Genomic DNA, 56,213 nt, shown 5'->3' with positions numbered 1-56,213 from the left:
CTCCTGCGTCCAGGTCGAGAAGGACGGGCGCACGCTCGTCATCGATCCGGGTGCCTTCAGCGAACCCGACGCGGGGCTCGGGGCGGACGCCCTGCTGGTCACCCACGAGCACCCCGACCACTTCGACGAGGGACGCCTGCGGGCCGCCCTCGACGCGAACCCCGGCGCCGGGCTGTGGACCCTCGCCAGTGTCGCCGGACGGCTCGCGCCCGCCTACCCCGGCCGCGTGCACACCGTCGGCCACGGCGACGCCTTCACGGCCGCCGGCTTCGAGGTGCAGGTGCACGGCGAGCTGCACGCCGAGATCCACCCGGACATGCCGCGGGTCACCAACGTCGGCTACCTCGTCGAGGGATCGCTCTTCCATCCGGGGGACGCGCTGACCGTGCCCGGCGTCCCCGTCGACACCCTGCTCCTGCCGGTGCACGCGCCCTGGAACAAGATCGCCGAGGTGATCGACTACGTCCGCGAGGTCAAGCCGCGCAACGCCATCGACATCCACGACGCCTACCTCGCCGACCTGGCCCGGCCGGTCTACGACGCCGTCCTCGGTTCCCTCGGCGGCGCCCCGCACAGCCGCCTCACCGCCGGGGACAGCGCCGACCTCTGACCCGGGCCGCCTGCGCCCGGCCCGTGGCTGTCGGTGCCGGGCGGTAGGTTACGGACATGCGTATCGCCACCTTCAACGTCAACTCGATCACCGCCCGGCTGCCCCGGCTGCTGGCCTGGCTGGAGTCCAGCGGCACCGATGTGCTCTGCGTGCAGGAGACCAAGTGCTCCGCCGAGCAGTTCCCGCACGCCGAGCTGCGCGAGCTGGGCTACGAGTCGGCCGTGCACGCCACCGGCCGGTGGAACGGCGTGGCCCTGATCTCCCGGGTCGGTCTGGAGGACGTGGTCACCGGCCTGCCCGGCGGCCCGGACTACGAGGGCGTGGCGGAGCCGCGCGCGGTCTCCGCGACCTGCGGCGGCGTGCGCCTCTGGTCCGTCTACGTGCCCAACGGCCGCGAGGTGGCGCACGACCACTACGGCTACAAGCTGGAGTGGCTCGGCGCCCTCACCGCGGCCGTCGCCGAGGACGCGGCGGGCCCCCGCCCCTTCGCGGTGCTCGGCGACTTCAACGTGGCCCCGACCGACGAGGACGTCTGGGACCCGGCCGTCTTCGAGGGCATGACCCACGTCACCCCCGAGGAACGGGGCGCCCTGGAGTCCCTGCGCGCCGCCGGGCTCACCGACGTGGTGCCCCGCCCGCTCAAGTACGACCACCCCTACACGTACTGGGACTACCGGATGCTCGCGTTCCCCAAGAACAAGGGCATGCGCATCGACCTCGTGTACGGGAACGCCCCCTTCGCCGCGGCCGTCAAGGACGCCTACGTCGACCGCGAGGAGCGCAAGGGCAAGGGCGCCTCGGACCACGCGCCGGTCGTGGTGGACCTGGACGTCTAGCGGGTCCGTCCGTAGCGGGTCCGTCCGGGGCTTAGCCCACCGGGCCCGGATCGCGGCCGTCCAGGCGCGCCCTATGGCCCCCGGCGGATACGAGTGCCAGGCTGGTCGGTATGAACATCCCCTTCCTGGGCCAGTGGCTGAACCGGCACGAGACCGAGCACGGCGAGGCGTTGGCCGCCGCCCTCTCGGACGATCCCGAGGGCGTGGGCGAGATGTTCGCGGAGTGCGAGCTGCTGCGCGCCCAGGCGCGCGCGGCCGGCCTCGAACTCGACGGCACCCCCGCCTCGTTGGAGGCGCTGGACCAGCTGATGCCGCGCTGGCGGCGGGACCCCGAGAGCGTGCCGTGGCTCGGCAACGACGCGGGCTTCTACCTGGGCACGGTGATCATCAAGACCCTGCCCGGCTGCGGCTGGCAGGTGTGGCCGAGCGGCCAGCCGGTGATCCGGCTGGCCTCGGGCCGCGAGCTGAACGTGGTCGAGTGCGGGGTGTCCTGGGCGATGACCGGCTCGCCGGAGCTGTCCCAGACCTACGCGGAGGCCTCCGAGGGCTGACCCGGGACCGCCCCGTGCACGTGCCGGTGACGTTTATGCCGCTTTTAGGCATGTCGTGCGTGTCGCGGTGAAGTCGCGTTCCCCGCTGGATAGTTTGCGCTGACTCGACACACCGACAAGTGGGCAGGGCAGCGTATGGCCGTCGATCCGTTGATCGAGCTGCGGGACGTCAACAAGCACTTCGGACAACTGCATGTCCTCCAGGACATCAACCTCACCGTCGGCCGCGGGGAGGTGGTGGTGGTCATCGGCCCCTCCGGCTCCGGCAAATCCACCCTGTGCCGGGCGATCAACCGGCTGGAGGCCATCGAGTCGGGCACGATCACCCTCGACGGCAAGCCGCTGCCCGCGGAGGGCAAGGACCTGGCCGCCCTGCGGGCCGACGTGGGCATGGTCTTCCAGTCCTTCAACCTCTTCGCGCACAAGACCGTGCTCGCCAACGTGTCCCTCGCGCAGATGAAGGTCAGGAAGCGCGGCCGCGACGAGGCCGACAAGCGGTCCCGGGAACTCCTGGACCGGGTCGGCCTGGCCGACCAGGCCGACAAGTACCCCGCGCAGCTCTCCGGCGGCCAGCAGCAGCGCGTGGCCATCGCCCGCGCGCTGGCCATGAACCCCAAGGCGCTGCTCTTCGACGAGCCCACCTCCGCCCTCGACCCGGAGATGATCAACGAGGTGCTGGAGGTCATGCAGCAGCTCGCCGGCGAGGGCATGACCATGGTCGTGGTCACCCACGAGATGGGCTTCGCCCGCTCCGCCGCCAACCGCGTCGTCTTCATGGCCGACGGGAAGATCATCGAGGACCGCACGCCGGAGGAGTTCTTCACCGCCCCCGAGAGCGAGCGGGCCAAGGACTTCCTCTCCAAGATCCTCAAGCACTGAGGGGCGGCCCCGATGCACGCGACACGCGCCGTCCGGCTGCCCGCCTGCGCCCTCGCGCTGACCCTCGCCCTGCTCGGCGCGGTGAGCGGCTGCGGCAAGTCCGGCAGCCCGCCGGTCAAGGGCCCGCAGCCCGAGGACCTGCCGGTCTACCACGTGGACACCGGCTTCCGGCTGCCCGGTTCACCGACCTGGGAGAAGGCGAAGCGGCGCGGCCGCCTCGTGGTGGGCGCCAAGGAGGACCAGCCGTACATGGGGGAGAAGGACCCCGCGAGCGGCCGCTACTCCGGCTTCGACATCGAGATCGCGAAGATGATGTCCGCCTCCCTCGGCTTCGCCCCGAAGACGATCGAGTTCAGGACGATCGCCTCCGCCAACCGCGAGACGGCCCTGCAGAACGGCCAGATCGACTACTACGTCGGCACCTACACGATCAACGACAACCGCAAGAAGCAGGTCGGCTTCGCCGGTCCGTACTACATGGCGGGCCAGTCCCTGCTGGTCCGCCGGAACGAGAAGGACATCAAGGGCCCGGCGGACCTCGCGGGCAAGAAGGTGTGCTCGGCGGCCGGCTCCACCCCCTTCCAGCGCCTCCAGAAGGACTTCCCGAAGGCGGTCCTCGTCGCCTACGACACCTACTCCGTGTGCGTGGACAACCTGCTGACCTACCAGGTGGACGCCGTCTCCACCGACGACTCGATCCTGCTCGGCTACGCGGCCAAGGTGCCCGAGGAGCTGAAGGTCGTCGGCAGGCCCTTCTCGCGGGAGCCCTACGGCATCGGCGTACCGCGCTCCGACAACGCCCTGCGCTTCGCCCTCGACGACGCCCTCGCGGCGCACGAGAAGAACGGCGACTGGACCAAGGCCTACGCGGCCACCCTCGGCCTGTCCGGAGTGCCCGCCCCGAAGCCGCCCGCCATCGACCGCTATCCCGCGAGCTGAGAGGAGCCCGTACCGGCATGGACGTACTGACCAGCAACTTCTCGCTCTACGGCAAAGGTTTCCTCGGCACAGTCGAACTGACCGTCTACGCCTCCCTGCTCGCCCTGGTGCTCGGCTTCGTCATGGCCTCCTTCCGGGCCGCGCCGATCGGCTCCTTCCGGGTGCTCGGCACGGTGTGGGTGGCCGTCCTGCGCAACACCCCGCTCACCCTGCTCTTCTTCGCCGTCCTGCTCGGCCTGCCCCGCTTCGGGCTGGTCCTGCCCTTCCAGCTCTTCGCGGTCCTGGCGCTCGGCTGCTACACCTCCGCCTTCATCTGCGAGGTCCTGCGCTCCGGCATCAACACCGTGCCCAAGGGCCAGGGCGAGGCCGCCCGCAGCCTCGGCATGTCCTTCGGGCAGACGCTGGGCACGGTGGTGCTGCCCCAGGCCTTCCGCTCGGTCATCCCGCCCATCGGATCCACCCTGATCGCCCTCGCCAAGAATTCGGCGATCGCCGGCGCCTTCAGCGTCACCGAGCTGCTGGGCACGTACAAGACGCTCAACGAACTGGGTTACAGCATCATCTGGACCTTCGTCTGGATCGCCGTCGGCTACCTGATCATCACCCTGTCCATCAGCGCGCTCTTCAACGTGCTGGAGAAGCGCTGGGGAGTCGCCCGATGACCGCACACGCGCTGCACGGAGACCCGGGGTCCACGGCGCTCTACGACATCCCCGGCCCGCGCGCCCGGCGGCGCCACTTCCTGTACGGAACGGTGTCGACCGCGGTGATCCTGGCCCTGCTGGGCTGGATCGTGTACCTGCTCTTCGACACCGACCAGTTCACCGCCGGCAAGTGGAGCCCCTTCGCGTACACGGGCATCCAGCGGCTGCTGCTGACGGGGCTGGGCAACACGCTCAAGGCCTTCGCCTACGCGTCGGTGCTCTCGCTGGCCCTCGGCGCCGTCCTGGCCACCGGACGGCTGTCCGCGCACCGGCCGGTGCGCTGGGCCGCCACGCTGTGCGTGGAGTTCTTCCGGGCCATGCCGGTGCTGGTGATGATCTTCTTCATCTTCGTCGCGCTGAAGGTCCAGCCGCTGCCCGCCCTGGTGGCGGGGCTGACCCTCTACAACGGCTCGGTGCTGGCCGAGGTCTTCCGTACGGGCATCAACGCGGTGGAGCGCGGGCAGCGGGAGGCGGCGTACGCGCTGGGCATGCGCAAGACACAGGTGATGACCTTCGTCCTGGCGCCGCAGGCGGTCCGGGCGATGCTGCCGACCATCATCAGCCAGCTCGTGGTGGCCCTCAAGGACACCTCGCTCGGCTTCCTGATCACCTACGAGGAGTTCCTGCACGCCGGCAAGCTCATCGCGTCCAACCTCGACTACGACCTGCCCTTCATCCCGGTCGTGATGATCATCTCGCCGGTCTACATCGGCATGTGCATGCTGCTGTCCTGGTTCGCCACCCGGATGGCCCGGCGCCAGCGGCGCAACCCGAAGACCGAGGCCGCCCACGTGGGTCCGGCCGAGGCGGGGAGCCTGCTGCCGGGCGGTCCGTAACGCCCCGAGGAGCCCCGAGAGCGCCACCCCGCCCGGCGGCAGCCGTGGATCACTGCTCGCGCAGCGGTACCGAGATGCAGGACGGATCGGTGCGCGGCGAGGAGAAGGTCAGCTGCGCGCCGGTGGGGTTGTGCGCGATGTGGAGCGGGTCGACGGTGTCCACGGTCGTCGCTACGGGACTTCCAGCCGGGGGGGGCAGGCCCAGGGCGGAGTCAGTTCTGTACGGCGCTCTTCTTCTGCCAGTCCGCCCAGCTGAGGTTCCACTCGCCGTAGCCGTTGCCGATGTCCGCCCTGCCCTTGGAGCCCTCGCCGACCACCTCGATGAGGTCGCCGACCTGGGACTCCTCGTAGAAGGCCGCGGCGTCCGCGGTGCTCATCCCCACGCAGCCGGAACTGGTGTTCGCGTTACCGAAGTTGGCGCTGTTCCAGGGCGCGGCGTGCACGTACATGCCCGACCAGGTCAACCGCATCGAGCTGTCGACCATCTTGTCGTAGGAGTCGCCGAGGCCGACCGTCTGGGAGTCCATCCGGATGGTGCCCTCCTTGGCCATCAGCACCATCTTCCCGGACCAGGAGGCCTTCTGGCCGCCCGGCGTACCGGCCGAGATCCGGATCGACTTGACCACCCGGCCGTCCTCGGAGACCGACATCTTCCTGGTGTCGAGGTCGACCGTCATCCGGCGGTCCTTGCCTATCTTGAACGCGGTGTCGTAGTCCTTGACGAAGTAACCGCCGCCCGAGTCGATGCCGTTCAGCTTCATCTCGACCTTCACGTCCGTACCGGACTTCCAGTACTCCTTGGGGCGCCAGTCCACGCGGTCGTTGCCCGAGTAGTCCTTGAACCAGCCCCACGCGCCCTCGGTGTTGTTCGAGGTGGTGACCTTCAGGTGCTTCTCGACCTCGGCCTTGTTCTTGACCGGGTTGTCGAAGACGATCGACACCGGCTGGGCTATGCCCACGACCGGGGTGGCGCGGCCCGGGTTGATCGTGACCTTGTTCACCTTGTCCGCGGCGGTCGTCCGGAACTTCGTGCTCGCGCTCTGGCTCTCGGTGTTCTGCGCGTCGACCTTGTAGTCCTGACCCGGCGAGGCGTTGCGCTCGGAGGTCCAGCTCCGCCCGTCCTCGGCTATCCGGCCCGCCAGCTCCCCGCCCTTGCCGTCGACCACCTTGACCTGGGCGAGCTTGCCCTCCGCGAGGGTCACCCTGACCGGCTCGCCCGCCTTCACCCGGTCGCCCGCCAGATTCACGGAGACCGCCATCGGCGCCTTGTTCTTCATCTCGGCCTTGCCGTCGCCGCCCGGACCGCCCGAGCAGGCGGTGAGGGCCGCGGCGGCCAGCAGCGCGGTGGCGGCCAGGGCGGCGCGGTGGCCGCGTCCCGCCGGGGCCGGGCGGCGGGGCGGTGCGGTACGGCGTGTGCGGCTCAACGAAAACCCTCCGATGTGATGACCATTCGCAAACAAAGAGCGAAAGGCGCGGTGTTCGGTTGCGGGGTGCGGGAAAAAGATCCGCGTTGACGCTGTGATCTTCGCTGCGACCGACCGTCGTCCCGCGGTGTCCCGCGTGCACCGTCCCTCGACAACCCGTCGCACCGGCGCGGCGGGAGGCGTTGCGACGGCGAATCAGGTGCCGCGGTTGACGGTGGCCGCCGGCGGCCCGGAAGGCCGCCCGGAAGGCGGCCCGGGCGACGGCCCGACAACGCCCCCGACGACGGTTCCGACGGCGGCGGGGTACCCTCCACCCTCACCCCGACGCACCTTCCTCCGGGCTGCCGCGCCGCAGGACCCCGCGCCGGCGGACAGGTCGTCGCCCGCGCCCGGCGAGTGGAGATCCCGATGGACGGCCGTACCGACACCGCGCCCCGCGCCGGGGCACCCGGTGTGCCCGGCCCGCCGGTGCCGGGCCGACCGCGCGTCGGCGCCCCGCCCGCCGGCGCGCGGGCGCGCACGCCCTCCGTGCTGCGCAGCGGCGCCCTCATGGCCGCGGGCTCGGTCGTCTCGCGCGCCACCGGCTTCGTCCGCTCCGCCGTCGTCGTCGCGGCCCTCGGCACCGGACTGCTCGGCGACGGCTACGCGGTCGCCAACACCGTGCCCAACATCCTCTACATGCTGCTCATCGGCGGCGCGCTGAACGCGGTCTTCGTGCCCGAACTGGTCCGCGCGGCCAAGGAGCACGCCGACGGCGGCGCCGCCTACACGGACCGGCTGCTGACCGCGTGCACCGCGGCGCTCGTACTCCTGACCGCCGCCGCCGTGTTCGGCGCCCCGCTGATCGTCGCGGCGTACACCGGTTACGACGGCGCCCAGGCGAGCACGACCGTCGCCCTGGCCCGCTACTGCCTGCCGCAGATCCTCTTCTACGGCCTGTTCACCCTGCTCGGGCAAGTGCTCAACGCCCGGGGCCGGTTCGGCGCGATGATGTGGACCCCGGTCCTCAACAACCTCGTGGTCATCGGTGTCTTCGGGCTCTTCCTCCACCTCTCCCGGGGCGGTCCCGCAGGTGCGGAGGGCCTGACGGCCGCCGACGCCCGGCTCCTGGGCTGGGGCACCACCGCCGGGATCGTCGTCCAGGCCCTCGCCCTGCTCCCCTCGCTCCGCGCGGCCGGCATGCGCTGGCGCCCCCGCTTCGACTGGCGCGGCAGCGGCCTCGCCCGCCCGCTGCGCAACGCGGGCTGGCTGGTGCTGCTCGTCCTCACCAACCAGATCGCCTACTGGGTCGTCACCCGGCTCTCCACCACCACGGGACAGCGGGCCGCCCTGGACGGCCTGGCGGGCGGCGCGGGCTACACCGCCTACGGCAACGCCTTCCAGCTGTGGATCGTCCCCCAGGGCATCATCACCGTCTCCCTCGTCACCGCCCTGATGCCCCGGATGAGCGCGGCCGCGGCCGACGCGGACCTCGGCCGGCTGCGGCGCGACGTCTCGTACGCCCTGCGCACCAGCGCGGCCCTGGTCGTCCCGGCCGCCGCGCTCTTCGCCGCCCTCGCGCCCTGGGTGATGGGCGCCGTCTTCGAGCACGGGCGCACCGGCCCCGCCGACATCGTGGTCATGGCGGGCATCCTCACGGCCTTCGCCCCCGGCCTGATCGCCTTCTCGGGGCAGTACGTCCTGTCGCGCGGCTTCTACGCCCTGTCCGACACCCGCACCCCGTTCTTCCTGAACCTGGTGATCGCGGTGCTCAACGGCGGCCTCTCCGCCGCCGCCTACCTCCTGCTGCCCCCGCGCTGGGCCGTCACCGGCATGGCCGCCGCCTACACCGTCGCCCTCTGCGCCGGCACGGCCGTGACGGCGTACGCCCTCGCCCGGCGCCTGGGCCCGCGGACGGGCACCGGGCCGCAGGCCACCGCGCTCGGCACCCACCTGCGGCTGCTGCTCGCCTGCCTGCCCGCGGGGGCCGCCGGCCACGCCGCGGCCCGGGCCGCCGAAGGCTTCGGCACCCTCGCCGCGCTCGGCGCGGGAACCGCGGCCCTGGCCCTGACCGTCGTACTCCTCGCCCGGCCCCTGCGGCTCACCGGGATCACGGACCTGCCGGGCTCCCTGCGGCGCGCGCTGGGACGTTAGCCGCGGTGGGCCGAAGGCACGTGGGGGCCGTTAGGGTGAGGAAACCACTCAAAACACCTGGGACACTGACCGGATGCCACGCGTACTGCTCATAGAGGACGACCCCTCGATCAGGGAAGGGGTCGCGCTCGGCCTGCGCCGGCGCGGGCACGAGGTGCATGCCGCCGAGACCGGTGAGGCGGGCCTCGCCCAGCTCGCCGTGTTCCGGCCCGAGCTGGTCCTCCTCGACCTGATGCTGCCCGGCATCAACGGCGTCCAGGTCTGCACGCGGATCCGGGAGACCAGCCAGATCCCGGTCATCATGCTGACCGCGCGCGGCGACGACTTCGACATCGTCGTCGGACTGGAGGCGGGAGCCGACGACTACATCGTCAAACCCGCGCGCACCGAGGTCATCGAGGCCCGGATCAAGGCCGTACTGCGGCGCCTGTCCGCGCCCGCGGGCCGCCAGGGCGTCGAGCGCCACGGCGAACTGGCCGTCGACCGGGCGGGACTTGCCGTCGAGAAGAACGGCGTGCCCGTCGCCCTCGCCCCCAGCGAGCTCAAACTGCTGCTGCACCTGTCCGCCTCGCCCGAGCAGGTCTTCAGCCGCCAGCAGCTGCTCGCCTACGTCTGGGACCACAGCTACCACGCCGACGCCCGGCTCGTGGACGCCTGCGTCCGCCGCCTGCGCAACAAGATCGAGGACGTACCCGGCAGCCCCCGCTACATCCGGACCGTGCGCGGCTTCGGCTACCGCTTCGGCCCCCTGTAGGGCCCGCCGTGCGACGGATCGCCCCCCTCGGCCTGCGCACCCGGCTCATCGCCGCCTTCCTCCTCGTCGCCGCGATCAGCGCCGTGTCCACCGCGGCCCTCACCTACCGGCAGGCGCGCACCGCGGTTCTCACGCAGAGCCAGGACACCGCCGTGGCCACCCTCCGCGACCAGGTGGAGGGCCTCGGGATCACCCTGCCGGTCGACCGGCAGACCCTCCAGTACCAGGTCAACGAGCTGGGCAAGCGCGGCAAGCCGCACACCTGGGCGGTCTACGGCGAATACGGCGCCCTGCGCGTCAGCTCCACGTCCGGGGGCGCGGCCCGCTCACCCCTCCTCAGCGAGAAGCTGCGCCACCAGATCACGGTCAACCCGCACGCCGCCTTCCAGCGGGTCCAGTCCGCCACCGGCCGCCCCTACCTGGTCGTCGGCGTGCCCGCCGTCTTCGCCCGGCAGGGCTTCGTCCAGCCCACCGGCGCCGTCTTTTACGCCGTGATGCCGCTCACGACCGAGGAGCAGACCGTCGCCCTCATGGTCGACGCCGCCCGCACCGGCGCGCTCCCCGGCCTCGCCATCGCCCTGGTCCCGGCGCTGCTCGCCGCCCGCAGCGTGCTCCGGCCCGTCCGCAACCTGCGCACCGCCGCCCAGCGCATGGGGCGCGGCCGGCTCGACACCCGGATCGAGGTCCGGGGGGCCGACGAACTGGCCGGGCTCGCCGAGACCTTCAACGAGACCGCCCGCGCGCTGGAGCGCTCCGTCGAAGACCTCCGGCAGGCCGAGACCCGGGCCCGCCGTTTCGCCGCCGACGTCTCGCACGAACTGCGCACCCCGCTCGCCGGGATGCTCGCCGTCACCGAGGTGCTCGACGAGGACGCCGAGCACCTGGACCTCGCCCCGGACACCGCCAAGGCGCTCCGGCTGATCAGCGCCGAGACCGGCAAGCTCGCCGTCCTGGTCGAGGACCTGATGGAGATCTCCCGCTTCGACGCCCGCGCCGCCGGGCTCAACCTCGACGACGTCGACCTCACCGAAGCCGTCGGCAAGACCCTCGAACTGCGCCACTGGGGCGAGGACGAGGTGGTCGCCGACCTCCCCGCGGGCATCAGGGCCCGGCTCGACCCGCGCCGCTTCGACGTGGTCCTCGCCAATCTGGTCGGCAACGCCCTGCGGCACGGCGGCGCGCCGGTACGGATCACCGCCCGCACCCGCCCCCACCCCGAAGGGGAACGGCTGACCGTGGAGATCGCCGACAGCGGCCCGGGGATCGCCCCCGAGGCGCTGCCCCACATCTTCGACCGCTTCTACAAGGCGGACGCGGCCCGTACCCGGTCGGCGGGCAGCGGACTGGGCCTGGCCATCACCCTGGAGAACGTCCGGCTGCACGGCGGGACCGTCCGCGCCGCCAACGGCGCCGACGGCGGCGCCGTGTTCACCGTCGAGATGCCGCTGGAGGCCCGCGCATGACCCGCCGCACCGGCGCACGGGCCGCGGCGGCTGCCGCCGCCCTGCTGCTCCCGCTGCTGGCGGCCGGGTGCGGGATCAAGGAGACCGGGGTGGTGGAGAGCGGCCGTCCCGCGAGCGTCACGGTTGCCGGACCGCCCGATGTGGACGTCGTGTACTTCGTCGCCCCCGACGGGCGGCTCGCGCCGACCGTGCCCGTCGCGGGTCCGCACGTCGCCACCGGCGTCCTGCTCTCCCGGCTCCTCGCGGGCCCCGACGCCGAGGCGAGGGCCGCCGGGCTGACCACCGCGCTGCACGCCCCGGGCGGCAAGGCAGCCGTCCCGCCGCGCGTCGAGCGCGACGAGCAGGACCGGCTGCTGGTGCGGCTGCCGTCCTTCCGGAACGCGGAGCTGTCCGGCACCGCGAAGAACCAGCTGGTCTGCACCGCGGCCCTCTCGGCGGACCACACGGGCACGACCGAGGTGGTGCTGCTGGCCGCCGACGGGGCCACGGCCCCGCTCCGGTGCCCGCTGGCGCGCTGACGGGGCCGACGGCGGCTCCGGTGCCCCCGGCGCGGTCACCACCGGCCGGGGCGTCGGCCGGTCACATCCGGCCTCCGGCCAGGGTGGGCCGCCCCGCGGGGTCCCGTCCCCTTGCGGTGCGCGGCGCCCGGCCGTCACCGTGGCCCCATGGACCACGCGCCCGCCGTCCCGGCCGTCCCCGATGCCCCTGCCGTCCCCGACGTCTTCGACCCCCGGACGTACGCCGCGGGCGTGCCCCACGCGCGCTACCGGATCCTGCGCGACCACCATCCAGTCGCCTGGCAGGCCGAACCGGAGGTCCTCGGCTGGCCCGCCGGACCCGGCTTCTGGGCCGTCACCCGGCACGCCGACGTGGTGCGGGTGCTCCGCGACCACGCCGTGTACTCCTCCCGCCTCGGGGCCACCCAGATCCGCGACCCCGACCCCGCCGACCTGCCGTTCATCCGGCGCACCATGCTCAACCAGGACCCCCCGGAACACGGCCGGCTGCGCCGGATGGCGGCCCGCGCCTTCACCCCCGCCCGGGTCGACGCCTTCGCCGGGCGGGTCCGCGAGCGCGCCCGGAGCCTGCTGGCCGCCGCCCGGGACGGCGCTGTGGACGGTGCGGCCGACGTGGTGCGCACGGTCACCGACGAGTACGCGCTGCTGAACCTCGCCGACCTGATGGGCATCCCGGCCGCCGACCGGGCCCTGCTGCTGGACTGGACCGTACGGATCATCGGCTACCAGGATCCGCAGGACGCGCCCGCGCCGCGGCTCGGCCCGGACGGGGTCCCCCTCAACCCGCGCTCGCCCGCGCTGCTCGGCGAGATGTTCGGCTATGCGCGCGAACTGGCCGCGGCCAAGCGCGCCCGGCCCGCGCAGGACCTGATGAGCGCGCTCGCCCACGCCGAACTGGCCGAAGGGGAGCTGGAGATGTTCTTCTTCCTGCTCACCGTCGCGGGCAACGACACCGTACGGTCCGCCGCGCCCGGCGGCCTGCTCGCCCTGACCCGCGACCCCGCCGCGCGCCGGGACCTCGCCGCGGGCCGGGTCCCGGTGGACCGGGCCGTCGAGGAACTCCTGCGCGTCCACCCGCCGGTCCTGAGCTTCCGGCGCACCGCCGCCCGGGACACGGAGCTGGCCGGGCGGCGGATCCGGGCCGGGGACAAGGTGGTCGTCTTCCACGCCGCCGCCAACCACGACGAGCGGGTCTTCGCCGACCCCCACCGGATCGACCTCGCCCGGACGCCCAACCCGCACGTCTCCTTCGGCGACGGACCGCACGTATGCCTCGGCGCGCACTTCGCCCGGCTTCAGCTCCGGGTGCTCCACGAGGAATGGCGCGCGGCCATTCCGCCGCCCGAACTCGTCGGCGAGCCAAGGCGGTTGGTGTCCAACTTCATCAACGGGATCACACGGCTGCCGCTTCGGGTGTCCGGGCGCTCCGAGTGACGTCCGCCAGCAGTTCGGCCACGTCCGGCCCGTAGGCATCGGAGTTGATCACCTTCACCACGAGGCAGAAGGAGGCCGAGCCGTACGTGCGCGCCAGCCGCTGGTGGTTGCGGGCCAGGTAGCGGGCTCCGGCCTGGTTGCTGACGGCGGTCTGCCCGGAGATCAGGAACACCGGGCGCGCGCCCGGCCCGTTCGTCAGCCGGGCCAGCAGGACGTGCTCCACGGCGCCCTTCTGCCAGCGGTAGACCTCGCCGCCGACGTGGATGGTGCCCCGGTCCGGACCGGGCTCGGAGCTGAGGTCCACCCGGACGCCGGGCAGCATGGAGGCGAGGTGGGCCGTGGTCCGCGCGTTGGAGACCGGCCCCCCGACACAGAACTCGGCCCGCTCGCCGAAGCCCTGGCGCACCCCGTCGTGCGTGACGATCTGGACGTTCGCCCCGCAGTCCTTGATCAGCGCCGATATCTCCAGCAGCGCGAAGGCGTCGTTGCGGTGCACCGAGCCCTCGGTGCCGCCCATCTGACGGTTCACCACGAACAGGCAGTCCGAGCCGTTCGGCAGCCCGAAGAAGGCCTGCTTGCGGCGCAGCGCGCGGCGCCAGAGGTACGTACGGGAGAACCAGCCGAAACCACCGCTGACGGCGGTCGCCACCACCCCGAGCACGATGTTGCGTACGTCGTCGTTCATGCGGCGGATCGTAGGGGGTGCACTCGCCGCGTGCCAGGCGCGGGCGACGGACCCCGTGCCCCGGCCTTCCTGACGCGGCGCCGGACGGCGGTTAGGCTCGCGGGCACACTGCCCTACGTGGAGGTTCGATGCGCCGTCCCACCGCCCGCGCGTTACCGCTGTTCGCCCTCACCGCGGCCCTCGCGGCGACCGCCGCCGCCCCGCCCGCGGCCGCCGACACCGCCGCCCCGCCCAAGACCCCGGTCGCCGTCGGCTACGGCGGGGCCGTGGCCAGCGTGGACGCCGACGCCTCGGCGGCGGGGATCGCCGTCCTGCGCGCCGGTGGCAACGCGGTGGACGCAGCCGTCGCCACCGCCGCCGCCCTCGGCGTCACCGAGCCGTACTCCGCGGGCGTCGGCGGCGGAGGCTACTTCGTCTACTACGACGCGAAGTCCCGCCGGGTGCACACGATCGACGGCCGTGAGACCGCCCCCGCCTCGGCCACCGCCACCCTCTTCCAGGAGAACGGCGTACCGATCCCCTTCGACCAGGGCCAGACCAGCGGCCGCAGCGTCGGCGTCCCCGGGACCCCCGACACCTGGGATACCGCTCTGAAGTCCTGGGGCAGCCGCCCGCTCGGCGCGCTGCTGCGCCCCGCCGAGAAGCTGGCCCGCGACGGCTTCACCGTGGACGCCACCTTCCGCGCCCAGACCCAGCTGAACCAGGACCGGTTCAAGGACTTCCCGGCGACCCGCAAGCTCTTCCTGCCCGGGGGCGCCCTGCCCGTGGTCGGCTCCACCTTCAAGAACCCCGACCTGGCCGCCACCTACGCCGAGCTCGGGCGCAAGGGCACCGGCGCCCTCTACCGGGGCCCGATCGCCGACGACATCGTCGCCGCCGTCCGCAAGCCCCCGGTCGACCCGGCCGCCACCCGCACCGTCCGCCCCGGCGACCTGACCGCCCGCGACCTGCGCGCGTACGACACCAAGCGGCAGGCACCGACCCGGGTGAACTACCGCGGCCTGGACGTCTACAGCATGGCGCCCTCCTCCTCCGGCGGGACCACCGTCGGCGAGGCGCTGAACATCCTGGAGCGCAGCGACCTCGGGAAGCTCTCCGAGACGCAGTACCTGCACCGGTTCATCGAGGCCTCGCGGATCTCCTTCGCCGACCGGGGGCGCTGGGTGGGCGACCCGGCCGCCGTGGACGTCCCGACGCGCGAGCTGCTCTCGCAGGCGTTCGCCGACTCGCGGGCCTGCCTGATCTCGCCCGACCGGGCGCTGACCAGCCCGCTGGCCCCCGGCGACCCGCGCCACCCCGCCCCCTGCGCCACCACCGGGCAGAGCGCCCCGACGACCTACGAGGGGGAGAACACCACCCACCTGACGGTCGCCGACCGCTGGGGCAACGTCGTCTCCTACACGCTCACCATCGAGTCCACCGGCGGCAGCGGCATCACCGTCCCCGGCCGCGGCTTCCTGCTCAACAACGAGCTGACCGACTTCTCCTTCGCTCCGGCCGCCCCCGGCGTCCCGGACCCGAACCTGCCCGGCCCCGGCAAGCGGCCGCGCTCCTCGATGTCCCCGACCATCGTCCTCAAGGACGGGCGGCCGGTCCTGGCCGTCGGCTCGCCGGGCGGCGCCACCATCATCACCACCGTGCTCCAGACCCTCGTCGGCACCCTGGACCGGGGCCTGCCGCTGGTTGACGCGATCGCCGCGCCGCGGGCCAGCCAGCGCAACCAGACCACCACCGAACTGGAGCCGGGCCTGTGGGACAGCCCGGTCCGCGCTCAACTGGAGGCCCTGGGGCAGGGCTTCCGGCCCAACCCGGAGATCGGCGCGGCCACCGGCGTCCAGCGGCTCCCGGACGGCCGCTGGCTCGCGGCCGCCGAGACCACCCGGCGCGGCGGCGGCTCCGCGATGGTGGTCAGCCCGCACGGGCGGCCGTGAGCGGGAGCCGTGCCGGACGACCCTGAGTGAGAGGCGTGCCGGACGACGGCCGGCGGGAGGCGTGCCGGCCCGACGGTCGGCGCGAGGCGTGCCCGTGAGCGGTGTGCGCCGGCTCAGAGGGCGGTGAGGACCCGCGGACCGGCTGAGGTGATGGCGACGGTGTGCTCGGCGTGCGCCGCGCGACTGCCGTCCACGGTCCGCAGGGTCCAGCCGTCGTCGTCGGTCAGGTAGTCGTCCGTACCGCCCGCGACCAGCATCGGCTCGATCGCGAGGACCATGCCGGGGCGCAGCTTCATGCCGCGCCCCGGCGGGCCCTCGTTGGGCACGCCCGGGTCCTCGTGCATGGCGCGGCCGATGCCGTGGCCGCCGAAGCCGTCGGGTATGCCGTATCCGGCGGCGCGGCCGACCGTACCGATCGCGTGGGCGATGTCGCCGATGCGGTTCCCCGGCCTGGCCGCGGCGATACCCGCGGCCAGGGCCCGCTCGGCCGCCCCGATCAGCGCCAGGTCGGCGGGGCGGGCCCGGCCGACCGTGAAGCTGACCGCCGCGTCCCCGGCCCAGCCGCCCAGGGTGGCCCCGCAGTCGATGCTGACGAGGTCGCCGTCGCGCAGCCGGTAGCCGTCCGGGATGCCGTGCACGATCGCGTCGTTGACGGAGGCGCACACGACCGCCGGGAAGGGCGTGGGCGCGAACCGCGGCCGGTATCCGAGGAAGGGCGAGCCCGCGCCCGCCCCGTGCAGCACCTCCCGGGCCACCGCGTCCAGTTCCCGCAGGGACACGCCGACGCCCGCCGCCTTCCGCACCGCGTCCAGGGCGCGGGCGACCACGCGGCCGGCCTCGCGCATCGCGCCGATCGACTGTTCCGTCTTGAGTTCCACCATGCCCATTACTATACCGGTATTTCTTTACCGGGATAGTCATACCGGTATAGGAATCGGGTGGCGGGGTACGATGGGGGCATGGTCCGCACCCCCCTCACCCCGGAAGAGCGCGAGCGCGGCGAGCGCCTGGGCGCGCTGCTGCGCGCCTCGCGCGGCAGCCGCAGCATGGTCGAGATCGCCGCCGCCGCCGGACTCTCCGCCGAGACGCTGCGCAAGATCGAAACCGGCCGCGCCCCCACGCCCGCCTTCTTCACCGTCGCCGCCCTGGCCACCACCCTCGGCCTCTCGATGGACGACCTGCTGCGGCAGTGCGCGTTCGTACCCGCCTGACGGGACGTCCGCGTCCGCCGGACGGCGCGGGGGTGGACGGCCCGGCGAGTGGGGCTCCAGGGTCCGGGGCCTAGTCTTCGGGCCATGACTCTTGAGGAGCTGGGCCGGTCCCGGTACGTCAGTCTCACCACCTACCGCAAGGACGGGACGCCGGTGGCGACGCCGGTATGGGCCGTGGCCGACGGCGGCGAGCTGTACATCTGGACGAAGAGCGACACCTGGAAGGTCAAGCGGATCCGCAACGACGCGCGGGTCTCCGTCGTGGCCTGCGACGTGCGCGGCCAGGTCGTGGAGGGCGCGACGCCCCGCGAGGGGGAGGCCCGGCTGCTGGACGATGCGGGCCTGGACCGGGTGCGGAAACTGATGGCGCGGAAGTACACGTGGCAGTACTGGATGGTGGACGTGCCCGCGATGCTGGCCCGGCGGGGAAAGCGTCCGCACACCGCGATCGCCGTGAAGCTTTGAGATTGCCGTAGCCCGCCTGTAACACGGGTGGGGTCCAATGCCGTCATGGAGACGGTGAGTTCGACGGCGATCGCTCAACTGGCCGAACACCTGCGGGCGTTGACCGAAACCCTGGACCCCGGTGCGGGCTGGTACGGCGAGTTCCTGCGCCGGGACCCGGAGGGCATGCGGGCGTGCCTGGACGGGACCGCGCTGGCGCCGTGGGACGTGATGGAGTCGCTGCTCCAGGACGTGGCGGCGTTGCGGGGCCCCCGGGAGGCGGCCGAGCGGTCCCGGCACGCGGCCCGGCTGCGGCGGGCCGCCGCCCTCGCCCACGACCGGATGCCGGGAGGCGAGGAGGAACTGCACGCGCTGCTCGCGGCCGCCGACGCGCAGCGGGGGGCGGCGGAGGCCGCCGTCCGCGTCCTGACCGCGCGGCTGTCCGCCGCGCCCGATCCGGCCGCCGCCGCGCCCCTGGCCCGGGAACTGGCCTGGACCCGCGACGACCTCGCCCGCGCCGCCTCCCGCTGCGCGGACCTGACCGCCCGCCTCTCCGCCCTCACCCCGCTGCCCGACTCCGTCCCCCCTCCCCGCTGGGCGCACGCGGAGCCACGGCCGCACACGACGGCCCTGACCGCGCCAGACGCCGTACGGGGGGCGGCGGCCGGGGCCGGAGCCGGAGCCGGAGCGCCGGATCCGGCGCCGCTGGGGGTGGAGGGTGCGGATGCGCCCCGGGGCGGCTGGCCAGGCCCGGATGTGCCCGGGGCGGTACGGGTGCCGGGGGCGGGGTGGCCGGTGGGGGTGCCGCTGGAGGTGGCGGGTGCGGACGGGCCCCGGGGCGGCTGGCCAGGCCCGGATGTGCCCGGGGCGGTACGGGTGCCGGGGGAGGGGTGGCCGGTCGGGGTGCCGCTGGGGGTGCAGGGTGCGGATGCGCCCGAGGCCGTACGGGTCGCGAAGGCGGGGTGGCCGGTCGGGGTGCCGCTGGGGGTGGAGGGTGCGGATGCGCCCGAGGCCGTACGGGTCGCGGGGGCGGGAACGTCGGACGGAGTGCCGCCGGACGCGGCGGGCCCGGCGCGACCCCGCGGCCGGGGGCCTCGCAGGAGCGGCGGGGCGAGGTTCGCCGGGGCGGCGCCGGAGAGCCATGACACGGGGGCCGTCGCGGCACCACCGGGGCTGGGGCTTACGGAGGCCCCGGCCCCCGTGGCCCTGCGCGGAGCCCGCTTCGGCCGCCCGGCTCCGGCGCGGCGGCACGCGGCGGGCTCGCCGCCCGAGGATCTCGCAGCGGCTACGGGAGCCGGCACCGGCCGACCGGGCCTCGCCGGTACGGACTCCACCGCCGCCGCGGCCCCACGGCCGGCGACCCCGCAGCACGGCGCCCGGGGCACGGGGGTCCCCGGGCCCGACCCCGCAAAAGCGGCCCGCCTCCCCTGGCCCAACCCCGCCTTCGCCGCGCCGCCCGGCGCCACCGGCCCTGCCCACCGACCGGGCGACCCCGGGGACGCGCCCCCGGCCCCCGCGGAGTACGGGCTGGCCGAACCAGCCCACCGATCTGGCGACCTCGGGGACGCGAACCTGGGCCCTGCCGAGGCTGGCTTCGCCGCGGTGCCCGGCTCCTTCGGACCCGCCCACCGACCCGGCGACCTCGGGGACGCGCACCCGGCCCCTGCGGAGCCATGCTTCGCCGCGGAGTACGGGCCTGACGGACCGGCCTACCGATCCGGCGGCCTCGGGGACGCGCACCCGGGCCCTGCCGAGCCCGGCTTCGCCGCGGGGTACGGGCTTGACGGACCGGCCTACCGATCCGGCGGCTCCGGGGACGCGCACCCGGGCCCTGCCGAGCCCGGCTACGGCGCGACGTACGGGTGGAGCGAGCCGTACCGCTCGCCCGCCCCTGGTGGAACCGGTTCCGCCCACTCACCCGCTCCCGGCGACCACGACACCGATCACCCGCCTCACCCGGCCCTCATTGGGCCCGGCTTCGCCGCGGCGCCCGGCTCCGCCGAACCCGCCCACCGACCCGGCGGTGCTGGGGATCCGGGCCCGGCCCCCGCCGAGCCCGGACTCGCCGTGGCGTACGGCTCCGCCGAACCTGCCCACAGGCCCGGCGGTTCCGGGTACGCGCACCCGGCTCCCGCTGAGCCCGGCTCCGCCGCGGCATACGGGTGGAACGAGCGGCCCCGCTCGCCCGCTCCCAGCGGCCGGGCGACCCCCCGCCCACCTCACCCGGCCCCCGCCGTGCCCGTATTCGCCGCGGCGTACGGGTTGGCCGAGCCAACCCACCCGTCAGGCAGGTCCGGGGACGCGCACCCGGCCCCCACCGACCCCGCCGTCGCCGTGGCGTACGGCTCCGCCGGACCCGCTCACCGACCCGGCAGCACCGGAAACCTTCCCCCGGCCCCCGTCGAGCCCGGCTTCGCCGCCCCGCACGGGTGGCCCGGTTCAGCCCACCGGCCCGCCCCCGGCGCCCCCGCCCCCGGCGCCCCCGCCCCCGGCGCCCAGCCACCGCACCCGGACCCCGCCGCGTACGGGCACCTCCCCGGCAGCGCCTCGTCCCCCGGCAGCGCCTCGTCGCGTGCCGGCGGCTCCGGGGCGGCGGCGGTCGTGGGGGAGTTGATCGGGTTGCGGGGGCAGGGGCGGAGCGGGGAGGCGCACGCGTTGCTCTGCGAGGCCGCCGGGTGGGACGCGGCGCTGCTGCCCGGGCTGGGCCGGGAGCTGGAGCGGGCCGGGCTCGCGGCCGACTGGGCCGCGCTGCTCTGGGAGGCGGCCTCGCTGCCCCCCGACCGGCTGGCCGCGGTCGCCGCCGCGCTCGGGGACGCCGGGCGCCACGCCGACGGCGACCGGCTGCTGCGCCAGGGCGCCGCCCGCCCCGCCCCGGAGATCGCGGACACGGCCCTCGCGCTCGGCGCGGCCGGCCGGGCCCGCGAGGCCGACGCCCTGCTGGAGGCCTTCGTACGGGTGCGCACCGCGGAGGAGGCGGCCCGGCTCGCGCGCCGGGACCCGGGGTGGTTCGGTCCGCGGCTGCTGGCGGCGGCCCGCGGGCTGTCCGGATCCGCCCACCGGGACCTCGTCCACGCCTTCCGGGTGGCCGGAATCGCCACCTCCTGAGCCGCCCCGGCTCCTCCGAGCGGTCCTCCCCGAGCCCCCACAGGCGGCCGCCCCCAGCCCCCTGTCCGACCCGCGCCCCACCCTGACCGCAATCGACCATGTCGCGACCTATGTTGATCGTCTCGGCCATCCGTGCGCGGTGGTCTTGCCCCGGAGTGTGACGAGGCCTACTTTCGACTCCCTACGCACACCGTCTACGTGCGTAGAGGCCGGCGTCCCGTCGCAAGGAGCAGCTCATGGCCCACCTCGTCCGCGCCGCGTTGGTCCAGGCCACCTGGACCGGCGACACCGAGTCGATGATCGCAAAACACGAGGAGCACGCCCGCCGGGCCGCCGCCCAGGGGGCGCGGATCATCGGGTTCCAGGAGGTGTTCAACGCCCCCTACTTCTGCCAGGTCCAGGAGCCCGAGCACTACCGCTGGGCCGAGGCCGTCCCCGACGGCCCGACCGTCCGCCGGATGCAGGAGCTCGCCCGCGAGACCGGCATGGTCATCGTCGTCCCGGTCTTCGAGCTGGAGGACGAGGGCTTCTACTACAACACCGCGGCCGTCATCGATGCCGACGGCAGTTACCTCGGCAAGTACCGCAAGCACCACATCCCCCAGGTCAGGGGCTTCTGGGAGAAGTACTACTTCCGCCCGGGCAACCTCGGCTGGCCCGTCTTCGACACGGCCGTCGGCAAGGTCGGCGTCTACATCTGCTACGACCGCCACTTCCCCGAAGGCTGGCGCGCCCTCGGACTGGCCGGAGCCCAGCTCGTCTACAACCCCTCCGCCACCTCGCGCGGACTCTCCGGCTACCTGTGGCAGCTGGAGCAGCCCGCCTCCGCCGTGGCCAACGAGTACTTCGTCGCGGCCATCAACCGGGTCGGCCAGGAGGAGTACGGCGACAACGACTTCTACGGCACCAGCTACTTCGTCGACCCGCGCGGCCGGTTCGTCGGCGACGTCGCCAGCGACAAGGAGGAGGAACTCCTGGTCCGGGACCTGGACTTCGACCTCATCAAGGAGGTCCGCGACCAGTGGGCCTTCTACCGCGACCGCCGTCCCGACGCCTACGGAGGACTCGTACAGCCGTGACCAACCCGATCCCGCTCCACAGCCGCCACCAGGCCGTCATGCCCGAATGGCTGGCCCTGTACTACGACCGCCCCATCGAGCTGACGCACGGCGAGGGCCGCCACGTCTGGGACGCCGACGGCAACCGCTACCTGGACTTCTTCGGCGGCATCCTCACCACCATGACCGCCCACGCCCTCCCCGAGGTCACCAAGGCCGTCGCCGAACAGGCCGGGCGGATCATCCATTCCTCCACCCTGTACCTCAACCGGCCGATGGTCGAACTCGCCGAGCGGATCGCGGCCCTCTCCGGCATCCCCGACGCCCGGGTCTTCTTCACCACCTCCGGCACCGAGGCCAACGACACCGCCCTGCTGCTCGCGACGACGTACCGCCGCTCCAACCAGATCCTGGCGATGCGCAACAGCTACCACGGCCGGTCCTTCGCCACGGTGTCCCTCACCGGCAACCGCGGCTGGTCCCCGACCAGCCTCTCGCCGCTCCAGACGTACTACGTTCACGGCGCGGTGCGCGGCCGCGGCCCCTTCGCCGCCCTGCCCGACGCCGAGTTCACCGCCGCGGCGGTCGCGGACCTGGAGGACGTACTCGGCCAGGCGCGCGGCGGCGTGGCCGCCCTGATCGCCGAACCGGTGCAGGGCGTCGGCGGGTTCACCTCCCCGCCCGACGGTCTCTACGGCGCCTTCCGCGAGGTCCTCGACCGGCACGGCATCCTCTGGATCAGCGACGAGGTCCAGACCGGCTGGGGCCGTACCGGCGACCACTTCTGGGGCTGGCAGGCGCACGCCCAGAACGGCCCGCCGGACATCCTCACCTTCGCCAAGGGCATCGGCAACGGCATGTCCATCGGCGGCGTCGTGGCCCGCGGCGAGATCATGAACTGCCTGGACGCCAACTCCATCTCCACCTTCGGCGGTTCGCCCGTCACGATGGCGGCCGGCGTGGCCAATCTCGGCTACCTCCTGGAACACGACCTCCAGGGCAACGCCCGGCGCGTGGGCGGTCTGCTGCTGGAGCGGCTGCGCGCCGTCACCGCCGGCGTGCCCGCCGTACGGGAGGTGCGCGGCCGGGGCCTGATGGCGGGCATCGAACTGACCCGGCCCGGCACCGACCAGGCGGACCCGGAGGCGGCGGCCGCCGTACTGGAGGCCGCCCGCGCCGGCGGACTGCTGCTGGGCAAGGGCGGCGGCTACAACACCAGCGTGCTGCGCATCGCGCCGCCGCTGTCGCTCACCGTCTCCGAAGCGGAGGAGGGCGCCGAGATCCTGGCCGGGGCCCTGCGCACGCTGACCTGACCCCGTTCGCCCGCACGCCCGCCGTCCTCAACCACCCACCGGGGAGGGGCACATGCCCAACCGCACCCTGATCACCGGCGGCCTGGTCGTCACCGCCGCCGACGAGCTGCACGCGGACGTCCTGATCGAGGACGGCCGGATCGCCGCGCTCGCCACGCACGGCTCGGCCGCCGCCACCGCCTGGACCGCCGACCGTACGATCGACGCGAGCGGGAAGTACGTCATCCCCGGCGGCGTCGACGTCCACACCCACATGGAACTGCCCTTCGGCGGCACCGCCGCCTCCGACACCTTCGAGACCGGCACCCGCGCCGCCGCCTGGGGCGGCACCACCACCATCGTGGACTTCGCCGTCCAGAGCGTGGGCCACGCCCTGCGCGAGGGCCTGGACACCTGGTACGCCAAGGCCGACGGCAACTGCGCCATCGACTACGGCTTCCACATGATCCTCTCCGACGTCAACGAGGGCACCCTCAAGGAGATGGACCTGCTGGTCGAGGAGGGCATCACCTCCTTCAAGCTGTTCATGGCCTACCCCGGCGTCTTCTACAGCGACGACGGCCGGATCCTGCGCGCCATGCAGCGCTCCGCGCACAACGGCGGGCTGATCATGATGCACGCCGAGAACGGCATCGCCATCGACGTCCTCGTCGAACAGGCCCTGGCCCGCGGCGAGACCGACCCCCGCCACCACGGCGAGGTCCGCAAGGTGCTCCTCGAAGCCGAGGCCACCCACCGGGCGATCGCCCTCGCGCGGGTCGCGGGCGCGCCGCTGTACGTCGTCCACGTCTCGGCGGAGGAAGCGGTGGCGGAGCTGGCGGCCGCCCGCGACAAGGGGCTCCCCGTCTTCGGCGAGACCTGCCCGCAGTACCTGTTCCTGTCCACCGACAACCTCGCCGAGCCGGACTTCCAGGGCGCCAAGTACGTCTGCTCCACGCCGCTGCGCCCCCGCGAACACCAGACGGCCCTGTGGCGGGGCCTGCGGACCAACGACCTCCAAGTGGTCTCCACCGACCACTGCCCCTTCTGCTTCCGCGGCCAGAAGGAGCTGGGCCGCGGCGACTTCTCCAAGATCCCCAACGGGCTGCCGGGGGTGGAGAACCGCATGGACCTGCTCCACCAGGCCGTGCTGGACGGGCACATCAGCCGCCGCCGCTGGATCGAGATCGCGTGCGCGACCCCGGCCCGGATGTTCGGCCTCTACCCCAAGAAGGGCACCATCGCCCCCGGCGCCGACGCCGACATCGTCCTCTACGATCCGCACGCCGAGCAGGTCATCTCCGCCGAGACGCACCACATGAACGTGGACTACTCGGCGTACGAGGGCAGGCGGATCACCGGACGCGTCGACACGGTCCTCTCGCGCGGCGAACTCGTCATCGATCGGCGCGAGTTCACCGGCCGCCCCGGGCACGGCGCCTTCGTACCCCGCGCCACCTGCCAGTACCTGTAAGCCGCAAGCCCGTACGCAGCAGCAAGGAGCCATGCATGGACTTCGGCCTCGTCCTGCAAACCGACCCGCCCGCCTCCCAGGTGGTCAGCCTCATGAAGCGCGCCGAGCGCAACGGCTTCCGCTACGGCTGGACCTTCGACTCGGCCGTGCTGTGGCAGGAGCCGTTCGTCATCTACAGCCAGATCCTGGCCAACACCCAGCGCATGCACGTCGGTCCGATGGTCACCAACCCGGGCACCCGCACCTGGGAGGTGACCGCCTCCACCTTCGCCACCCTCAACGACATGTACGGCAACCGCACCGTGTGCGGGATCGGGCGCGGGGACTCCGCGATGCGGGTCGCCGGCCGCGCGCCCAACACCCTGGCGCGTCTGGGCGATGCCATCGATGTCATCCGGGACCTGGCGGAGGGCCGCGAGGCGGAGGTGGACGGCAACCGGATCCGCATCCCGTGGATCCGGGACGGCAAACTGCCGGTGTGGATGGCCGCGTACGGGCCCAAAGCCCTCGCGCTCGCCGGCCGGAAGGCGGACGGCTTCATCCTCCAGCTCGCGGACCCCTTCCTCACGGAGTGGATGATCAGGTCGGTCCGCGAGGCCGCCACCGCGGCCGGCCGCGACCCGGCCGAGATCACCATCTGCGTGGCGGCCCCCGCGTACGTCACGGCCGACGACTCGACACAGGCACTGGCTCACGCCCGCGACCAGTGCCGCTGGTTCGGCGGCATGGTCGGCAACCACGTCGCCGACCTCGTCTCCCGCTACGGCGAACACTCCGGCCTGGTCCCCGAGGACCTCACCGCCTACGTCAAGTCCCGCCAGGACTACGACTACAGCCACCACGGCCGCGCCGACAACGCGTCCGCCGACTTCGTCCCCGACGAGATCGTCGACCGGTTCTGCCTCCTGGGCCCGGCCGAGGCCCACATCGCCAAACTCCGGACCCTGCGCGACCTGGGCGTCGACCAGTTCGCCGTCTACGACATGCACGACGCCCGCGAAGCCACCATCGACGCGTACGGCTCCACCATCATCCCGGCGCTCGGCTGAGGGCGCCGCCCACGGCCCGTCAGCGGACGAGCACGAAGACCGCCCCGGCCGTCACGGCCCCCAGCACGGCCCCCACCCGACCCCGGCCAGTCGGTCGGCGTGCCACCCGGCGACGGCCACGGGGGAGTGACGGCCCGCATCGCTCAACGCGCGGGAGGGGTCACGCGCTCCCGAGGGGGGCCGCGCCGAAGGAGACGTCGAAGCGGTCGCACCAGATGGTGACGCTGGTGTAGTCGGCGAGGTTCACCGAGGCCGGGATCTCGTAGTTCTGGTCACCCTTGTCGCCCTTGAGCCTGCCGAGGCTGACGTACCGGCCGTCGCCGAAGACCCGCCAGCCGGCGACGCCTTCCTTGACCGGGGCGTCCGTGAGCCACACGCGCAGGTCGGGCCCGTTGCTGGTGTCCAGGTCCTCCAGCCGCAGCACGTGGGCGCCGTCGGCCAGCCGGATCAGCTTCGCCGTGCCCGTCGTGGTGTGCTCGTGGCTGATGAAGGCGCCCCGGGCGAGCGTTGTCGGCTCCGCGGGGGAGCGGCCCGGGGCAGCCGCGGAGGGCGGCGCGGCCACGGCGGGGAGCGCCTCCCGGACGGTGTTGGTCTGCCACAGCTTCCAGGGCTGGAACCAGTACAGCCCCGCGCCCAGGACCAGCACGGCCGGAACCAGCAGCCAGGTGAGCGCCCTGCGGCGCCGTTTCGTCCCTCTCACTGCCAGTCCCTTTCCCGCACGGAATCGTCACCCGCATTCAACAAGATCCGCAGCCCGGCCACCCCCTTCCTTCCGATGACGAAAGGCTTACGTCCTCCACCTGAGGGACCCCGCGCCCCGGCCGGTTTGGCTCCGGCGCCGCGGGGCACACGGCCGGGCGCCGTGCGAGGCCCGCGGCCCGGATCCGTGCCCGACGGGCGCGCGCGGTGACGGTCCCGCCCGGCCGGGCCCGCCGTGGTCCTCGCGTCCCTCACGGAAGGAGCCCACCGTGTCCGATGAGCAACCGCCGCACCGCCGAGCGGTCCCGGAGATCCGCGTCGCCTCCGTGCCCGCCGGTCACGTGTACGTACGGCACTGCTCGGCTCCCGAGCCCGACGGCGTACGGCGGCTGCGGGACCCGCGGCCGCTCGGGGCGCCCAGCACCTCGCAGCGCTGGTGGCCCCCGGTGATGCTGGACCCGGACTGGGTGAGCGCCCACCACCGCGACTTCGACGTCTTCCACCTGCACTTCGGTTTCGACGCCCAGAGCCCGGCCCAGCTGACCGCGCTCGTGGACGCCCTGCGCCGGCACGGCAAACCGCTGGTCTACACGGTGCACGACCTGCGCAACCCCCACCAGGCCGACCCAGCAGCCCACGACGCCGCCCTCGACGTGGTCGTGCCCGCCGCCGACCGCCTCGTCACCCTGACGCCCGGCGCCGCCCGGAGCATCCGCAGCCGCTGGAACCGGACGGCGACGGTGCTGCCCCACCCGCACGTGGTCGAACTGCCGCTCCTCGACCGCCCCCGGCCCGCCCGCGACCGCTTCCGCGTCGGCGTGCACGCCAAGAGCCTGCGCCCCAACATGGCGGTCCTCCCCGTCGTCCGGGTGCTCGCGGAAACCGTCGCCGAACTCCCCGACGCCGAGCTCCAGGTCAACATCCACCGCGAGGTGGCGGACCCCGCCTCCCCGGCCCACGCCCCGCAGGTGATGAGCGCCCTGGAGAAACTCGCCGACCGGGGCCGGCTCGCGCTCGTCGTCCACGACTACTTCGACGACGAGCAGCTGTGGGACTACCTCGCCTCGCTCGACCTGTCCGTCCTGCCCTACCACTTCGGCACCCACTCCGGGTGGCTGGAGGCCTGCCACGACCTGGGCACCGCCGTCGCCGCCCCCGACTGCGGCTTCTACGCCCAGCAGCGCCCCTGCCTGACCTACGGGCACACGCAGCGAGCCGGCCTCGACGGGGAATCGCTGCGGGAGGCCGTGCGGACGGCGTACAAGGAGCGGCCGGCACCCCGGGCCACCGCACGGCAGCGTGCGCACGAGCGCGACGACCTCGCCGCCGCGCACCGCGCCCTGTACGCGGAGGCCCTGCGATGAGCCGGGGCCTGCGGGTGGCCCTCATCGCCTCCGCGCGCTTCCCCGTCAGCGAGCCCTTCGCCGGAGGCCTCGAAGCCCACACGTGGTGGCTCGCGCACAGCCTGCGCCGCCGGGGCCACCACGTGGAACTCTTCGCCGCGCCCGGCTCCGACCCCGCGCTGGGAGTGCGTGAACTGCCGGTGCACACAGTGGAGTTGAGCGCCGCGGCCCGCAGCGACGCGAGCATGCCCAGCGCGGTGTGGATGGCGGAACACCACGCCTACCTGGGCCTGATGCTGGACCTGGCCCGCGACGGCGAGCACCGGTTCGACGTCGTCCACAACAACAGCCTGCACTACCTCCCCGTCGCGATGGCCGCGGCCCTGCGGGTGCCGGTGGTCACCACCCTCCACACGCCGCCCACGCCCTGGCTGGAGTCCGCGATCACGGCCCAGGAGCGCTGCCCGGTGACGTTCACGGCCGTCAGCCGGTTCACCGCCGGGGCCTGGCGGGGGACCGCGCCGCGCGCCCGCGTCGTGCGCAACGGCATCGACACCGACTTCTGGCGGCCGGGCCCCGGAGGCGGCGACCTGGTGTGGACCGGCCGCCTCGTCCCCGAGAAGGGGCCCCACCTGGCGCTCGAAGCCGCCCGCGCGGCCGGCCTGCCCCTGCGGATCGCGGGACCCATCGCGGACCGGGCCTATTTCGAGAAGCGGATCGAACCCCTGCTCGGCGAGGACGCGCGCTACGTCGGCCACCTCGACCGGCGGGAACTCGCCGAGCTGCTGGGTTCCGCGAGCGCCGCCCTGGTCACGCCCTGCTGGGACGAACCGTACGGACTGGTGGTCGCCGAGGCGCTGGCCTGCGGCACGCCGGTGTGCGGGTTCGACCGCGGCGCGCTGTCGGAGATCCTCACCCCGGACTGCGGCCTGCTGGCCCCGCCGGGGGACGTCGAAGCCCTGGCGCGGCTCATTCCGCGCGCCGTGCGGCTCGACCGCCGGGCCGCCCGCCGACGGGCGGAGCGGTTCTGCTCCCTCGCCCGCACCGCCGACGCCTACACGCGGCTCTACGAGGAGGTGGCGCGGTGATCGGCTACTACGTCCACCACCAGGGCCGCGGACACCTGCACCGCGCCGTGAGCATCGCCGCGCACGTCCGCGGACCGGTGACGATCCTGTCCTCCCTGCCCCGGCCGCCCGGCTGGACCGCCGGCTGGGTGGCCCTGCCGCCGGACGCCGCCGACACCCCCGTGGATCCCACGGCGCACGGCCGCCTGCACTGGGTTCCGGTCCGCCACCCTGGCCACCGGGAGCGCATGGGGACCATCGCGGACTGGATCGCGCGGGAGGACCCCGCGCTGTTCGTGAGCGACGTATCGGTGGAGGCCGCGACCCTGGCCCGGCTCATGGGCACGCCCGTCGTCGTCACCGCCATGCGCGGCGACCGGGGCGACCAGGCGCACCGGCTCGCCTACGACCTGGCGGACGCCCTCCTCGCCCCCTGGCCCGCGTCGCTGCCCGAGCCCGGCTGGCCCGGCCACTGGCACGCCAAGACGCTGCACACCGGGAGCATCTCGCGCTACGACGGCCGCCCGCGCCCGGCTCCCCGGGGCGCCGCCGCGGACGGGCGCGGGGAAGTGGTGGTGATGCTGGGGGCCGGCGGGGACGACCTCACCGAGCGGCGGCTGGCCGAAGCGGTCCGCGCCGCTCCCGCGTGGCGGTGGACCGTCCTCGGCGGCGCCGGGGGCGAGTGGACCGACGACCCCTGGCCGGTGCTGTGCCGGGCGGACGTGGTCGTCACCCACGCCGGACAGAACGCCGTCGCCGAGTGCGCCGCCGCCCGGGTCCCGGCCGTCGTCATCCCGCAGCAGCGGCCCCACGGGGAGCAGCACGCCACCGCGCGGGCCCTGCGCGCGGCGGGCCTGGCGACCGTACGGGAGAGCTGGCCGCCCCCGCAGGCCTGGCCCGGCCTGCTGGCGGAGGCGGCCGCCCGGCCGGACCGCTGGGCGCGCTGGTCCCCCGGAGACGGGGCCCGCCGGGCGGGACGCCTGCTCACCGATCTGGCCCTGCGCACCGCCGAGGGGGCGCCGTGCGCACCGCGGTGATCACCCTCGCGGCGGGCCGGCACCCGCACCTGCTGCTCCAGCAGGACGGCCTCGACCGCGGCACGCGCCGCCCCGACCACTACGTGATCGTCTCCATGGCCGACCCCGCCATCGCGGACCTCGTCGCCCGCCGGCGCCCCGCCGCGGACGTCGTCACCGTGCCCCTGGCCGACGGGCGCCTCCCGCTGGCCGCCGCCCGCAACGCCGGAGCCGCGCGGGCCCTCGCGGCCGGGGCCGAGCTGCTGGTCTTCCTCGACGTGGACTGCGTCCCGGGCGCCACCCTCCTGGAGGGCTACGCGCGGGCGGCGCGCGACGGCGCGCTGCTCTGCGGCACGGTCGCCTACCTCCCGCCGCCGCCCCCGGGCGGCTACCGGCTCGACGCCCTGGCCGCCATGGCGGCGCCGCACCCGGCCCGCCCGGTCCCCGCGGACGGCACGGTCGTGCGCGGGGGAGCCCACCGGTTGTTCTGGTCGCTGTCGTTCGCCCTGACGGCCCGCACCTGGGAGCGCGTCGGGGGATTCTGCGAGGACTACACCGGATACGGCGCCGAGGACACCGACTTCGCCGCCACCGCGGCCCACCGGGGCGTGGACCTCTGGTGGGTGGGCGGCGCCCCGGCCCACCACCAGTACCATCCGACGCGGCGCCCGCCCGTCCGGCACCTCGACGACATCCTGCGCAACGGCGCCCTCTACAAGCGGCGTTGGGGCAGCTGGCCCATGGAGGGGTGGCTGCGGGACTTCGAGGCGCTCGGCCTGGTGCGCCACCTCCCGGACACCGACATGTGGTGCGCCACCGGCCCGGGCGGCCGGGGCGACGGCGGCGCTCCGGCACCGGCGTGTCCGGAACGGCAAACCGGGTACACGCCCGACATGGGAGACATGACCGAAGGGAGATGACCGACCATGACACGGGCCGCGCGGGAGAGGAACGACGCCCAGTGGCGCCATGACGGCACGCCGCGGGACCGCAGCGGCGAGGACACCGACCCGTGGTCGGACTTCGTCCGCGTCCAGCGCCAGATGAGATGGCTGCTCCGACCCCCGGGCGCGGAGCGCCGGAGCGCGGGCGCCGAGGACGGCTGACCGCGGGCGCGCGTTCCGCGGGAGCGGGGCCCCGCGTTTACCCGGGGGCCACCCGGGGGCCGGCCGTCGGCAGTGGGGATTGTCGGCGCGGCATGGTCTGATGGAGACATGATCGAAGAGTTTCTGGCCCGTGACCTGTCCGATGTCGAGGAAGCCGTCCGCAAGGCCGCCGCGGTCGAGATCATGCCGAGGTTCCGGCAGCTCGCCGACCACGAGGTCGACCAGAAGAGCGGCCCGCACGACCTGGTGACCGTCGCCGACCGGCGCGCGGAGGAGTACCTGACCGCCGCCCTCACCCGGCTGCTCCCGGGCTCGGTGGTGGTCGGCGAGGAGGCCGTCCACGCGGATCCCACCGTGTACGGGGCGCTGCGCGGCGAAGCCCCCGTCTGGATCGTGGACCCGGTCGACGGGACCCGCCAGTTCGTCGCCGGGGAGCCGGGCTTCTGCACCCTGGTCGCGCTGGCCGTGCGCGGCGAGATCCTCGCGTCCTGGACCTTCGCACCCGTCCTGGAGGAGATCGCCACCGCGGTGCGCGGCCAGGGGGCCTTCGTCAACGGCGAGGCGATACGGGCCGGTTCACCGGAACCGGGCGCCGAGCTGCAGATCGCCATGGCCCACCCTCTCTACACGAGCGAGGAGGACAAGCGGACCCTCGCCCGCCTGGAGGTGCCGGGCGTGGCGGCCCGTCCGTGCGGTTCGGCGGGCCTGGAGTACCTGAAGGTGGCCCGCGGCGCGATGGACGGCCTGGCCTTCACCTGGCCCTCGGCCTGGGACCACGCGGCCGGACTGCTGCTGGTCGCCGAGGCGGGCGGCGCGCAGAGCACCGTCGCGGGCGAGCCCTACCGGGTCGACCGGGACAACGCACTGCCGTTCGCGGTCGGTCGCGACGAGGCGACGGCGCTGCGGATCCGGGACCTGCTGCGCGGCGAGTAGGGCGCGCGCAGCCGCGGAGCGGGCGGGCAGCGGGGCCGCGGCGGCGCCATATCCTGGGGTCTCCAGGGGCAGTTCCGCTGCCGGACGAAGGAGTCGCATGGTGCCGTCGATTCTCGATGCGGTCGTCGTGGGAGCGGGTCCCAACGGGCTGACGGCCGCGGTCGAACTGGCCCGGCGCGGCCACTCCGTGGCCGTGTTCGAGGCCGCCGAGACGGTCGGCGGCGGGGCCAGGACCGAGGAGCTGACCCTCCCCGGCTTCCGGCACGACCCCTGCTCGGCCGTCCACCCGCTCGGCGCGGGCTCGCCCGTCTTCGCGACCATGCCGCTCGCGCGGTACGGGCTGGAGTGGCTGCACGCCCCGCTCCCGATGGCGCACCCCTTCGACGACGGCAGCGCCGCCGTGCTCTCGCGGTCGGTCGCCGAGACCGCCGCCTCCTTCGGCTCCCGGGACGCGGGCGCCTACCGCCGCCTCGTCGCGCCGTACCTCGGCAAGTGGGACACCCTGGCCCGGGACTTCATGTCCCTGCCGTCCACCGCGCTGCCGACCGACCCGCTCACCCTGGCCCGCTTCGGGCTCACCGGCCTGCCGCCGTCCACCTGGCTGATGCGGCGCTTCCGGGACGAGCGCGCGCGGGCCCTCTTCGCGGGCCTCGTCGCGCACGTGATCGCGCCGCTGGGCGGGATCGGGACGGGCGCGGTCGGGCTGGTCTTCGCCCTCGCCGCACACGCGAACGGCTGGCCGCTGCCGCGCGGCGGCTCCCAGTCGATCTCCGACGCGCTCGCCGCCTACCTGCGCGACCTCGGCGGCGTCGTGCACACCGGCTACGAGGTCAAGCGGCTGGACGACCTGCCGCCGGCCCGTGCCTACGTCTTCGACACCTCGCCGACCGCGCTGGCCCGGATCGCCCGGCTGGGGCGGGCGTACGACGGCTACCGGTACGGCGCCGGAGTGTTCAAGCTGGACTACGCCCTGGACGGCCCCGTCCCCTGGACCGCCGAGGCGGCGCGCCGCGCGGGCACCGTCCAGGTCGGACCGCGCACCCGGGACATCGACGCCGCGCTGCAGCTCACCGCGAGCGGCCGGGCCCCCCGTACGCCGTTCCTCATCACCGCGCAGCCCAGCCTGGTCGACCCCGGCCGCGCCCCCGCGGGCAAGCACGTCTTCTGGGCCTACGGGCACGTTCCCGCGGGCTGGGACGGCGACCTCACCGACGCCGTCGAACGCCAACTGGAGCGCTTCGCGCCGGGCTTCCGCGACCTGGTCCTCGCCCGCGCCACCGCGGGGCCGCCGCAGTTCGCCGCCCGCAACCCGAACTACGTCGGCGGCGACATCGCCTGCGGCGCCGCCTCCGGCCTCCAGCTCCTGCTGCGGCCGAAGCTCACCCTGTCCCCGTACACCACGGCCCACCCGGCCGTGTTCCTGTGCTCCTCCGCGACTCCGCCCGGGCCGGGCGTGCACGGCATGTCCGGCCACAACGCGGCGAAGGCGGTCTGGCGCCACCTGCGAAAGGGCTCGTCCTGATGGTCCGCATCACCCTGGCCCGCGGGGACATCACGACCCAGCGCGTGGACGCCGTGGTCAACGCGGCGAACTCCTCCCTGCTGGGCGGTGGCGGGGTGGACGGTGCGATCCACCGGCGCGGGGGGCCGGAGATCCTCGCGGCCTGCCGGGCGCTGCGCGCCTCCCACTACGGCAAGGGCCTCGCGACGGGCCGCGCGGTCGCCACCACGGCGGGCCGGCTGCCGGCCGCGCACGTGATCCACACGGTGGGGCCGGTGTACTCCCGCGAGGAGGACCGCTCGGAGCTGCTGGCCTCGTGCTACCGGGAATCCCTGCGGGTGGCGGGGGAGTTGGGGGCGCGTACGGTCGCCTTCCCGGCGATCTCGACCGGGGTCTACGGGTGGCCGATGGACGACGGGGCGCGGATCGCGGTGGGGGCGGTGCGGGGTGCGGTGGCCGGGCCGGTGGAGGAGGTCCGCTTCGTCCTCTTCGACGCGGCTGCGTACGCCGCCTTCGAGGCCGCCGTGTCCACCGCCGCCTAGCCCGGCCCCTCCCTCTCGCCTGCGGCGCGGCCGGCGTGCCTCCGGCGGCGCCTCAATCGCCGGCGGGGCTGGGTATGGCTGCGTGGACCCGCGGCTTGGTCCCGGCCTGAGGTACGGCTGTGCCCCGGCCCTGCGGGTGGCTGATGTGCCTCCGGCGGCGCCTCAATCGCCGGCGGGGCTGGGGGTGGCTGCGTCGACCCGCGGCTTGGTCCCGGCCTGAGGTACGGCTGTGCCCCGGCCCTGCGGGTGGCTGATGTGCCTCCGGCGGCGCCTCAAACGCCGGCGGGGCTGGGTATGGCTGCGGCTGGGCTGCGGCTTTTCCCCGGCCCAGGGGGCGAATTTCAGCCTGCCCGGCGTTTGAGGGCCCGCCGGAGGCACGGCGGGGGGAGGGCCCGACACGTTCCTCGTTTTGCTCTGCCCGGGAACGCCGCGGGCCCCCGCCCCCCGGTGAGGGGAGCGGGGGCCCGCGGCGGACGGCCCGGCGGGGTCAGAGGACGTCGGCGGCGATGTTCGCCGCGACGCGTTCCAGCAGCGGCCCGGCATTGGCGATGCACTTCGCCGTGTCCGGCTCGATCTCCGTCAGGGGGTACGCGCGCCGGATCCCGGCGGCCTGGAGGGCCTCCTGGGTCAGCGCGAGCCGCCCGCACACGGCCACGACGTCCTTGCCCGCCGCGCGCGCGGCGGCCGCCACGCCCGCCGGGGCCTTGCCGTGCAGGGTCTGCTCGTCGAGGGAGCCCTCACCGGTGATCACCAGCGTGGCCCGCTCCAGCGCCGGGGCGAAGCCCAGCACCTCCAGCATCAGCTCGATGCCCGGCCGGAAGGTCGCACCCAGCAGCAGCGCGCCGTAGCCGATGCCGCCCGCGCCGCCCGCCCCGGGAGCCAGCGCGTACTGCGCCGCCTTCGGGCCGACCGACTTCTCCAGCACCACCGCGAAGTGCGCCAGCGCCGCGTCCAGGGTCGCCACGTCCTCGGGCGTCGCACCCTTCTGCGGCCCGTAGACGGCCGGCGCGCCCTTCGGCCCGGTCAGCGGATTGTCCACGTCGCTGGCGAGGACGAACTCCACCTCGGCGAAGCGCGGGTCGATCCCGGACAGGTCGGCCGAGGCCAGCGAGGCCAGGGCGCCACCGCCCGGACCGACCGGTTCACCGTTCGCATCCAGGAACACCGCCCCCAGCGCGGCCAGCATGCCCGCGCCGCCGTCGGTGGTGGCGCTGCCGCCCACGCCGAAGACGATCGAGCGCGCGCCCGCGTCCAGGGCCGCCTTCAGGACCTCGCCCGAGCCGTACGTGGTCGACGTCAGCGGAGCGAAGACGCCCGCCGGCAGCAGCTGGAGGCCGGAGGCCTCCGCCATCTCGACCACGGCGGTGCCGTCGCGCAGCGCGAAAGCGGCCGTGACCTGGTCACCGAGCGGTCCGGTGACCCGTACCTCCCGGCGCTCGAACCCGGCCGCCACCGCCGCCGCGACCGTGCCGTCGCCGCCGTCCGCGACCGGGAGGGTCTCGATCTCCACGCCCGGTACGGCCGCGCGCAGGCCCGCCGTCACCCGCTCGGCGACCTGCACGGCCGTGAGCGAGCCCTTGAATTTGTCCGCGGCGATGAGCACGCGCGCGGTCTCAGTTACTGCTCCGTCCGTCACCTTGCTAATCCCTTGCTATCGAACAGTGCAGTCGCGCCGCCCTGAGCCTATCCGGAGGATTCTCCAAAGCCCATGGGTGGCCCGGGACACACCCCGCGCGCCCTGGTCGGCAATGGGTACATTCCCCCGCATAGTGGGGCCGCATGAGTACGGATTCACGGGAACAGTCACGCTCCGACACCCCCGCGGGAGGCCCCGCGGCCCCGCAGGACGACGCGCCCGACCGGATGCTCGTCGGCATCGGAGTGATCGCCGTACTGGCCGTGGTCGCCTGGGCGGCGCTCGGCAAGCACTCCTTCGACACGGCCTCCGCCGCCGCGCTGACCTGGGTGCTGAACAACTTCGCCTGGCTGTTCGTGATCGCCGCCGACGTCTTCCTGGTCATGTGCGTCGTCCTCGCGATCAGCCGCTTCGGCCGCATCCGGCTCGGAGCCGACGACAGCGAACCCGAGTTCACCAACCTCGCGTGGATCGCCATGATGTTCAGCGCGGGCATGGGCATCGGCCTGATGTTCTACGGCGTCGGCGAGCCGCTCACCCACTACCTGAGCCCGCCCCCGGCCAGCGGCGCCGCCCCCGGCACCGGCGGCGCCGCGCGCGCGGCCCTGGAGTACTCCTTCTTCCACTGGACCCTCACCCCCTGGGCCATCTACGGCATCGCCGGCCTCGCCCTCGCCTACGCGACCTTCCGCAAGGGCCGCGGCAACCGCCTCAGCTCCGCCTTCGTCCCGCTCATGGGCCGGGAGCGGGCCGACGGCTGGCCGGGCCGCGCCATCGACCTGCTCGCCGTCTTCGCGACCGTCTTCGGCACCGCGACCAGCCTCGGCCTCGGCGCCCTCCAGGTCGCCAAGGGCCTGAACATCACCACCGGCGTCGAGGACTCGACCACCCTCGAACTGATCATCATCGGCTCGCTGTCCGCCGCCTTCGTGCTCTCCGCCTTCTCCGGCCTGCACAAGGGGGTGAAGTGGCTCAGCACCGCCAACATCGTGCTGGCCGCCGTCCTGATGCTCTTCGTGTTCCTGCTCGGCCCCACCGTCTACGTCCTCGACGTCATCCCCGCCAGCGTCGGCGGCTACCTGCACCAGCTCCTTCCGATGGCCAGCCGCACCGGCGCCTTCACCGACAGCGCGTGGCTCGGGGCGTGGACGATCTTCTACTGGGCCTGGTGGCTCTCCTGGGCGCCCTTCGTCGGCACCTTCATCGCGCGGATCTCGCGCGGCCGCACCATCCGCGAGTTCCTCGTCGGCGTGCTGCTGGTGCCCAGCGGCGCGACCGTCATCTGGTTCTGCGTGATGGGCGGCACCGCGATCCGCCTGGACTCCACCGGCGCCGTCGACTTCGCCGCCGAGATCAAGGACGGCACCGAGGCCTCGCTCTTCGCGATGCTCGACGCCCTGCCGCTCGGCACGCTGACCTCGTACGTCGCCATGGCCCTGGTGATGACCTACTTCGTCACCAGCGCCGACTCCGCCTCGCTGGTGATGGGCTCGCTGACCAGCCGCGGCTCGCTGCACCCGCCCACCTGGCTGGTGGTCACCTGGGGCGTGCTGATGGCGGCCGTCGCAGCCGTGCTGCTCGTCGCGGGCGGCCTGAAGTCCCTCCAGACCGCGACCATCCTGGTGGCGCTGCCCTTCGTCCTCGTGATGCTCCTGGTCTGCTGGGCGCTGGTGAAGGAGCTGCGCGCCGACCCGGGGGCCGGACCCGCCCGCGCCCATGCGCTGCACGGGGTGCGCGACGCGGTGCGGGCCATGGTCGGCGACGCCCTCACCGAGCAGGGTCCGGCCCGGCACCCCCGGCTGCGGCGCGTCGCGGAGTCCCGCGCCCGCGGCCGCGGGGACGACGACGGCCCGGCCTGAGCGGCCCCGTTGCCCGCGGCGCAGCCGCGGCGCGCCCGGACCGGCTCGGTAGGCTGGCGCGGTGACCACCACTGAGGACTACGCCACCTACATCGCGAGCCTGCCCCGGGTGCTGGCCGGCGCGGCCGCCCTGTACCGGGACACCGCGGGCCGGGTGCTGCTCGTCGAACCGAACTACCGCGAGGGCTGGGCGCTGCCCGGCGGAACCATCGAGTCCGACCGGGGCGAGTCCCCGCGCGCCGCGGCCCGCCGCGAGAGCGCCGAGGAGATCGGGCTCGACCTTCCGCTCGGCCGGCTGCTCGCGGTGGACTGGGTGCTCGGCTCCGCCCGCCCGCCGCTCGTCGCGTACGTCTACGACGGCGGCGTGCTGGACGCCAAGCAGCTGGCCAGGGTCACCCTCCAGGAGGAGGAGCTGACGTCCTGGCGGCTGGTGGAGCCGGCGGAACTGACCGCCTACCTGCCCGGCGCGCTGGGCCTGCGCGCCGCGGAGGCCTACCGGGTCCTGCGGTCGGGCGAGGGCACCGCGGAGCTGGAGAACGGCCGCCGCCCGCAGTAGCGCCACGGGCCGCCGACCCGGAAGGTGACCCGTGACACGATGCCTACATCGGACGGGACACAATAACCGGATGATCACGATGTACGCCTGGCCCAGCACCGCCGACGGGCCCGACGCCCTGCCCATGGTCCACTTCACCACCGAGGAGCAGGCAGGCGCGGATGTCACGCCCGAAGGCGTACCCGTCTGGCTGTTCGACACCGCGATACGCGACGGCGGCTGGGCCCACTTCACCGACTACGACGGCTGGGCGGCCCCCGCACCCGGCTGGAGCGCCGCCTACCGCCGCGCCGACGACGTCCTGTTCGTCAGCGGCCCCGGCGCCTGCGAGGGCTGGTACCAGGGCAACCTGGGCGCCGCTGCCGAGTGGGTGGAGGCCGCCGCCGCCCAGCAGAGCGTGGTGCTCCTCGCGGCCCCCGTGCCGCACCCCTCGCTCTACGGGTACGCGGTCGAGGCCGGGGCCGCCTTCGCCCTCCTCGTCCCGCTGATGGTGGTCTAGAAGAGACCCTCCGCCGTGACCGTCCGGCCGGTCCGGCCGGACTCGAACTCCAGCAGCCGCACCTTGCGCTCCACCCCGCCGCCGTACCCGGTCATGCTCCCCGAGGCCCCGATCACCCGGTGGCACGGGACGATGATGCTGATCGGGTTCTTCCCGTTGGCCAGGCCCACCGCGCGCGAGGCGCTCGGCTTGCCCAGCCGGGCCGCCAGCTCGCCGTACGACCAGGTCTCGCCGTAGGGGATGCGCGTCAGCTGGTCCCAGACGCCGCGCTGGAAGTCGGTGCCCTCCAGGCGCAGCGGCAGGTCGAAAGCGGTCCGTTCCCCGGCGAAGTACGCGCTCAGCTGCGCCACCACGGCGGGGAAGGGCCCCTCCGCGGCCGCGACGCGCTCCCCGAAGGACTCCTCCGGTGGCCGGTGGCGCTGTCCGGTCATGTACAGGCCGCTGAGGACGCCGCCGGTGGCGACGAGGGTGAGCGGGCCGTACGGGCTGTCGACGACGGCGTGCTGCCTGCCGGTGCCGGTGGTGCCGGTGGTGCTGCTGTCCATGAGGGTGTCTCCTCGTGCGGTGCGTGCGGTGGGTGCGGTCGTACGGGGTCTGCGGCGTGGCCGGGTCAACCCGGCAGGTGGTTGATCGGATGGTCGTCCGTCGCCCACAGGTACTGGACGGCGTACGCCCGCCAGGGCCGCCAGGCGGCCGCCCGGGCGGTCAGCGCGGCCGGCGTGGACGGCAGCCCGAGCCCCCGCGCGGCCCGCCGCACCCCGAGGTCGGAGGGCAGGAACGCGTCCGGGTCGCCCAGCGCCCGCATCGCGATCACCTCGGTGGTCCAGGGACCGAAACCGGGCAGCGCGCCGAGCCGGGCCCGCGCCGCTTCCCAGTCGCTGTCGATGTCCAGCGCCAGGGCCCCGTCGGCCAGGGCGCCGACCAGCGTGGTCAGGGTCGTGCGCCTGCTGCGGGGCAGGGCGAGCGCCTCGGGATCCAGCGCGGCCAGCGCCTCGGCGCAGGGGAAGAGGTGGGTGAGCCCGCCCGCCGGATCCGGATCGGTGACCGGCTCGCCGTACGCGCTCACCAGGCGGGCCGCGTGGGTGCGCGCCGCCGCCGTGGACACCTGCTGCCCGAGCACCGCCCGTACGGCGAACTCCGCCGCGTCGACGCTGCGCGGGACCCGGCGCCCGGGGGCCTTGTCCACCAGCGGCGCGAGCAGCGGGTCGCGGCGCAGCTGCTCGTCCACGGCCTCCGGGTCGGCGTCCAGGTCGAGCAGCCGGCGGCACCGGCTGATCGCGATCGTGAGGTCCCGCAGGTCGGTCAGGGCCAGCTGGCAGGCGATGTGGTCGGGCCGGGGGGCGAGGGCCACCACCCCGGTGCCGTAGGGCAGCCGCAGGGTGCGGCGGAACGCCCCGGCGCGCCACTCCTCCACCCCGGGCACGGCGGTCGCCGCCAGGTGCCCGAAGAGGTTGTCGGGGGTGAGGGGGGCGCGGAAGGGCAGCCGCAGCGAGAGCGAGCCGGGGATCCGGGGCTGCGGGGCGCCCCGGTGGGTCCTGCGCGCCCGCTGCCGCAGCTCCCCGGGGGCGAGGGCGAAGACCTCGCGCACGGTGTCGTTGAAGGTGCGGATGGAGGAGAACCCGGCGGCGAAGGCGATGTCGCCCATCGGCAGCTCGGAGGTCTCCACCAGCAGCCGCGCGGTCTGCGCCCGCTGGGCCCGGGCCAGGGCCAGCGGACCGGCTCCCAGCTCCGCGTTCAGCTGCCGCTCCACCTGCCGCGTCGAGTAGCCCAGGCGCGCGGCCAGCCCGGGGACGCCCTCGCGGTCGACCACCCCGTCCTGGATGAGCCGCATGGCGCGGGCGACGGCGTCGGCGCGGGCGTTCCACTCGGGAGAGCCCGGGCTGGTGTCGGGGCGGCAGCGCTTGCAGGCGCGGTAGCCCGCCTGCTGGCAGGCCGCGGCACTGGGCAGGAAGCTCATGTTCGCCACCTTGGGCGGCACCGCCGGGCAGCTGGGACGGCAGTAGATCCCGGTCGTCCTGACCGCGGTGAAGAACCACCCGTCGAAGCGGGCGTCCTTCGACCGGACGGCCCGTACGCAGCGCTCGGTGTCGGTGTGCATGACTCAAGGATCGGACATCGGCGGGGGCCCGGCTGGCGGTTTTCCGACATGGACCTCGGGCGCACGCGAAGGGCCCCGGTCGCCTGGTCGGCGGCCGGGGCCCTTCGTACGGTTGCGTCGCGCCGAGCGCGCCGCCGGTTACGGCAGCTGGCCGGCCCGTGCCTCGCGCCGGTTGTGGCGGAAGGTGTTGGCCCGCCGCGTGGTCGCGAACAGCGGGATGGTCGCCGCGAGGGCGATCTGGAGCGCGCAGCCGGTCTGGAGCAGGAGCTGACCGCCCGGGGCGTCGAACGCCCAGGCCGCCAGCAGCCCCATCGCACCGACGATCCAGCTGAGCATCGCCACCGCGAGGACGCCCCGGGGCTTCGGGTACTCGACCCGGCTCACCATCAGCCACGCCACCCCGATGATCGCCATCGTGGTCGGGATGAACGGCAGCTCCAGCAGCACGATCGAGACGACCGTGAGCGCGCCGAAGGGGCTCGGCATGCCCTGGAACATGCCGTCCTTCATCGTCACGCAGCTGAATCTCGCGAGTCTGAGGACGACGGCGAGCAGCACGACGATCGCGGCCAGCGCGGACACCCGCTGGTGCGCGTCGTCGGCGACCATGCCGTAGACGAGCACGAAGTACGCGGGAGCCAGCCCGAAGCTGATCAGGTCGGACAGGTTGTCCAGCTCCGCGCCCATGGGAGAGCTGCGCAGCTTGCGGGCCACCAGGCCGTCGCAGAGGTCGAAGACCGCGGCGAGCAGCATCAGTATCACGGCGGTCGCGGCGCTGTGGCGCGCCATGCCCGACTCGTCACTGCCGGTGAGGTGCGGGATGAGGATCCCGGTGGTGGTGAAGTACACCGCCATGAATCCGCACGTCGCGTTGCCGAGGGTGAGGGTGTCCGCTATCGACAGCCGCAGCGAGAGGGGCATCTCCTCGCCGTCGGTCTCCTCCTCGGCCTCGGGCACCCAGTCGGACCGGCCGGGGCCGGTCGTCGTGAGGTCCGCCCGGCTCGCCGGTGTTTCGGGATCAGTCACGGTCAATTCGAGTCACCCCCGCGGTGGTGGCCTGTCCGACCTCGACCGCGACCTCGACACCTTCGGGAAGGTAGATGTCGACGCGCGATCCGAAGCGGATCAGACCGATGCGCTCACCCTGCTCGACCTTCGTGCCGGCCGGCAGGTAGGGAACGATGCGACGGGCGACCGCTCCCGCGATCTGCACCATCTCGATGTCGCCGAGCTCGGTGTCGAAGTGCCACACGACGCGCTCGTTGTTCTCGCTCTCCTTGTTGAACGCCGGAACGAATCCACCGGGGATGTGCTCCACGGACGTCACCGTGCCCGCGAGGGGCGCCCGGTTGACATGGACGTTCAGCGGGCTCATGAAGATCGCGACCCGGGTGCGCCCGTCCTTCCACGGCATGATGCTCTGCACCACACCGTCGGCGGGCGAGATGACACGGCCCTGGGCGATCTCTCGCTCGGGGTCGCGGAAGAACCACAGCATGCCCGCCGCCAGCGCAGTGGTGGGCACGGCGACGGCGGCCCAGCGGCCGGACTTGCGGGCCCGGCTGAGGCTGAGCGCAGCGGTGGCGACGGTCGGCAGAAGCCACGGCGATGCTCCGCGCGCGAGGCGTCCACCGAGGAGGCCGACGCGAGGTGCAGAGGTTTGGCTGTGGGGCATGGATGACCTTCGTAGCGGGTGATTGCCGCGCCGCAAACTGGGGGACGGGACGGCGGCTTTACTGGAATGCTATCGGTTGCACGCAACAACTGGGCAAGCCAGAAGCCGAGTCGGTGTCCGTCGGCCAGTGACTGGATGTGACCTTTTCGCCAAAATGATTCGGACATTTCGGGTCGAAAAGGTGTTTTCAGCCCTGGAGTCGGTACTCCTCGAGCAGGCGTCGCCCAATGATCATTTTCTGGATCTCGGCGGTACCTTCACCGATCAGCAGCATCGGAGCCTCCCGGTAGAGGCGCTCGATCTCGTACTCCTTCGAGAACCCGTAGCCGCCGTGGATGCGGAAGGCGTCCTCGACCACCTCCTTGCAGTACTCGGAGGCGAGGTACTTCGCCATCCCCGCTTCGAGGTCGTTTCGTTCCCCGGAGTCCTTTTTGCGTGCTGCATTGACCATCATCGCATGGGCGGCCTCGACCTTGGTAGCCATCTCGGCCAGCTTGAACTGGATGGCCTGGTGCTCGGCGATGGCCTTGCCGAAAGTGTGACGCTGCTGGGCATATGAGACACCCAACTCGAAGGCACGCTGAGCGACGCCACAGCCACGTGCCGCCACGTTGACACGGCCGACCTCGACCCCGTCCATCATTTGGTAAAACCCTCGGCCGGTTGCCCCACCAAGGACCCGATTGGCCGGAATGCGCAGTCCGTCCATGATCATCTCGGTGGTGTCGACACCCTTGTAGCCCATCTTGTCGATCTTGCCCGGGATGGTCAGGCCGGGCCGCACCTCCCCGAAGCCGGCCTCCTTCTCGATCAGGAAGGTCGTCATCGACTTGTGCGGGGCGGTGCCCTCGGGGTGGCCTTCGTCACTGCGCACGAGGACGGCGACCAGCGTCGAGGTGCCGCCGTTCGTCAGCCACATCTTCTGGCCGTTCAGGACGTACTCGTCGCCGTCCCGCACCGCCTTCGACGTGATGGCCGACACGTCGGAGCCCAGCCCCGGCTCGGACATCGAGAACGCGCCGCGGATCTCGCCCGCCGCCATCCGCGGGAGGAAGTGGTCCTTCTGCTCCTGCGTACCGTGCTGCTTGATCATGTACGCCACGATGAAGTGGGTGTTGATGATGCCCGAGACGGACATCCAGCCCCGCGCGATCTCCTCCACGCACAGGGCGTAGGTGAGCAGGGACTCACCCAGGCCGCCGTACTCCTCCGGGATCATCAGGCCGAAGAGGCCGAGTTCCTTGAGGCCGTCGACGATCTGCTGCGGGTACTCGTCGCGGTGCTCCAGCTGGGTGGCGACCGGGATGATCTCCTTGTCGACGAACTCCCGGACGGTCTTGAGGATCTCCCGCTGGACGTCGTTGAGGCCGGCGGTCTGGGCAAGTCGGGTCATGGTGCTACTTCCCCTGTTCCTTCAGCGTGGGGCGGCCGGGCTGCTCGCCGCCGCGCTCCTTGATGTACGTCTCGGTCGGGACCATCACCTTGCGCCGGAAGACGCAGACGAGGGTGCCGTCCTGCTTGTAGCCCTTGGTCTCGACGTAGACGATGCCGCGGTCGTTCTTCGACTTCGACGGCGTCTTGTCCAGGACGGTCGTCTCGCCGTAGATCGTGTCGCCGTGGAAGGTCGGTGCCACGTGCCGCAGCGACTCGATCTCCAGGTTGGCGATCGCCTTGCCCGAGACGTCCGGCACCGACATGCCCAGCAGCAGCGAGTAGATGTAGTTGCCGACGACCACGTTCTTGCCGAAGTCGGTGGTGTTCTCGGCGTAGTTGCTGTCCATGTGGAGCGGGTGGTGGTTCATGGTCAGCAGGCAGAAGAGGTGGTCGTCGTACTCGGTGACGGTCTTCCCGGGCCAGTGCTTGTAGACCGCGCCGATCTCGAACTCTTCGTAGGTGCGTCCGAACTGCATGGTCCTAGCCCTCCGGGATCTCGAACTTGGTGGTGCGCCGCATGCCCGCCGCGCGGCCCTTGCCCGAGATGACCAGGGCCATCTTGCGGCTGGCCTCGTCGATCATCTCGTCGCCGAGCATCGCGGAGCCCTTCTTGCCGCCGGCCTCCGAGGTGCACCAGTCGTACGCGTCGAGGATCAGCTCGGCGTGGTCGTAGTCCTCCTGCGAGGGGGAGAACACCTCGTTCGCCGCGTCGACCTGGCCGGGGTGCAGCACCCACTTGCCGTCGAAGCCCAGCGCCGCGGCGCGGCCGGCGACCTCGCGGTAGCCGTCCACGTTCTTGATCTGGAGGAAGGGGCCGTCGATCGCCTGGAGGTCGTGCATGCGGGCCGCCATCAGGATCCGCATCAGGATGTAGTGGTAGGCGTCCGCGCCGTAGCCGGGCGGCTGCATGCCCACGACCAGCGACTTCATGTTGATCGAGGCCATGAAGTCGGCCGGGCCGAAGATGATCGTCTCCAGCCGCGGCGAGGCGGCGGCGATCGCGTCGACGTTCACCAGGCCCTTGGCGTTCTCGATCTGCGCCTCGATGCCGATCTTGCCGACCTCGAAGCCCATGGTCTTCTCGATCTGCGTCAGCAGCAGGTCGAGGGCCACCACCTGCTGGGCGTCCTGGACCTTCGGCAGCATGATGCAGTCGAGGTTCTGGCCCGCGCCCTCGACGACCGTGATCACGTCGCGGTAGGTCCAGTGCGTGGTCCAGTCGTTGACGCGCACGACCCGGGTCTTGCCGGTCCAGTCGCCCTGGTTGAGGGCGTCCACGATGGTGTGGCGGGCGCCTTCCTTGGCGAGCGGGGCGCAGGCGTCCTCCAGGTCGAGGAAGACCTGGTCGGCGGGCAGGCCCTGGGCCTTCTCGAGGAAGCGCGGGTTGGAACCCGGCACCGCGAGGCAGGAGCGGCGCGGCCGCAGCCGGTCGACCGGGGAAGAGGGCGTGGTCATGCGGGGACCTCCGTGCTTGCGACGTTCTCTAGTGGGTGGAGCTTGTTCGCCTTGCGGATCTCGTCGACGATACGGCCGATGATCTCCGTGATGCCGAAGTCCTTGGGCGTGAACACGGCGGCGACACCGGCCGCCTTCAGGGTGACGGCATCGGCGTTCGGAATGATGCCTCCGACGATGACGGGGATGTCACCCGCCCCCGCCGCCCGCAGGCGTTCGAGGACGTCCGGGACCAGCGCGCAGTGCGAGCCGGACAGGATGGACAGCCCCACGCAGTGCACGTCCTCGGCCAGGGCGGCCGCGGAGATCTCCTCCGGGGTCAGCCGGATGCCCTGGTAGACCACCTCGAACCCGGCGTCGCGGGCCCGTACGGCGATCTGCTCGGCGCCGTTGGAGTGCCCGTCCAGGCCGGGCTTGCCGACCAGCAGCCGCAGCCGCCCGGCGCCCAGCTCCTCGGCCGTACGGGCCACCTTGGCGCGGACCTCGGCCATCGGCGTGCCGGGCTCGGCCGTGACCGCCACCGGCGCCGAGGAGACCCCGGTCGGTGCGCGGAACTCGCCGAACACCTCGCGCAGGGCCGTCGCCCACTCGCCGGTGGTGACACCGGCGCGGGCGCACTCCAGGGTGGCCTCCATCAGGTTCTCGGTGCCGGCCGCCGCTTCCTTCAGGCGCTCCAGCGCCTGCCGGGTGGTGGGGAAGACGAAGGGGTCGCCCTCGCCCTGCCGGTCCGAGGACTCCTCGCGCTCGGCGCGCCAGCGGACGATGCGCTCGACGGTCAGCGCCTCCACGGCTCCGTCCACCGTCATGATCGCGCCGTCCAGATCGGCGGTCAGCGGGTTCGGCTCGGTCTGCTGGAAGCAGTTGACGCCGACGATCTTGTCCTCGCCGTCCTCGATCCGGGCCCGCCGCTCGGCGTGCGAGGAGACCAGCTGCGACTTCAGGTAGCCGGACTCGACGGCGGCCATCGCCCCGCCCATCTCCTGGATCCGCGCGATCTCCGCCATGCACTCGGTGACCAGCGAGTCCACCTTGGCCTCGATGACGTGCGAGCCCGCGAAGATGTCCTCGTACTCCAGCAGGTCGCTCTCCAGCGCCAGCACCTGCTGGATGCGCAGGGACCACTGCTGGTCCCACGGCCGGGGCAGGCCCAGCGCCTCGTTCCAGGCCGGCAGCTGCACGGCGCGGGCCCGGGCGTCCTTGGAGAGGGTGACCGCCAGCATCTCCAGCACGATCCGCTGGACGTTGTTCTCCGGCTGCGCCTCGGTCAGCCCCAGCGAGTTGACCTGGACGCCGTACCGGAAGCGCCGCTGCTTCTCGTTGGCGATGCCGTAGCGCTCCAGGGTGATCCGGTCCCAGATCCGGCCGAAGGCGCGCATCTTGCACATCTCCTCGATGAAGCGGACGCCCGCGTTCACGAAGAAGGAGATCCGGGCGACGACCTCGCCGAAGCGCTCCTCGGGCACCTGGCCCGAGTCGCGCACCGAGTCGAGGACGGCGATCGCGGTGGACATCGCGTACGAGATCTCCTGGACCGGGGTGGCCCCGGCCTCCTGGAGGTGGTACGAGCAGATGTTGATCGGGTTCCACTTCGGGATGTGGTTGACCGTGTACGCGATCATGTCCGTCGTCAGGCGGAGCGAGGGCCCGGGCGGGAAGACGTGCGTCCCGCGCGAGAGGTACTCCTTGACGATGTCGTTCTGGGTGGTGCCCTGGAGCTGCGCGATGTCCGCGCCCTGCTCCTCGGCGGCCACCTGGTAGAGCGCCAGCAGCCACATGGCGGTGGCGTTGATCGTCATCGAGGTGTTCATCTGCTCCAGGGGGATGTCCTGGAACAGCCGCCGCATGTCGCCCAGATGGGAGACGGGGACCCCGACCCGGCCGACCTCGCCGCGGGCGAGGACGTGGTCGGGGTCGTAGCCGGTCTGCGTCGGCAGGTCGAACGCGACCGACAGGCCGGTCTGGCCCTTGGCGAGGTTGCGGCGGTACAGCTCGTTGGACGCCTCGGCCGTGGAGTGGCCGGCGTACGTCCGCATGAGCCACGGACGGTCTTTCTGGCGCTCTGTCATCTCAGGCTGTCCCTTTGGCCCTTGAACGATCTCGGACGGATCAGACGGATCGGACGAAGGATCAGATGTCGCGGAAGCGGTTGATCGCTTCGAGGTGCGTCGCCCGCATCTCGTGGTCGCGCACGCCCAGGCCCTCCTCGGGGGCCAGCGCGAGGACGCCGACCTTGCCCTGGTGGAGGTTGCGGTGGACGTCGTAGGCGGCCTGGCCGGTGTCCTCCAGGGAGTACACCTTCGAGAGGGTGGGGTGGATCTTGCCCTTCGAGATCAGGCGGTTGGCCTCCCACGCCTCGCGGTAGTTCGCGAAGTGCGAGCCGATGATGCGCTTGAGCGACATCCACAGGTAGCGGTTGTCGTACTCGTGCATGTAGCCCGAGGTCGACGCGCAGGTGGTGATGGTGCCGCCCTTGCGGGTGACGTAGACGCTCGCGCCGAAGGTCTCGCGGCCGGGGTGCTCGAAGACGATGTCGATGTCCTCGCCGCCGGTCAGCTCGCGGATGCGCTTGCCGAAGCGCTTCCACTCCTTGGGGTCCTGGGTGTGCTCGTCCTTCCAGAACTTGTAGCCCTCGGCGTTGCGGTCGATGACCGCGGTCGCGCCCATCGCGCGGCAGATGTCGGCCTTCTCCGGGCTGGAGACCACGCAGATGGGGTTGGCGCCGCCGGCCAGGGCGAACTGCGTGGCGTAGGAGCCGAGGCCGCCGCTGGCGCCCCAGATCAGGACGTTGTCGCCCTGCTTCATGCCGGCGCCGTTGCGGGAGACCAGCTGGCGGTAGGCGGTGGAGTTGACCAGACCGGGGGAGGCGGCCTCCTCCCAGCTGAGGTGGCCGGGCTTGGGCATCAGCTGGTTGGACTTGACCAGGGCGATCTCCGCCAGGCCGCCGAAGTTGGTCTCGAAGCCCCAGATGCGCTGCTCGGGGTCGAGCATCGTGTCGTTGTGGCCGTCCGAGGACTCCAGCTCGACCGAGAGGCAGTGCGCGACGACCTCGTCGCCCGGCTTCCAGGCGTTCACGCCGGGGCCGGTGCGCAGGACCACGCCCGCCAGGTCGGAACCGATGACGTGGTACGGCAGGTCGTGCCGCTTGGTCAGCTCCGAGAGGCGCCCGTAGCGCTCCAGGAAGCTGAAGGTGGACACGGGCTCGAAGATCGAGGTCCACACGGAGTTGTAGTTGACCGAGGAGGCCATGACGGCCACCAGGGCTTCGCCCGGGCCGAGTTCGGGCACGGGGACCTGGTCCAGGTGCAGGGACTTGCGCGGGTCCTTCTCGCGGGTGGTGAGCCCCGCGAACATCTCTGCCTCGTCCTTGTGCACGGTGATCGCGCGGTAGGACTCGGGCAGCGGCAGGGCCGCGAAGTCGGCGGCCGTCGCGGCCTGCGACTGGATCGCGTCGAGGATGTCCTTCACGGTGGTGCCTCCGGCTGAGCGTTGAGGGAAACGCTGAGGGTTTTGTCGAAGGTGGATCAAGGGCGAGGTGGTGGAGCTGGGGGTGGAGCGGTGGCGCTGAGGGTGGAGCTGTGGTGCTGAGTGGCGCTGTTCGAGGTGTGCCGTCGGTCCGGCGGGGTGGTGCGTGGCCACGCGCGGGTGGCGCGGAGGGTGCCTGTGACGCAGGCGTCCGGGGCGCGCTCCGTGCCGTGGTGGGCGTGGATCGCGGGGACATCCGGACGAGATTCAACGTATGGCACCCCGTGTCACTCGGCAAGGCACTGCGTGCCAAAAACTTCTCTCATTTGCCGATTGACCTGCGCAGATGAGCGATGATCGATCAGAGTTACCGGCGAGTAGGGACAAGCTGGACAGAAAGAAAGGGCCGCCCCCGGAACGGGAGCGGCCCTTGTGACGGATGTCGCTATCTGTTGCGCAGCGCCTCTTCGATCGTCCGCATGACCTCGTCGAGCGGCGCGTCCGTACGGGCCACCGCGACCAGTACCTCGCCCTCGGTGCGGACCGCTGCGGGAGCCTGCGCCCCGGCCTGCGAGCGCCCCGCGCCGATCCCCGAACCGAAGGTCTTGCGCACGATCGAGAAGGCGTGGTCCAGCTGCCCCTCGACGTCGCCCTGGCCACCGGCCCGCAGCCAGCGCCGCAGCACGTGGTTGTGGGCGGTGACCACCGCGGAGGCGGCCACCTCGGCGAGCAGCGGATCGTCGTTCCCGGCGTGGTGGTCCTGCTCGTCGAAGTGGGCCAGCAGGTAGCGGGTGAAGAGCCGCTCGTAGCGGGCCACCGAGGCGATCTCGCGCTCGCGCAGCGCCGGCACCTCACGGGTCAGCCGGTAGCGCTCCACCGACACCGCCGGGGAGGCGGCGTACATCTTCATGACTTCCTTGATCCCGCGGCACACCGTGTCGAGCGGGTGCTCGTGCGCCGGGGCCACGTCCAGCACCGCCTCGGCCCGGGTCAGGGTGTCGTCGTGGTCCGGGAAGATCGCCTCTTCCTTCGAGCGGAAGTGGCGGAAGAAGGTCCGCCGCGCGACGCCCGCGGTCGCGGCGATCTCGTCGACCGTCGTCGCCTCGTACCCCTTGGTCGCGAACAGCTCCATGGCCGCGGCGGCCAGCTCGCGGCGCATCTTCAGGCGCTGGGCGGCCGCCCGGGTACCCGCGGCGCTCTCCGGGGCGTCGGAGGCCGAGGCGGCGCGGGGCGAGGTCTTGGCGGGCTGGGACATAGACCGAAAGTACTTCATGCGCGCGGGCGAGCGTGCCTGTGGGGCCCGCGACGGGGATGGATGCGGGGGAGGGCCCGCACTGGGCTCGGTGGGTGTGTCCCGCCGTGAGGGTCCGGCAGTCCCGAGCAGCCCTCCCCACGCATCCGGCTCGGATGCCCGCCGGCCGGGCCGTGGCTCACCGGCGGGGGTGCTCACCGGCTTACCGGCGGGCGTACTCACGGAAACCGCGGCCGGTCTTGCGGCCGAGGCAGCCCGCCGCCACCAGGTGCTCCAGCAGCGGGGACGGGGCCAGGCCCGGGTCCCGGAACTCCTTGTGGAGGACCTTCTCGATCGCCAGCGAGACGTCGAGGCCGACCACGTCGAGCAGTTCGAAGGGACCCATCGGGTACCCGCCGCCCAGCTTCATCGCGGCGTCGATCTCGTCCAGGCTCGCGTAGTGCTGCTCGACCATCTTGATCGCGTTGTTCAGGTACGGGAACAGCAGCGCGTTCACGATGAACCCCGCCCGGTCCCCGCAGTCCACCGGGTGCTTGCGCACCTTCGCGCAGATCCCGCGGACGGTCGCGTGCACGTCGTCGGCGGTCAGCACGGTCCGGACCACCTCGACGAGCTTCATCGCGGGCGCCGGGTTGAAGAAGTGCATGCCGATCACGTCCTGCGGACGCGAGGTCGCACGGGCGATCGCGATCACCGGCAGGGAGGAGGTGGTCGTCGCGAGCACCGCTCCCGGGCGGCACACCTTGTCCAGGGCCGCGAACAGCTCCTGCTTGACGGCCAGGTCCTCCGCGACCGCCTCGACGGCCAGGTCCACCTCGGCGAAGGCCTCCAGGGACCCGGCCGGGGAGATCCGGTCCAGGGTCCGTGCGGCGGCCTCCGCCGTCAGCCGGCCCTTGTCGACCGCGCGGGTGAGGGACTTGCCGATCGCGGCCTTGGCCGCCTCCGCCTTGTCCTGGCTGCGCGCCGCCAGCACCACCGAGTAGCCCGCCTGCGCGAAGACCTGCGCGATGCCACTGGCCATCGTGCCGGAACCGGCCACGCCGACCGTGGAGACGGGACGGCTGGAGGCGATCACCGCCCCGTCCAGCGGGGTCTGCAGGTCGCGCACGATGACCGGGCTGCCCTGGGCCTCGTACGTGTAGAAGCCGCGCCCGGACTTGCGGCCGGTCAGCCCGGCCTCCGCGAGGTGGCCGAGGATCGGAGCCGGAGCGTGCAGGCGGTCGCCGGAGGAGGCGTACATGGCCTCCAGGACGGTCCGGGCGGTGTCGACCCCGATCAGGTCGAGCAGCGCCAGCGGGCCCATCGGCAGGCCGCAGCCCAGCTTCATGGCCGCGTCGATGTCCTCGCGGGAGGCGTACTTCGCCTCGTACATGGCGGCGGCCTGGTTCAGGTAGCCGAAGAGCAGTCCGTCCGCGACGAAACCGGGCCGGTCGCCGGCCGACACGGGCTCCTTGCCCAGCTCGCGGGCCAGCGCCGTGACCGCCTCGACGGCCGCCGGTGCGGTGAGCACGCAGGAGACGATCTCGACGAGCTTCATCGCCGGGGCCGGGTTGAAGAAGTGCAGGCCCAGCACCCGCTCGGGGCGCAGCGACTCGGCGGCGAGCCGGGTCACCGACAGCGCGTTCGTGCCGGTGGCGAGGATGGCGTCGGGGCGCACGACCCGGTCCAGCGCGGCGAAGACCTGCTGCTTCAGCTCGTAGGACTCCGGGACGACCTCGATGACGAGATCGGCGTCCGCGGCCGCGGACAGCTCGCCGAAGGTGCGGAAGCGGGACAGGACGGCGTCGCGCTCCTGCTCGGTGAGCTGCTCTCGGGTCACCGAGCGGGCGGTGGCGGCGGCCAGCGCGGCGGTGGCCCGCCGGGCGGCGCTCTCGTCGATGTCGATGCCGATGACCTCACGGCCGGCCCGGGCGAGGACCTCGGCGATGCCGGTGCCCATGGTGCCGAGGCCGACGACGGCGATCGTCTGCGGGGAGGAGCCGCAGGAGGGCGGGGTGGGCTGACTGGACTGACGGTCCATCGCGGGACTCCAGTGAGAGTGACGACTGAGGGGAGGGCGCGCGTCGAAGGCGCGCCGGATGCCGTGCGGGGCGTGCGGCCGGTACGGGCCGGGGGCCCGGGCGGGCGGATGCCGTGCAGGGCGGTGCCGTGCGGGGCGGAGAGCGGCGGACCCTGTCCCGGGGCCGCGCCGTACGAAACATCGGTACCCGAGTGATCGGGACACCGGACCGACGGACACGGGGGCGGCTGCGTCACCAGGCCGCCCTCGTTCGTGTTGAGAAGGACAGTAACCCGTCGGTAACCGGTTGGCCAGAGCACGGGAGATGTGACGTACGCCTCTCACCCCCGCTCCCGCCGCCCTAGGGTGGGCGGGTGAACGTGCTGGAGCGGCTACGGGCAGAGGCGGATCAAGCGCCGGAGTACGAGGCGCTGTTGACGGCGCGGCCGGACGCGCTCGCGGCTTCGCTGACGGCGGCGGGCCGCCCGCTGTGGGCCCGCGAACTGGCGGCGTACCGGCTCGGGCTGGCCGGTGACCGGCGCGCCTTCGAGTCCCTGGTGCTGCTGCTCAACCACCGGGACCCGCCCCGCTGCGAGGCCGCCGCGCAGGCCCTCGCCGTACTGAACGACCCGCGGACCGCCCGGGCGGCGGCGGCGCTGGCCACCAACGAGCTGCGCACGGCCTACGCCCTGCACCCCGTCCGGCTCCTGGTCGCCCTGCGCGCCCCGGAATCGGTCCCCACCCTGATCGCCACCCTGGGCCGGCTGCTGGGTCCGCACGATCCGTACGGGCGGGTGGCGCTCGCCTGCGTGGAGGGGCTGGGCGCGCTCGGCGACCCGCGGGCCCGGGAGGTGCTGACCCGGGCCCAGTCGCTCCCGCGGCTCGCGGTGGCGGCGACGAAGGCGCTGCGGGAGCTGGACGCTCCCTAGCGGAGCGGCCCCGGCGCCCGGCGGGGTTCAGCCGCGGAAGCCCAGCATCCCGTGCAGGGCCGCGCCGCCCGCCGTCGGCGGCACCGCGCGGGTGGCCGCGGCCGGCTCGGGGTCGGGGCGGGCGGCGCAGGTCGCGTCGGCCGCCGCGCCCGTGGCCAGGTACGCCGCCAGCTTCTCGTCCAGGCACGTGTTGCCGCTGAGCGCGACGCCGTGGTTGCCGCCGCCCTCCTCGACGACCAGCGCCGAGTTCTTGAGCTTCTCGTGCATGCTCCTCCCGCCCTCGAACGGGGTCGCCGCGTCCAGGGTGGCCTGGAAGAGCAGCGCGGGCGGCAGCGCCGCGTTCGTGACGTCCGGCGCGTCGAGCGGCTCGGTGGGCCAGAACGCGCACGGCGCGTTGTACCAGGCGTTGTTCCAGGTCATGAAGGGCGCCTCGGCGTGCGTGCGCCACATGTCGGCGCGCCAGCGGTTCCAGTCCTTGGGCCAGGCCGAGTCCCGGCACTGCACCGCCGTGTAGACGCTGTAGCTGTTGCCCGCCGAGGGCTCCACCGCCCCGAACCGCTCGTAGGCGGCCACCAGCGGCTTGGTCTCGCCGCGCGCCGCGTAGCCGGCGAAGGCCTCCGCCAGGCCGGGCCAGTAGCCGTTGTAGTAGCCGCCCGGCATGAAGGTGTCCTCCAGCTCGGCCGCGCCCACCTTGCCGCCCGCCGGGGCGGTGCGCAGGTCCGCGCGCATGGCGTACCAGCGGGCTTCGACCGCCGCCGGGTCGGTGCCCAGGTGGTAGGTGGCGTCGTGGCGGGCCACCCAGGCCAGGAACGCCTTGTGGCGCGCGTCGAAGGCGCGGTCCTGGGCGAGGTTGTCGCCGTACCAGACGCCGCCCGGGTCGACGACGGAGTCGAGCACCAGCCGGTGCACGCGCTCGGGGTGCAGCTTCGCGTAGACGGCGCCCAGGTAGGTGCCGTAGGAGTAGCCGAAGTAGCTGATCCGCGGCGCCCCGAGGGCCGTGCGCAGTACCTCGATGTCGCGGGCGGCGGAGACGGTGCCGATGTACGGCAGCACGTCCGCGTGCCGGGCCTGGCAGGACGCGGCGAAGGACTTCACCCGGTCCAGGTTCGCCCGCTCCACCTCCGGGTCCAGCGGCACCGAGTCCGGGCGTACGGGCTTGAAGTGGTCCCCGCCGCAGTCCAGGGCGGGCTCGCTCTTGCCGACGCCGCGCGGGTCGAAGCCGATGACGTCGTACTGCGCGGCCACCGCCTTGGGGAGCGCGGAGGCGACGTACCCGGCCAGGGCGCGACCGCTGCCGCCGGGGCCGCCGGGGTTGACGAGCAGCGGGCCCTGGGAGGTCCTGGCGGTGTGCGGGACCCGGGTCAGGGCCAGCGAGATCTGCCGCCCGCCGGGACGCGCGTGGTCCAGCGGGACGGAGAGGGAGGCGCACTGCAGGGTGGGGTAGCGGGCCGTCTTGCAGTCGGTCCAGCGCAGCGCGGGACCGGCGGGGGCGGCGGCCGTGACCGGGGTGGCCAGGGCGGTGGCGACCGTGGCGACGGACAGCAGCACCGCGGCGCGCTTCTTCAAAGGGCGGATCATGGGGCCTCCCAGCCGAGGGTTCTGGCGGGAATCGTCCCGGAAGCGGTGCGCGGAAGCCGGGATTGTGCGGCGCGTTGGCCCGATCTGATGACGCCTCGGCGCCGGCGCCGGCCGCAGATGGAGTACCGGGGGCGGACCGCGGGCGGTCCCGGGACGGATTTGGGCGCCCGACCCGGAGGTGATTGGCTTGCGCGGGACGACGGAACACAACTGCTGGAGGAACAGCTATGGCGCAGGTCGAGGCCACCACGGAGCGGATCATCGCGGCTGACGCGGAGACCGTGTTCGACGCGCTGGCGGACTACAGCGGTACCCGGGGCAAGCTGCTCCCCGAGCACTTCAGCGAGTACGAGGTGCGCGAGGGCGGCGACGGCGAGGGCACCCTGGTCCACTGGAAGCTCCAGGCCACCAGCAAGCGCGTGCGCGACTGCCTGCTGGAGGTCACCGAACCCACCGACGGGCAGCTCGTGGAGAAGGACCGCAACTCCTCCATGGTGACCACCTGGACCGTGACCCCGGCCGGTGAGGGCCGGTCCAAGGCCGTGGTCTCCACCGTGTGGAACGGCGCGGGCGGCATCGGCGGCTTCTTCGAGCGCACCTTCGCCCCCAAGGGCCTGGGCCGCATCTACGACGCCGTGCTGGCGAACCTGGCCACCGAGGTCGAGAAGGCCTGACCTCTCCCGCGCGGACCGGTGGGCGGCCCTCGGCGGCTCACCGGTTCGAGTGGACGTCCCGCCCCGGCGCCCCGGCGCGCCGCGGGCCCGGCGCGGGCGGGGGCCGCGGATAGGCTGGGGCACCTGTGCCGTGACCGACCGCCCGGGGGCCCCGATGAAGATCCTCGTCTCCGCGGACATGGAGGGCGCCACCGGCGTCACCTGGCCCGCCGACGTGCTGCCCGGCACCCCCCAGTGGGAACGCTGCCGGGCGCTGTTCACCTCCGACGTGAACGCGGCGGCCCTCGGCTTCTTCGACGGCGGCGCCGACGAGGTGCTCGTCAACGAAGCCCACTGGACCATGCGCAACCTGCTGCTGGAACGGCTCGACGAGCGCGTGCAGATGCTCACCGGCCGGCACAAGGCCCTCTCCATGGTGGAGGGCGTCCAGCACGGGGACGTCGACGGGATCGCCTTCGTCGGCTACCACACGGGCGCGGGCGAGCCGGGCGTCCTCGCCCACACCTACCTCGCCAACTCCATCACCGGGGTCTGGGTGAACGGCGTCCGCGCGAGCGAGGGGCGGCTCAACTCCCTCGTCGTCGCCGAGTACGGCGTCCCCGTGGTCCTGGTCACCGGCGACGACCTGACGTGTGCGGACGCCGCCGGTTACGCGCCGCTCGCCCGGACCGTGGCCGTGAAGGACCACGTCTCGCGCTACGCCGCGGTGTGCCGCACCCCCGCCCGGACCGCCGCCGACATCCGCGCCGCCGCGAAGGCGGCCACCGCGCTCGCCGTGCGCCACGCACCGGCGGCCGACGGCCCCTTCACGGTCGAGGTGGAGTTCGACGCCGAGCACCTGGCGATGGCGGCGACCGTCGTGCCGGGGGTCGAGCGGAGCGGGGAGCGCAGGGTCGCGTACACCAGCGGGGCGATGTTCGAGGGGATCCGGACCTTCAAGGCGGTCACGACGATCGTCTCCGCGGCGGTGGAGGAGCAGTATGGGTGACATGGAACAGGTTCTTGACGCGACGGAAGCGACGGACGCCAGGGGCGCCACGGCCGCGGCGGATGCGACGCGGGGGCCGGGCGCGGCCGTCGACCGACGGGCGCTCGACGAGGTCGTCGAGTTCACCTCCGGTCTCATCCGCATCGACACCACCAACCGGGGCGGCGGCGACTGCCGGGAACGCCCGGCCGCCGAGTACGCCGCCGAGCGCCTCGCGGACGCCGGGCTGGAGCCCGTCCTGCTGGAGCGGACCCCGGGCCGCACCAACGTGGTCGCCAGGATCGCGGGCACCGACCCGGGAGCCGACGCGCTGCTCGTCCACGGTCACCTGGACGTGGTGCCCGCGGAGGCCGCCGACTGGAGCGTGGACCCCTTCTCGGGCGAGGTCCGCGACGGGGTGGTCTGGGGCCGCGGGGCCGTCGACATGAAGAACATGGACGCGATGGTCCTCGCCGTCGTACGGGCCTGGGCCCGGGCGGGCGTCAGGCCGCGGCGCGACATCGTGATCGCCTTCACCGCCGACGAGGAGGACAGTGCCGTCGACGGCTCCGACTTCCTCGCCCGGCAGCACGCGGACCTCCT

The 56,213-nt window shown here is 73.3% G+C and carries 52 protein-coding genes (1 of these 52 cut by a window edge); 35 read left to right on the top strand and 17 right to left on the bottom strand.

Features of this window, described 5'->3' with window-relative positions:
* From AC0693_RS30910 to AC0693_RS30880, 7 genes are all read left to right on the top strand, one after another.
* A protein-coding gene (locus AC0693_RS30910; protein WP_478803486.1) for an MBL fold metallo-hydrolase crosses the window boundary here: on the top strand, positions 1-610 show its 3' portion. It extends 23 nt beyond the left edge of the window; only the last 610 of its 633 coding nucleotides appear in the window; the start codon falls outside the window, past its left edge; the stop codon is at positions 608-610.
* Positions 611-666: 56 nt separating this feature from the next.
* Entirely contained in the window at positions 667-1,446 is a 780-nt protein-coding gene (locus AC0693_RS30905; protein ID WP_356404943.1) for an exodeoxyribonuclease III, read from the top strand.
* 110 nt (positions 1,447-1,556) lie between these two features.
* Positions 1,557-1,997 carry a DUF6278 family protein gene (locus AC0693_RS30900; protein ID WP_469335315.1) on the top strand — a complete coding sequence of 147 codons (441 nt, stop codon included), beginning with the start codon at positions 1,557-1,559 and terminating at the stop codon, positions 1,995-1,997.
* Positions 1,998-2,132: 135 nt separating this feature from the next.
* On the top strand, positions 2,133-2,876 hold the full coding sequence (locus AC0693_RS30895; protein WP_478803485.1) for an amino acid ABC transporter ATP-binding protein: 744 nt from the start codon (positions 2,133-2,135) through the stop codon (positions 2,874-2,876).
* Between the two features lie 12 nt (positions 2,877-2,888).
* Entirely contained in the window at positions 2,889-3,815 is a 927-nt protein-coding gene (locus tag AC0693_RS30890) for a glutamate ABC transporter substrate-binding protein (protein WP_469317321.1), read from the top strand.
* Positions 3,816-3,832: 17 nt separating this feature from the next.
* Positions 3,833-4,477, top strand: coding sequence for an amino acid ABC transporter permease (locus AC0693_RS30885; protein WP_478803484.1), 645 nt, complete (start codon positions 3,833-3,835; stop codon positions 4,475-4,477).
* Positions 4,474-5,355: an amino acid ABC transporter permease gene (locus AC0693_RS30880; RefSeq protein ID WP_468466780.1), complete on the top strand. Its 882-nt coding sequence runs from the start codon at positions 4,474-4,476 to the stop codon at positions 5,353-5,355. The genes AC0693_RS30885 and AC0693_RS30880 overlap by 4 nt, the downstream gene beginning before the upstream one ends.
* A 212-nt stretch (positions 5,356-5,567) precedes the next feature.
* On the opposite strand, the gene AC0693_RS30875 is transcribed toward AC0693_RS30880, so the two are convergent.
* Positions 5,568-6,779 carry a L,D-transpeptidase gene (locus AC0693_RS30875; RefSeq protein ID WP_478803483.1) on the bottom strand — a complete coding sequence of 404 codons (1,212 nt, stop codon included), beginning with the start codon at positions 6,777-6,779 and terminating at the stop codon, positions 5,568-5,570.
* A gap of 408 nt (positions 6,780-7,187) precedes the next feature.
* Here AC0693_RS30875 and murJ point away from each other — a divergent pair, with 408 nt between their 5' ends.
* The 5 genes from murJ to AC0693_RS30850 all read left to right on the top strand — a co-directional run bounded on the left by murJ (position 7,188) and on the right by AC0693_RS30850 (position 13,081).
* The gene (gene murJ / locus AC0693_RS30870; protein ID WP_478803482.1) at positions 7,188-8,912 is read left to right on the top strand and encodes a murein biosynthesis integral membrane protein MurJ; all 1,725 of its coding nucleotides are present in this window, start codon (positions 7,188-7,190) and stop codon (positions 8,910-8,912) included.
* 73 nt (positions 8,913-8,985) lie between these two features.
* Positions 8,986-9,666, top strand: coding sequence for a response regulator (locus AC0693_RS30865; protein WP_478803481.1), 681 nt, complete (start codon positions 8,986-8,988; stop codon positions 9,664-9,666).
* An 8-nt stretch (positions 9,667-9,674) separates the two neighbouring features.
* Positions 9,675-11,129, top strand: a complete 1,455-nt coding sequence (locus AC0693_RS30860) for an ATP-binding protein (RefSeq protein ID WP_478740721.1) — start codon at positions 9,675-9,677, stop codon at positions 11,127-11,129.
* Entirely contained in the window at positions 11,126-11,647 is a 522-nt protein-coding gene (locus AC0693_RS30855) for a hypothetical protein (protein WP_469335330.1), read from the top strand. The genes AC0693_RS30860 and AC0693_RS30855 overlap by 4 nt, the downstream gene beginning before the upstream one ends.
* A 147-nt stretch (positions 11,648-11,794) precedes the next feature.
* Positions 11,795-13,081 (top strand): cytochrome P450, encoded by a 1,287-nt coding sequence (locus tag AC0693_RS30850; protein WP_478803480.1) that lies wholly within the window; start codon positions 11,795-11,797, stop codon positions 13,079-13,081.
* On the opposite strand, the gene AC0693_RS30845 is transcribed toward AC0693_RS30850, so the two are convergent.
* On the bottom strand, positions 13,041-13,766 hold the full coding sequence (locus tag AC0693_RS30845; RefSeq protein WP_478803479.1) for a hypothetical protein: 726 nt from the start codon (positions 13,764-13,766) through the stop codon (positions 13,041-13,043). The two genes, AC0693_RS30850 and AC0693_RS30845, sit on opposite strands and share 41 nt — an antisense overlap.
* Positions 13,767-13,894: 128 nt before the next feature.
* On the opposite strand from AC0693_RS30845, the gene ggt reads away from it, so the two are divergent.
* Entirely contained in the window at positions 13,895-15,697 is a 1,803-nt protein-coding gene (gene ggt, locus AC0693_RS30840) for a gamma-glutamyltransferase (RefSeq protein ID WP_478803478.1), read from the top strand.
* Between the two features lie 113 nt (positions 15,698-15,810).
* Here ggt and map read toward each other — a convergent pair whose 3' ends face one another.
* Positions 15,811-16,578, bottom strand: coding sequence for a type I methionyl aminopeptidase (gene map, locus AC0693_RS30835; RefSeq protein WP_356404969.1), 768 nt, complete (start codon positions 16,576-16,578; stop codon positions 15,811-15,813).
* Positions 16,579-16,656: 78 nt separating this feature from the next.
* On the opposite strand from map, the gene AC0693_RS30830 reads away from it, so the two are divergent.
* The 7 genes from AC0693_RS30830 (at position 16,657) to AC0693_RS30800 (ending at position 25,330) form a co-directional block, all read left to right on the top strand.
* On the top strand, positions 16,657-16,908 hold the full coding sequence (locus AC0693_RS30830; RefSeq protein ID WP_356404971.1) for a helix-turn-helix domain-containing protein: 252 nt from the start codon (positions 16,657-16,659) through the stop codon (positions 16,906-16,908).
* Positions 16,909-16,992: 84 nt separating this feature from the next.
* Positions 16,993-17,373: a PPOX class F420-dependent oxidoreductase gene (locus tag AC0693_RS30825; protein ID WP_356404973.1), complete on the top strand. Its 381-nt coding sequence runs from the start codon at positions 16,993-16,995 to the stop codon at positions 17,371-17,373.
* A 45-nt stretch (positions 17,374-17,418) separates the two neighbouring features.
* Entirely contained in the window at positions 17,419-20,457 is a 3,039-nt protein-coding gene (locus tag AC0693_RS30820) for a hypothetical protein (RefSeq protein ID WP_478803477.1), read from the top strand.
* A gap of 236 nt (positions 20,458-20,693) precedes the next feature.
* The gene (locus AC0693_RS30815; RefSeq protein ID WP_468466761.1) at positions 20,694-21,536 is read left to right on the top strand and encodes a nitrilase-related carbon-nitrogen hydrolase; all 843 of its coding nucleotides are present in this window, start codon (positions 20,694-20,696) and stop codon (positions 21,534-21,536) included.
* Positions 21,537-21,574: 38 nt separating this feature from the next.
* Positions 21,575-22,828 carry an aspartate aminotransferase family protein gene (locus AC0693_RS30810; RefSeq protein WP_469317476.1) on the top strand — a complete coding sequence of 418 codons (1,254 nt, stop codon included), beginning with the start codon at positions 21,575-21,577 and terminating at the stop codon, positions 22,826-22,828.
* Positions 22,829-22,880: 52 nt separating this feature from the next.
* Positions 22,881-24,281 carry a dihydropyrimidinase gene (gene hydA, locus AC0693_RS30805; RefSeq protein WP_469317332.1) on the top strand — a complete coding sequence of 467 codons (1,401 nt, stop codon included), beginning with the start codon at positions 22,881-22,883 and terminating at the stop codon, positions 24,279-24,281.
* A gap of 35 nt (positions 24,282-24,316) precedes the next feature.
* On the top strand, positions 24,317-25,330 hold the full coding sequence (locus tag AC0693_RS30800) for a TIGR03842 family LLM class F420-dependent oxidoreductase (protein WP_478740715.1): 1,014 nt from the start codon (positions 24,317-24,319) through the stop codon (positions 25,328-25,330).
* A 160-nt stretch (positions 25,331-25,490) separates the two neighbouring features.
* Here the strand turns inward: AC0693_RS30800 and AC0693_RS30795 are convergent, their stop codons facing one another.
* Positions 25,491-26,030: a DM13 domain-containing protein gene (locus AC0693_RS30795; protein ID WP_469317334.1), complete on the bottom strand. Its 540-nt coding sequence runs from the start codon at positions 26,028-26,030 to the stop codon at positions 25,491-25,493.
* A gap of 268 nt (positions 26,031-26,298) precedes the next feature.
* On the opposite strand from AC0693_RS30795, the gene AC0693_RS30790 reads away from it, so the two are divergent.
* From AC0693_RS30790 to AC0693_RS30755, 8 genes are all read left to right on the top strand, one after another.
* The gene (locus tag AC0693_RS30790; protein WP_478803476.1) at positions 26,299-27,393 is read left to right on the top strand and encodes a glycosyltransferase family protein; all 1,095 of its coding nucleotides are present in this window, start codon (positions 26,299-26,301) and stop codon (positions 27,391-27,393) included.
* Positions 27,390-28,460 carry a glycosyltransferase gene (locus tag AC0693_RS30785; RefSeq protein ID WP_469317336.1) on the top strand — a complete coding sequence of 357 codons (1,071 nt, stop codon included), beginning with the start codon at positions 27,390-27,392 and terminating at the stop codon, positions 28,458-28,460. The genes AC0693_RS30790 and AC0693_RS30785 overlap by 4 nt, the downstream gene beginning before the upstream one ends.
* Positions 28,457-29,476 (top strand): glycosyltransferase, encoded by a 1,020-nt coding sequence (locus AC0693_RS30780; RefSeq protein ID WP_478803475.1) that lies wholly within the window; start codon positions 28,457-28,459, stop codon positions 29,474-29,476. Before AC0693_RS30785 ends, AC0693_RS30780 begins: the two co-directional genes overlap by 4 nt.
* The gene (locus AC0693_RS30775) at positions 29,461-30,375 is read left to right on the top strand and encodes a glycosyltransferase family 2 protein (RefSeq protein ID WP_478803474.1); all 915 of its coding nucleotides are present in this window, start codon (positions 29,461-29,463) and stop codon (positions 30,373-30,375) included. The genes AC0693_RS30780 and AC0693_RS30775 overlap by 16 nt, the downstream gene beginning before the upstream one ends.
* Positions 30,376-30,381: 6 nt before the next feature.
* On the top strand, positions 30,382-30,561 hold the full coding sequence (locus tag AC0693_RS30770) for a hypothetical protein (RefSeq protein WP_478803473.1): 180 nt from the start codon (positions 30,382-30,384) through the stop codon (positions 30,559-30,561).
* Between the two features lie 108 nt (positions 30,562-30,669).
* Positions 30,670-31,494, top strand: coding sequence for an inositol monophosphatase family protein (locus tag AC0693_RS30765; protein ID WP_478803472.1), 825 nt, complete (start codon positions 30,670-30,672; stop codon positions 31,492-31,494).
* 100 nt (positions 31,495-31,594) lie between these two features.
* Complete coding sequence (locus AC0693_RS30760) at positions 31,595-33,016, top strand: phytoene desaturase family protein (RefSeq protein WP_478803512.1); 1,422 nt, start codon at positions 31,595-31,597, stop codon at positions 33,014-33,016.
* Complete coding sequence (locus AC0693_RS30755) at positions 33,016-33,537, top strand: O-acetyl-ADP-ribose deacetylase (RefSeq protein ID WP_469317341.1); 522 nt, start codon at positions 33,016-33,018, stop codon at positions 33,535-33,537. Before AC0693_RS30760 ends, AC0693_RS30755 begins: the two co-directional genes overlap by 1 nt.
* A 487-nt stretch (positions 33,538-34,024) precedes the next feature.
* On the opposite strand, the gene AC0693_RS30750 is transcribed toward AC0693_RS30755, so the two are convergent.
* A complete protein-coding gene (locus AC0693_RS30750) occupies positions 34,025-35,173 on the bottom strand; it encodes a glycerate kinase (protein ID WP_469317342.1) in 1,149 nt (382 codons plus the stop codon).
* A 143-nt stretch (positions 35,174-35,316) separates the two neighbouring features.
* Here AC0693_RS30750 and AC0693_RS30745 point away from each other — a divergent pair, with 143 nt between their 5' ends.
* The 3 genes from AC0693_RS30745 to AC0693_RS30735 all read left to right on the top strand — a co-directional run bounded on the left by AC0693_RS30745 (position 35,317) and on the right by AC0693_RS30735 (position 38,087).
* Entirely contained in the window at positions 35,317-37,032 is a 1,716-nt protein-coding gene (locus AC0693_RS30745; protein WP_478803471.1) for a BCCT family transporter, read from the top strand.
* A 61-nt stretch (positions 37,033-37,093) separates the two neighbouring features.
* Positions 37,094-37,588 carry an NUDIX domain-containing protein gene (locus tag AC0693_RS30740; RefSeq protein ID WP_469335364.1) on the top strand — a complete coding sequence of 165 codons (495 nt, stop codon included), beginning with the start codon at positions 37,094-37,096 and terminating at the stop codon, positions 37,586-37,588.
* 70 nt (positions 37,589-37,658) lie between these two features.
* Positions 37,659-38,087 carry a hypothetical protein gene (locus AC0693_RS30735; protein WP_356405002.1) on the top strand — a complete coding sequence of 143 codons (429 nt, stop codon included), beginning with the start codon at positions 37,659-37,661 and terminating at the stop codon, positions 38,085-38,087.
* On the opposite strand, the gene AC0693_RS30730 is transcribed toward AC0693_RS30735, so the two are convergent.
* The 11 genes from AC0693_RS30730 to AC0693_RS30680 form a co-directional block, all read right to left on the bottom strand.
* Complete coding sequence (locus tag AC0693_RS30730) at positions 38,084-38,632, bottom strand: methylated-DNA--[protein]-cysteine S-methyltransferase (RefSeq protein WP_469317345.1); 549 nt, start codon at positions 38,630-38,632, stop codon at positions 38,084-38,086. The two genes, AC0693_RS30735 and AC0693_RS30730, sit on opposite strands and share 4 nt — an antisense overlap.
* A 65-nt stretch (positions 38,633-38,697) precedes the next feature.
* Positions 38,698-40,185 carry an AlkA N-terminal domain-containing protein gene (locus AC0693_RS30725; RefSeq protein WP_478803470.1) on the bottom strand — a complete coding sequence of 496 codons (1,488 nt, stop codon included), beginning with the start codon at positions 40,183-40,185 and terminating at the stop codon, positions 38,698-38,700.
* A gap of 138 nt (positions 40,186-40,323) precedes the next feature.
* A complete protein-coding gene (gene pssA, locus AC0693_RS30720; RefSeq protein ID WP_468466742.1) occupies positions 40,324-41,217 on the bottom strand; it encodes a CDP-diacylglycerol--serine O-phosphatidyltransferase in 894 nt (297 codons plus the stop codon).
* Positions 41,204-41,860: a phosphatidylserine decarboxylase gene (locus AC0693_RS30715; RefSeq protein ID WP_356405007.1), complete on the bottom strand. Its 657-nt coding sequence runs from the start codon at positions 41,858-41,860 to the stop codon at positions 41,204-41,206. Before AC0693_RS30715 ends, pssA begins: the two co-directional genes overlap by 14 nt.
* Before the next feature lie 187 nt (positions 41,861-42,047).
* Complete coding sequence (locus AC0693_RS30710) at positions 42,048-43,253, bottom strand: acyl-CoA dehydrogenase family protein (protein WP_356405009.1); 1,206 nt, start codon at positions 43,251-43,253, stop codon at positions 42,048-42,050.
* A 4-nt stretch (positions 43,254-43,257) separates the two neighbouring features.
* The gene (locus tag AC0693_RS30705) at positions 43,258-43,770 is read right to left on the bottom strand and encodes a MaoC family dehydratase (protein WP_053681718.1); all 513 of its coding nucleotides are present in this window, start codon (positions 43,768-43,770) and stop codon (positions 43,258-43,260) included.
* 4 nt (positions 43,771-43,774) lie between these two features.
* The gene (locus AC0693_RS30700; protein ID WP_356405010.1) at positions 43,775-44,749 is read right to left on the bottom strand and encodes an HpcH/HpaI aldolase/citrate lyase family protein; all 975 of its coding nucleotides are present in this window, start codon (positions 44,747-44,749) and stop codon (positions 43,775-43,777) included.
* Positions 44,746-46,815, bottom strand: coding sequence for a protein meaA (locus AC0693_RS30695; RefSeq protein ID WP_478803469.1), 2,070 nt, complete (start codon positions 46,813-46,815; stop codon positions 44,746-44,748). Before AC0693_RS30695 ends, AC0693_RS30700 begins: the two co-directional genes overlap by 4 nt.
* Positions 46,816-46,876: 61 nt before the next feature.
* A complete protein-coding gene (gene ccrA, locus AC0693_RS30690) occupies positions 46,877-48,214 on the bottom strand; it encodes a crotonyl-CoA carboxylase/reductase (RefSeq protein WP_356405014.1) in 1,338 nt (445 codons plus the stop codon).
* A gap of 442 nt (positions 48,215-48,656) precedes the next feature.
* Entirely contained in the window at positions 48,657-49,466 is an 810-nt protein-coding gene (locus AC0693_RS30685; protein ID WP_356405016.1) for a TetR family transcriptional regulator, read from the bottom strand.
* Positions 49,467-49,665: 199 nt separating this feature from the next.
* Positions 49,666-51,483 (bottom strand): 3-hydroxyacyl-CoA dehydrogenase family protein, encoded by a 1,818-nt coding sequence (locus AC0693_RS30680; protein WP_356405018.1) that lies wholly within the window; start codon positions 51,481-51,483, stop codon positions 49,666-49,668.
* Between the two features lie 353 nt (positions 51,484-51,836).
* On the opposite strand from AC0693_RS30680, the gene AC0693_RS30675 reads away from it, so the two are divergent.
* Positions 51,837-52,391 carry a HEAT repeat domain-containing protein gene (locus AC0693_RS30675; RefSeq protein WP_469317350.1) on the top strand — a complete coding sequence of 185 codons (555 nt, stop codon included), beginning with the start codon at positions 51,837-51,839 and terminating at the stop codon, positions 52,389-52,391.
* 27 nt (positions 52,392-52,418) lie between these two features.
* Here AC0693_RS30675 and AC0693_RS30670 read toward each other — a convergent pair whose 3' ends face one another.
* Complete coding sequence (locus tag AC0693_RS30670; protein ID WP_478803468.1) at positions 52,419-53,969, bottom strand: alpha/beta hydrolase; 1,551 nt, start codon at positions 53,967-53,969, stop codon at positions 52,419-52,421.
* 227 nt (positions 53,970-54,196) lie between these two features.
* Here AC0693_RS30670 and AC0693_RS30665 point away from each other — a divergent pair, with 227 nt between their 5' ends.
* From AC0693_RS30665 to AC0693_RS30655, 3 genes are all read left to right on the top strand, one after another.
* Positions 54,197-54,643: an SRPBCC family protein gene (locus tag AC0693_RS30665; protein ID WP_356405024.1), complete on the top strand. Its 447-nt coding sequence runs from the start codon at positions 54,197-54,199 to the stop codon at positions 54,641-54,643.
* A gap of 154 nt (positions 54,644-54,797) precedes the next feature.
* Positions 54,798-55,631: a M55 family metallopeptidase gene (locus tag AC0693_RS30660; RefSeq protein WP_468466825.1), complete on the top strand. Its 834-nt coding sequence runs from the start codon at positions 54,798-54,800 to the stop codon at positions 55,629-55,631.
* A 1-nt stretch (position 55,632) separates the two neighbouring features.
* Positions 55,633-56,213 (top strand): M20/M25/M40 family metallo-hydrolase (locus AC0693_RS30655; protein WP_478803467.1); only part of this gene is annotated, 581 nt, incomplete at its 3' end.

This window comes from Streptomyces sp. NPDC043876 (assembly GCF_056435825.1).
Note: the sequence above shows the minus strand (reverse complement) of the source record. Positions and strands in the feature narration are given on the sequence as shown.

What these genes read in the sequence shown, in the direction of transcription:
- AC0693_RS30850 (WP_478803480.1), top strand. Translation starts at nt 11,795, where the DNA reads ATGGACCACGCGCCCGCCGTCCCGGCCGTCCCCGATGCCCCTGCCGTC.
- AC0693_RS30710 (WP_356405009.1), bottom strand. Translation starts at nt 43,253, where the DNA reads ATGACCCGACTTGCCCAGACCGCCGGCCTCAACGACGTCCAGCGGGAG.
- AC0693_RS30820 (WP_478803477.1), top strand. Translation starts at nt 17,419, where the DNA reads ATGGAGACGGTGAGTTCGACGGCGATCGCTCAACTGGCCGAACACCTG.
- AC0693_RS30815 (WP_468466761.1), top strand. Translation starts at nt 20,694, where the DNA reads ATGGCCCACCTCGTCCGCGCCGCGTTGGTCCAGGCCACCTGGACCGGC.
- AC0693_RS30830 (WP_356404971.1), top strand. Translation starts at nt 16,657, where the DNA reads ATGGTCCGCACCCCCCTCACCCCGGAAGAGCGCGAGCGCGGCGAGCGC.
- AC0693_RS30685 (WP_356405016.1), bottom strand. Translation starts at nt 49,466, where the DNA reads ATGTCCCAGCCCGCCAAGACCTCGCCCCGCGCCGCCTCGGCCTCCGAC.
- AC0693_RS30695 (WP_478803469.1), bottom strand. Translation starts at nt 46,815, where the DNA reads ATGACAGAGCGCCAGAAAGACCGTCCGTGGCTCATGCGGACGTACGCC.
- AC0693_RS30855 (WP_469335330.1), top strand. Translation starts at nt 11,126, where the DNA reads ATGACCCGCCGCACCGGCGCACGGGCCGCGGCGGCTGCCGCCGCCCTG.
- map (WP_356404969.1), bottom strand. Translation starts at nt 16,578, where the DNA reads ATGGTGGAACTCAAGACGGAACAGTCGATCGGCGCGATGCGCGAGGCC.
- AC0693_RS30895 (WP_478803485.1), top strand. Translation starts at nt 2,133, where the DNA reads ATGGCCGTCGATCCGTTGATCGAGCTGCGGGACGTCAACAAGCACTTC.
- AC0693_RS30880 (WP_468466780.1), top strand. Translation starts at nt 4,474, where the DNA reads ATGACCGCACACGCGCTGCACGGAGACCCGGGGTCCACGGCGCTCTAC.
- AC0693_RS30705 (WP_053681718.1), bottom strand. Translation starts at nt 43,770, where the DNA reads ATGCAGTTCGGACGCACCTACGAAGAGTTCGAGATCGGCGCGGTCTAC.
- AC0693_RS30845 (WP_478803479.1), bottom strand. Translation starts at nt 13,766, where the DNA reads ATGAACGACGACGTACGCAACATCGTGCTCGGGGTGGTGGCGACCGCC.
- AC0693_RS30825 (WP_356404973.1), top strand. Translation starts at nt 16,993, where the DNA reads ATGACTCTTGAGGAGCTGGGCCGGTCCCGGTACGTCAGTCTCACCACC.
- AC0693_RS30900 (WP_469335315.1), top strand. Translation starts at nt 1,557, where the DNA reads ATGAACATCCCCTTCCTGGGCCAGTGGCTGAACCGGCACGAGACCGAG.
- murJ (WP_478803482.1), top strand. Translation starts at nt 7,188, where the DNA reads ATGGACGGCCGTACCGACACCGCGCCCCGCGCCGGGGCACCCGGTGTG.
- AC0693_RS30890 (WP_469317321.1), top strand. Translation starts at nt 2,889, where the DNA reads ATGCACGCGACACGCGCCGTCCGGCTGCCCGCCTGCGCCCTCGCGCTG.
- AC0693_RS30785 (WP_469317336.1), top strand. Translation starts at nt 27,390, where the DNA reads ATGAGCCGGGGCCTGCGGGTGGCCCTCATCGCCTCCGCGCGCTTCCCC.
- AC0693_RS30735 (WP_356405002.1), top strand. Translation starts at nt 37,659, where the DNA reads ATGATCACGATGTACGCCTGGCCCAGCACCGCCGACGGGCCCGACGCC.
- AC0693_RS30725 (WP_478803470.1), bottom strand. Translation starts at nt 40,185, where the DNA reads ATGCACACCGACACCGAGCGCTGCGTACGGGCCGTCCGGTCGAAGGAC.
- AC0693_RS30885 (WP_478803484.1), top strand. Translation starts at nt 3,833, where the DNA reads ATGGACGTACTGACCAGCAACTTCTCGCTCTACGGCAAAGGTTTCCTC.
- AC0693_RS30670 (WP_478803468.1), bottom strand. Translation starts at nt 53,969, where the DNA reads ATGATCCGCCCTTTGAAGAAGCGCGCCGCGGTGCTGCTGTCCGTCGCC.
- AC0693_RS30810 (WP_469317476.1), top strand. Translation starts at nt 21,575, where the DNA reads ATGCCCGAATGGCTGGCCCTGTACTACGACCGCCCCATCGAGCTGACG.
- AC0693_RS30730 (WP_469317345.1), bottom strand. Translation starts at nt 38,632, where the DNA reads ATGGACAGCAGCACCACCGGCACCACCGGCACCGGCAGGCAGCACGCC.
- AC0693_RS30660 (WP_468466825.1), top strand. Translation starts at nt 54,798, where the DNA reads ATGAAGATCCTCGTCTCCGCGGACATGGAGGGCGCCACCGGCGTCACC.
- AC0693_RS30865 (WP_478803481.1), top strand. Translation starts at nt 8,986, where the DNA reads ATGCCACGCGTACTGCTCATAGAGGACGACCCCTCGATCAGGGAAGGG.
- AC0693_RS30715 (WP_356405007.1), bottom strand. Translation starts at nt 41,860, where the DNA reads ATGCCCCACAGCCAAACCTCTGCACCTCGCGTCGGCCTCCTCGGTGGA.
- AC0693_RS30745 (WP_478803471.1), top strand. Translation starts at nt 35,317, where the DNA reads ATGAGTACGGATTCACGGGAACAGTCACGCTCCGACACCCCCGCGGGA.
- hydA (WP_469317332.1), top strand. Translation starts at nt 22,881, where the DNA reads ATGCCCAACCGCACCCTGATCACCGGCGGCCTGGTCGTCACCGCCGCC.
- AC0693_RS30905 (WP_356404943.1), top strand. Translation starts at nt 667, where the DNA reads ATGCGTATCGCCACCTTCAACGTCAACTCGATCACCGCCCGGCTGCCC.
- AC0693_RS30665 (WP_356405024.1), top strand. Translation starts at nt 54,197, where the DNA reads ATGGCGCAGGTCGAGGCCACCACGGAGCGGATCATCGCGGCTGACGCG.
- AC0693_RS30700 (WP_356405010.1), bottom strand. Translation starts at nt 44,749, where the DNA reads ATGACCACGCCCTCTTCCCCGGTCGACCGGCTGCGGCCGCGCCGCTCC.
- AC0693_RS30765 (WP_478803472.1), top strand. Translation starts at nt 30,670, where the DNA reads ATGATCGAAGAGTTTCTGGCCCGTGACCTGTCCGATGTCGAGGAAGCC.
- ggt (WP_478803478.1), top strand. Translation starts at nt 13,895, where the DNA reads ATGCGCCGTCCCACCGCCCGCGCGTTACCGCTGTTCGCCCTCACCGCG.
- AC0693_RS30800 (WP_478740715.1), top strand. Translation starts at nt 24,317, where the DNA reads ATGGACTTCGGCCTCGTCCTGCAAACCGACCCGCCCGCCTCCCAGGTG.
- AC0693_RS30680 (WP_356405018.1), bottom strand. Translation starts at nt 51,483, where the DNA reads ATGGACCGTCAGTCCAGTCAGCCCACCCCGCCCTCCTGCGGCTCCTCC.
- AC0693_RS30755 (WP_469317341.1), top strand. Translation starts at nt 33,016, where the DNA reads ATGGTCCGCATCACCCTGGCCCGCGGGGACATCACGACCCAGCGCGTG.
- AC0693_RS30770 (WP_478803473.1), top strand. Translation starts at nt 30,382, where the DNA reads ATGACACGGGCCGCGCGGGAGAGGAACGACGCCCAGTGGCGCCATGAC.